This is a genomic window from Campylobacter showae CSUNSWCD (assembly GCF_000313615.1).
GTDB classification, from domain to species: Bacteria; Campylobacterota; Campylobacteria; order Campylobacterales; family Campylobacteraceae; genus Campylobacter_A; species Campylobacter_A showae_A.
The window spans coordinates 1-57,671 of sequence record NZ_AMZQ01000013.1; the positions used below are offsets into that span (position 1 = coordinate 1).

Consider the following 57,671-nt stretch of genomic DNA (forward strand, 5'->3'; position numbering starts at 1 on the left):
TGACTTCGTGAGATTAAACTTGATATCGTTTGGAGATAAATTTACGCCGCGAAGGTGCGGGTTTGGCGGACAAGCAAATAAAATACGGGTGTCAAATTTAAAAATTAGCCGCGCAAATTTTAGTATAATACCCCAAAATTTAACTAGGCAAAAACGATGATAAACGACGAATTTTACATGTCTCTAGCCATAAAAAAGGCTTGGGAGTTTCAAATTTTAACCTACCCAAATCCCGCCGTCGGCTGCGTGGTTTTGGATGCCAGCGGTAGGTTGCTTTCAGTCGCTGCGCATAAAAAGGCGGGCTTTTTACACGCCGAGCCAAGCGCGATTTTGTTGGCGCTTTGCCAAAAAAGCGAGGCGTTTTTAAGGGATTTTTTACGCGCGTATAACGCGGCTTTTGGCGTCAAATTTGAAAGTGCTGCTGAGCTTGAAAATGCGGACTTACAGCCAAATTTCACCTACGAATACATCCTGCAAAATCACGGCGATCTGCTAAAAGGCGCCAAGGCCTACGTGACGCTCGAGCCCTGCGCCCACCGCGGCAAAACTCCGCCATGTGCCGAGCTTTTAAAGCGGCTAAAATTTGCCGAGGTCGTCATCGCTAGAGGCGACGAAAACGCCGTGGCAAGCGGCGGCGCTGAAATCCTGAAAAGCAGCGGCATATCGGTCAAATTTGACGTGTTAAGGCGCGAGGCGGACAATCTAGTAGAGCCGTTTCTCGCGTGGCAGAGCGGAAATTTTAGCTTTTTCAAGCTCGCTCTTAGCGCAAACGGCGTCGCAGTCGGTACCGCGCAGAGCAAGATCATCTCAAATCTAGCCAGCCGTACCCACTCTCACCGCCTGCGCAGCGTGGCCGAGCTGCTAGTTATCGGGGGCGCTACCGTCCGCGCCGACCGCCCGAGGCTAGACACCAGGCTGATAGAGCGCGGCAAAAATCCAAACGTGATGATATACTCGCGCGAGCGCGAGTTTGACGCGTCTATACCGCTGTTTGGCGTGGAAGGCAGGAGCGTGCGCGTGTCAAGCGATATAAACGAAGCTTTTGCGCCGCGTTTAACGATGTTTGAGGGCGGCGAAAACGCACTAAAAGCCCTAGACGAACGTGTAAAATGGCTACTACTCTACCGCTCGAGCGAGTTTTTAGACGCACCCGCGGCGAGGTTAAATTTAAAGCTCAAACCGCTATTTCACGGCGAGATTGAGGGCGACGTTTACGGATGGTATAAATTTGAGCGAGATTTGGCTAGAGTGCGTCAAATTTAGCTAAATGATTTTATAAATTTAAAGGAGAAAAATGAAAGAAATAACGCTAAACGGAGCGAAATTTCAGGTCGCGGCAAACACGATGGAGGAGCTGAAAAACGAGGCTCTGGGCGATAAAAACGGCGAGATGTATAAATTTCTAGCTAAATTTAACGCGAGCGAGCCCGATATCTTTATCCTAGACGGCTTTGCGACGAAGGAAAATTTAGAGCTAAAAGACGGCTCAAACGTCGTATTTATCAGGCGTGGCGTGATGCCCGGGCGAGAAGTGCTAAAGGCCATGATCGCCTCCAGAAACAGCCCCGAGCTAAACTCGGCGCTAGCTAGCGGTTGCGTGGGAGTGGCGGGACTTGGCGGCCTTGGCTCAAATATCGCGCTAAGCCTAGCGCGCACGGGAGTCGCCAAGCTCGTGCTGGCCGACTTTGACGTCGTGGAGCCTAGCAACCTAAACCGCCAGCAGTACTTCGTCCGCCACATCGGTATGAAAAAGACGGACGCGCTAAAAGAGCTCATCGCCGAGGTAAATCCATTCGTCGAGGTCGTGACGCACGACGTGACGCTAGACGCGAGCAACGTAGCCGAGATCTTCGCGCCGTGCGGCGTCATCTGCGAGGCATTTGACAACGTCGCGGGTAAGGCGATGATGGTAAACGAGGCGGGCGCGAGTCTACGGGACAAAAAGATCGTCGGCGCGTCGGGCATGGCGGGGTACTTTAGCTCAAATCTCATAAAAACGGTCAAATTTGCGCGAAACGTCTATCTGTGCGGCGATCTGCAAAACGCTGCGGGCGTAGGGCAGGGGCTTATGGCCGCTCGCGTGGCGATCTGTGCAAATCACGAGGCAAACCTTGCTATTAGGCTTTTGATGGGGCTTGAGGAGGTTTAAATTTGACTGCGGCGTGGTGTTTGGCGAGCGGTTTGGCATTTTTAACTCGCGCTCAAATTTAGCTTTGGCGAGTTTTTGATTGCGTTAAATTTGATCAAATTTCATTGCGATAAAGTTGAGAGTTTGCGTTTTGTTGCGTCAAATTTGGCTCGCAAATTTGTACTAAAATCGGATAAATTTTACTTGCCTGGTATTTGAATTAGCTGTTTGCGCTTGGTTGGCTGCACCGAAGTCTAGTTTCAAATTTTATCGCTAAATTTAATCCAAATAGGCGCTTATCCAGCAAGAAAAATTTAGCTACACTACTTCATATTCGGACGAAACGAGCGTTTTACGTCAAAGCCCTTACCGGCGATTTTTATATCGTTTGGGATTGCGCCTGCTGGGGCTTGGGCGTCCTTTTTGGCGGATAAAAACTCTACTAAGCTTTGCCAAACGAAATCAGCATCCAGATAAAGCCCTATCGCGCTAAGTTGCGGATTTATCGCTACAAAGTCGGTAGTTTTCGTTTTTTTAAAAAGCACGATCGGCGCATTTAAAATCTCGTCTGCGCTTATCGCTTTGCCGTCGCGAACGATGTTTTTTAACGATTTTTCACAGGTGGCGTCTAGGGGGTATTTTATGTCGAGCAAAATATCCTCTCTCGTGGCGCGATCGCCTATCTGCCAAAACTGCGAAACGGGATAGGCGCGCAAATCGTTGTTAAACGTCAAGATCCCAGTTTTGTTATCGGTTTCTTTTAGATCGAGGCTGGTATAGATCTCGCCATCAGCGGCGAAAATATGAACTAATTTTTTACCGATAAAGATGATAGAGTGTAGCAGGCGCGGCACATCGTTGATGTCGGTTTTGTTTAAATTTATAAATTTACCGCCCGCAAATCGGTGTCCGCCCAGTTTTCGCTCAAAATCTATTTGATCTATTTTGTTTAACTTCCATAGCTTATCCGCGCTTACCGGAGTCGAGTTTCTACGGTCGTAGACTAGCGTCTCGTCAAGGCCGTATTTTGAGACCATAAAGTCGTAGTTGTCTTTAAATTTCGAGATTATTTTCACGTCGCGCCTTTAAATTTACCTTGCCTTAGCTTCAAAAAACGCCGAGATTAGCGAGTTAGTGCCTTGATTTATAAATTTTTGCATCGCTTTTTCGTAGACGGACGGCTTTTCCCAGACGGGCTCGGCCACGCCGCTTAGCTTTTCTAGCTCGGCGCGCGCCGAATAATAATCGCTCACCTCGTCGATGAGCCCGAGTTTTGCGGCATCGCTGGCGAGAAATACCCGCGCGTTTGCCCACTCTTTGCTTTTGTTCGCGTCTAGATTTCTATCGGCTGCCACGTCGCTTACGAACATCTCGTAGCTAGCGTTTACGAGCTCTTGTAGCTGCTCGCGCTCGACTTTGCTCCACTGGCGCACAAAGGTCCCCGCCTCTTTATACTCGCCCGCCTTTACGACTTGCTGTGAGACGCCGATTTTTGCTGCTAGCTCGCTAGCGTCGGCGCCTTGCATTATCACGCCGATCGATCCGATAAACGCGCCCGGATTTGCCAAAATCCTGTCCGCGCCCGCACCTGCGTAGTAGCTCCCGCTCGTCATCGACCCGCCCACATACGCGACCACTGGCTTTTTGGCGCGCAGATTTTTGACCGCGAGGTGCAGCTCGACGCTAGGCGCTAGCGCGCCGCCCGGACTATCGATATAAAGCAGCACGCCCTTGATGTTACCGTCCTTGCGCGCGGCTTCGATCTTTTCTAGCGCCTCGTTTGCGTCCATGATCGCGCCTGAGAGGTTGATTTGTGTTAGATTTGGCGGATTTACGCTCTCGCCTTTGCCGCTAAAAAATATCAAAAATACGATGAGTAAAAAGAGCATCGCCTTAAAATAGGTGTTTATGAACCTAAAAATCGCCACAATCGGCGCAAAAATAAATCTCAAAAATCCCATTTTTTTCCTTTAATTTATTTAAAATCGGGGCGCATTTTACCATTTAAATTTATAAATTTAGCTAGCGGGCCAGATTTGAGATGTGGAGTTAAATTTTGTGGCTATTCTCTAGCGTGTGTCAAATTTTACTCGTCGTTTGGTTAAATTTGGCGACGCAGTTTGTTTAGATTAGTTTAAAGGCGCAAATTTAGCCTTAAACTCGACATCTAAATTTGCGTAAAAATCGGTTTTGATTTAACTTACTTTAAAGCGTACGTAAGGCCGGTGACGGGCTAGAATTCTGCATTTGTTTCCCAAATTGCATCTTGGGCTTTTGCATCCACTGCTGCAAGCTCGGCTAACTTGCAAAACGCCTCCCAAATCTCCTCGCGCTCCATAGTGTCGATGCTATGCTTGGCGTCTATCGCGTTGAAAACGGCGATAAATTCTTTTAAAATTTCGGTTTTCTCAGTCTTGAGCTCGTCTCTTGCGGGCTTTGCTTCGAGCGCGCTTAGCTTCTTATGCGCATCTATGTAAGCTTTCATAGCTTTTTTGGCTGTCGCCGCACTCACGCCCTCTCTGCCGTCCCAGCCGCGTAGCGGGTTGTTTAAATTTGCCGCTAGCCACTGCTTGCTTCGCGGTTGTCTGACTGCGAAGTTTTCTATATCTTTAAACTGCGCTCTAGCGGCCTCACAGGCGCTTTTGGGTGCTGACCAGAGCCAAAGGCGCTTTAGATGCGGTAGTTGCGCCCTCGTCGGAAAGCGTTCAAATCCGTAAACGTCGCTTAGCCAGACGTCTTTTAGGTGTTTAAATTTGGCAAGCGCGTCGATGTTTTTTAGCGTGCCGCCCTGTGCGTTAATAAAAATTTCGCGCAAATTCGGAAAACTCGCCGCAACGCATGCAAGATCTATGTACTCGCCGCGTTGCGAAAATATTCGTAGATCGCGCAGTTTCTCAAGCCCGCGAATGCAAAACTCGCCGCCGTTTAGCTCTAGCTGAACACTCAAAAGCTCACCGTCAAAGGGGCAGCGCACGCTCTTTAGCCGCGAGGTATCGCCATTTATCGCGAGTCGCCACAGCGAGCCGTTTAGCGTGATCTCCTCCGTGCCGCTTGCGTGCAAGACGAGCTGCTGCAAGCGCGTGCGCGAGATATCTAGGCTTTTGCCGACGCAGTTTAGCTCAAGCTGCGTCATCATCGGCGTCGCTCCTAAAAAATCTTTCAAATTTTCATCCCAAATTTTGCTTTTTATCTCGTAGCAAAACGGATTTTTACGCGCTAAATCGGCGTAGAATTCTCTGCTTTGGGGCTGCGAAATTTCAAGTTTTTTCTTGCGAGCGGATTTAAATTTGGCGCGAATATCCTTGGGAAGCTCGTTCCATGCAAGCTGCATGTAGATCTGTTCGATGCTTTGCAGGCTCACGCACTCGGACGGCTCGCAAATCGAAGCGGCATTGCCGATGAAAACGGGCTTGGCATCTAAAATTTCATCCGTGCCGAGATAAAATTCTCCGCGCTCCCAAAAGTGATGATCGAAGTAAAACGGCTTAAGCTTAGCCGCTTCTTTTAGGCTGGGCGGCACGCTCGTAAAGCCGTCCAAAACGAGCGCGACGAGCCCCATCTGAGCGCTTAGGATCTGCGCGGTAAAATACGCGTCCCGCCTCTTAAGCTTTACAGCGAAGAGATCGCCGATTTTGGTTTCCATTTTTTCTCCTTTAAATTCGCTTTGCGGCGTGCCTCTGGCGGGGCGGCAAATTTAAATCGTCGCTAAATTTGCTTTAAATTTACCTCTGCGCCGCCAACAAATAGCCGCTCGCAGCCCCTCGCGTGCAAGATGAGCATGAGCGGTAGCTGCGTCGCGTCAGCGTCTGCAAAACCGCCGTAGAGCGCGAGGTCGGCTAGCTTGCCCCCTTTTATCTCGCCTACTTCTAAATTTAGCGCGCTTGCGGCGTTTTTAGTCGAGGCTAAGAGTAAAATTTTAGCCAGCTCTAGCGGATCAAAATCTGCATGAATGAGCAAATTTGCCCGCAGTTCGTCAAGGAAATTTAAGCTCATATTTGAGCTAAGCCCGTCCGTGCCGATGTTTACGCTCACTCCCGCATCCAGCGCGGCGCGTAAATTTAGCGTGCGTTTGCTAAGCAGCCTGTTTGAAACCGCGCAGTGTGTGAGACTGTGAAGCTCGCGGTCAAAGCCCGAAAAATCATCCGCCCAAACGCAGTGTGTAAAGAGCGTGCGAACGCCAGCAAACATCGCCACAAACGAGCTTGGCGTATAAAGTGGGCGCGCAGCGGGTTTAAATTTGCCCAGCCACTCTTTAAAGCCGCCCGTGCCGCCCTCTAGCCAGTTTTTTTCGTGACGGCTTTCCATAAAATGCGTTGAGACGACTAAGTCCCGCTCGCGGGCTAAATTTAGTGCCGCGGCAGCTAAATCAGGGTGCGTAGAGTAGGGCGAGTGCACCGAAACAGCGGGCGTAAAAAGCGGACTTTTGCGCTTTTGCGACGCTTCAAAGCGAGTGATAAAATTTGCCAAATTTTGCTCGAGCGCAGCTTCGTTCGTGCCTAAAATTTCGTTAAAAAACACGACTCTGCCGCCGCAGTTCGCGCAGGCGTCTAAATCTCCGCCAAAGCTAGAAACCGCTGCGAAGCTAGCCACGCCGCTACGCTGCATGGTTTTTATCGCAGCGGCGATGACGGCGTTGTTTGCCGCCTGTGAGAGCGCGCCGCGAGAGGCGATAACCGAGCTTAGCCACTCTAAAAAATCGCCGTAAACGAGGCTGGTTTTGTTTGCGCTAAACTCCAGATGCACGTGCGGGTTGATGAAAGCGGGCGCCAAAACGGCGTCCGGGTACTCAAAAAACCGCGCGCCATCGTATCTTTTTCGCAGCTGCTCGGCCTCGCCAACGGCTTTGATACGTTCATCAAAAGCGACCGCCGCATCCTCTAAAACGGTAAAATTTTCGTCGCATAGCATTGTAAATTTTGGTTTAACGATGATCATTTTTTAAGCTCCTGTTTTTCGTGATTGTAGCGAAAATTTAGCTTAAAAAATGTATAATCAAGGCTAAATTTAAATCTTTTAAAAGGCTAAAAATGGAAACAAAATCTAAACTAATGGTCATCCAAGGCCCGAATATCAACATGCTGGGCACGCGCGAGCCTGATATCTACGGCTCGATGAAGATGGAGGATATCCACGCGCAGATGAAGCTTTTTGCCGAGCAAAACGGCATCGAGATCGAGTTTTTTCAGAGCAATTTCGAGGGCGAACTCGTCGATAAAATCCAAGAGTGCTTTGGCGAATTTGACGGCATCATCATAAATCCAGCCGCCTACACGCACACCTCTATCGCAATCCGCGACGCTATCGCAGCCGTCGGCCTCCCGGTCATCGAGGTACATATCAGCAACATCCACCGCCGCGAAGAATTCCGCCAAAAAAGCCTCATAGCGCCGGTGACTGCGGGGCAGATCGTGGGCTTTGGGCCTGTGGGCTATCACCTAGCTATGATCGCTATTTTACAAATTTTCGAGCAGATAAAAGCTCTAAGAGCCGCGAGAGAAAAAGCGGAGTAAGATAGGGCGAAGTTGAAAAATTTTATCCTAAAGGACGAAAATGCCGTTTACCACGAGTGCGGATACAGCTGCGATAACGCGATATTTTTGAGTCTTGCGGGGCGCAAATTTTTCCTCACCGATGCGCGTTATAGCATTGAAGCGCGCGAACTTTGCAAAGACACCGAAGTGATCGAGGTCGAGCGAAATTTGATAAAAGACGCACGGCTGTTTTTGCGAAAGGCGGGCGCTCGTGAGCTTAGCTACAACCCGTACGATTTTAGCGCGGGCGAGTGGGAAGCCCTAAGCAAGGGGCTTGGGATAAGATTTAAGGCGCGGGCGAATTTTTCGCAAATTTCGCGCATAGTAAAATCAGAAGACGAGATAAAAATTTTAAAACGCGCGGCGCAGCTGGGCGCCGAAAGATTTGACGAATTCGCCGCGTTCGTGCGCGCTAGCGGTGAAGGAATGAGCGAAGAGGAGCTGTTTTTTAACGCCGAGCTCATCTTTAAGAAAAAGGGCGAGCTTGCGCTTAGCTTTTCGCCTATTGTCGCTATCAACGAAAACGCCGCCAAAGCGCACGCATTGCCCGGTAAAAAGCGGCTGCGACAGGGCGATTTGCTCCTGCTTGACGCGGGGGTTAAATTTAACCGCTACTGCTCGGATAGGACGCGTACGGCGTGCTTTGACGAAAATTTTAACTTCGGCAAAGAGCAAAATTTTAAAAACGCCAAGCGGCAAGAAATTTACGAAATCGTAAAAGAGGCGCAGGCTCTTGCTATCGCGGCGGTTATGCCCGGCAAAAAGGCGCGCGAGATTGACGCGGCGGCTAGGGATTTTATCGCCTCTAAGGGCTACGGCGAGGCGTTTTTTCACAGCACGGGACACGGCGTGGGAGTCGATATTCATGAGCTTCCGTTTATCTCAAAGCGCGGAGAGGTCGTGCTAAAAGAGGGGATGGTCTTTAGCGTGGAGCCGGGGATTTACTTGCCTGGCGAGTTTGGCGTGCGCATCGAGGACGTCGTGGTCGTGCGCGAAAACGGGGCCGAAATTTTATGAGGGTAGCGGGGGCGAGACGGTTTGGCAAATGCCTCTTTTTCCCGAAGGTTTTTGATTTTAGACCGGGCTTTAAAAATAGCGTTATTTTGGGGCTTGGCGGTAATATCGGCGACGTGAAAAAGCGCTTTAATGGGCTGTATTTTAAACTTAGCCGAGACAGCAGGTTTCACATCGTAGAAAACTCGGCGCTCCTCATAAACGAGGCGTTTGGGTTTAAGGAGCAGGCTGATTTTACAAATGCCGTAATGCTCGTGCAAACGAGCCTTGCCGCGAGGCAAATTTTAAAAATAACGGCAAATTTAGAAAAGCGTTTCGGACGCGTGAGAAGCTTTAAAAACGCGCCTAGGACGCTTGATATAGATATTTTGTATTTTAGCGGACGAAGTAGAAACGACGCGCGGCTAACATTGCCCCATCCCGGCGCACAAAGCAGGGCTAGCGTGATTTTGCCGCTTGGGACGATGAAGCGCGTTAGCAAAAGCGGAGTGAGATTTTAAAATTTAGCGGCTGCAAAGCCTAAATTTGAAGCGGGAACGAAAAATGCATAGCCTTTGCCGCGACGATTTTGGCTAGAGGCGGCTAAATTTAGCGAGAAACGAAGGAGAAGATTTGGCGACGAAGTTTTATACGTTTACCGGCGAGAGCAGTATGGAGGCGCTCAAAAAGGCGCAGGCTCAGTGCGGTGAGAGGGCGATCTTGGTAACGACGAAGCAAATTCAGCCAAAGACGATAAATAAAAAGCCTCTTTATGAAATTTTAGTTAGCGTCGAAGAGGACGCGAGCGAGCAGAAAAAAAATCAACCTCAAAAGCAAAATTTAAAAGGCTACGAGGAGTTTTTGCGCGCTCAGGCAGCAAAAGAGGAAAGACCGCAAAAGATCATTTTAGACGAGCGCGAGCTTTTTGAAGTCGAAGCTCAAAGCGCTTTAGCTGCGGCAAATTTTAGCCAAAACTCCACGAACTCAGCCTCGCAAAATCAAAACTACAAAACCGCTCAAAACAGCGGCGAGGACATACTCCTAAACATCTCAAAAGCCGCAAAAGAGATAAGCCAAATAGCAAATATCGAAACTATGCCTAGTCGCCAAGATCAAAACTACGATAAAAAGATAGACGACGTCGCAAGGCAGGTAAGTATGCTAAGCGAAAAAGTAAATATGATAGCCGATATGTTCTGGGAGGAGAGAGCGGGCGCTAGAAACAACCTAAGCATACCGCCCGAGTTTGCCGGCATCTATAAGGACGCCAAAAATAGCGGCATGAAAGAGGAGCACCTAGAGCAGATAATGAAAATAACCGTGGAAAATATGTCGCCCCAGATGAAGGCTAATCCTACTGCGGTTAGGAGATATTTTAGTTCGTTACTTAGAAAGATGCTGCCGTGCAGAAGCGAAGAGGATGATAGAAAACAAAAGATAATGATGCTAGTTGGACCGACCGGAGTTGGTAAAACCACGACTCTTGCTAAACTTGCTGCAAGATTTGCTTACGGAGACGGTAGGCGAGTAAAAACAGGCATTATCACGCTTGATACCTACCGTATCGGGGCGGTCGAGCAGCTGTTTCAATACGCAAAGATGATGAAGCTACCGATCCTTGACGTTATCGAGGTTGAGGACTTTAAAAACGCACTAAAGCAGCTAAATCACTGCGAAGTGATCCTAATAGATACCACGGGCAGCTCGCAGTACGATAAAGAAAAGCTATCAAGACTAGAAAAGTTTATAAAAAGTACGGATGCGCATATAGACGTGCATCTGGTGCTATCGGCCGGGGCAAAGATCGAAGATATGCTTGAGATTTACAACGGTTTTAGCTTTCTTGACATCGATACGCTGATTGTCACTAAATTTGACGAGACGAAGATTTTCGGAAATGTATTTTCGCTAGTTTACGAGACGAACAAGCCGGTTAGTTTTTTCTCCGTCGGACAGGAAGTGCCAGACGATATCTTGGTGGCAAAGAGCGAATTTTTAGTAAGCTGCGTATTAGAGGGATTTAGTAAGGAACATAATGAATAATCAGGCTGAGAAACTAAAAGGCATAGTGGCTGCCCAAGCCAAGGCAAAAACTACGTATTTTATCGCCGTAACCAGCGGAAAGGGCGGAGTCGGCAAAAGCACTATAAGCGCAAATTTGGCTAACGTCTTGGCCAAAAGCGGGTATAGAGTCGCTCTTTTTGACGCGGATATCGGGCTAGCGAATTTAGACGTTATATTAAACGTACGCGTTAATAAAAATTTGCTCCACGTACTAAAAGGCGAATGTTCCTTAAAAGATATTTTGATCGAGATAAAGCCGAATTTGACATTGATTCCTGGCGAAAGCGGTGAGGAAATACTAAAATTTAACAATCAATTTTTATGCGAGCAGTTTTTTGCCGAATCGGCGAACCTTGACGGGCTTGATTTTATCATCATCGATACGGGCGCTGGTATAGGCGGAAACACGCGGTTATTTTTAGAGGCTGCCGATGAGGTCGTGGTGGTTACTATGCCCGATCCTGCCGCGATAACTGATGCCTATGCCGTTATAAAAATCACATCAAAAGACAAAGACAATCTTTTGATGGTTTTTAATATGGTAAAAAACGAAAAAGAGGCGATGAGGATATTTGAGCATATCCAAAAAGTAGCCAAGGCAAATATCGAAAATCCGCTAAATTTGGAGTTTTTGGGAGCTATTAGCGAGGATAAAAACGTCTCTCGTAGTATAAAACAGCGCACGCTATTTACCGACGATAGCGAATTTTGTCTGCCGAGCTTGGAGTTAAATCAGATAGCTCAAAGGCTTATTTCAAGATTGGAACAAAAAGTGCTTAAAGATGGTCAAGTCAATAGCTTTAGCGCCTTTTTTAGGCGTATGATAGAGCAATTTTAATATTAGGATTTAATTTTGAAAGCGGAAAATTTTATAGCATTTTTTACTGTTTGCGGATTTTTTACGGGAGTCGTTTTTTCGACGTTAAAGTTGAATGATCCAATACAAATACTACTTTATACTTTTGTGATTACGTTTTTCTTTTATCTCGTGATTCACGTTATCATAATGAACTATATCGACGTAAGATTGTCGGTTAAAAAGAGATTTGATAAAGAACAATATGAACAAGCAGCTGATTATCTTATAGCTGAACTTGGAGTAAGAGAAAAGCGTATAGATAATATTTTAAGCAAGATAACTAGCGAAAATATACTAATAAAGCAAACGCTAGGCAAAAATGGCGAAAGAAATGCAAAAGCCGCATAATCCTTATGCCTCAAATTTGAAAAAGGAACAAGACGAGGTCGTGCTAGCCTACACGCCCGCTCTTCGTGCGATGGCTTTCAGGCTAAAGGAGCGCTTGCCCGCTCATATTGACGTTGGCGACCTGATCGGCGCCGGGCTGGAGGAGATGGTAAAGCTCTCTAGAAAATACGACAAAGAGCAAAACGACTCGTTTTGGGGCTACGCGCAAAAGCGAGTTTACGGCGCGATGCTTGATTTTTTACGCGGGCTTGACGTGGTTAGTCGCTCGGACCGAACTTTGGTAAAGTCTATCGAAGCTTTGGTAAATGAGTATTTTAATAAATTTGAGTGCGAACCCGACGATGCGTATATCGCAGGAAAGCTAGGTATCGACGTAGAAAAAGTAAGCGAAGCAAGGAACGTGAGCGCCGTCGTCGCCGTCTTAAACATCGACGATCAAATGGAGCTAATGAGCGAGGAGAATACGCTAGAACGGGTCGAAAAAGAGGATTTGATAGAAAAGATAACTCAAATTTTAAACGAATTTGAGGAGCGCGATCAGCTCATCGTACAGCTTTATTATTACGAAGAGCTGAGCTTAAAAGAGATCAGCGAAATTTTGCAAATAACCGAAAGCAGAATCTCGCAGATCCATAAGCGCTTGATGGAAAAAATAAGAAAAAAGCTTGAGGGTAAATAATGGCGGACATTTTAAGTCAAGAAGAGATAGACGCGCTACTAGAAGTCGTGGACGACGACGATGCTAGCGAATCTATCGGCGAAAAATCAAAAAAAGAAGAACAGCAGCAGGTAATAATTTACGATTTTAAACGCCCAAACCGCGTGAGTAAAGAGCAGCTGCGCGCGATAAAGGGCATACACGACAAGCTTGCGAGAAATTTGGCTTCTCAAATTTCAAGCGTTATGAGAAGTATCGTGGAGATCCGTCTGCACAGCGTCGATCAGATGACGTACGGCGAGTTTTTGATGAGTTTGCCAAGTCCCACTAGCTTTAACGTCTTTTCGATCAAACCGCTTGACGGCAACTGCGTTTTGGAGATAAACCCGAGCATCGCGTTTCCGATGATAGATCGCTTGCTAGGCGGTAACGGCGAGGGCTTTGAGACTAGCAGGGAGCTAACCGATATCGAGGTAAATTTACTCGATGCGATCCTGAGGATGATGATGCAGCGCCTAAAAGAGAGCTGGTCGATGATCACCGATATGTATCCAAACGTCGAGGCAAAAGAAAGTAGCCCAAACGTCGTGCAAATCGTAAGCCAAAACGAGATCGTGATAATGGTCGTCATGGAGATCATTGTAGGCAACTCAAGCGGCATGATAAATATCTGCTATCCGGTTATCTACCTTGAACCGATCTTAAGCCGCCTAGCCAACCGCGATATAATGCTTGGCGAAACGAGCGCGAAAAAGAGCCGAAACAAAGAGTTAAAAACGCTAATAGGACGCGCCGAGGTGCTATATGAGGCGATACTGGGCAAAAGTATCGTTAGCGTAAACGAGTTTTTAAATTTAAAAGAGGGCGACATACTGCGTCTTGACCGCTCGGCAAACGACAAAGCTATAGTTACGATCGATAAAAAAGAGGTATTTTTAGCCGAAGTCGGGCTGCATAGATTTAGAAAATCTATCCGTATAGAAGAGCTAATCAGAAGCGACAAAGACGAGATCAAAAACATCCTCGAGCAGTATGAGGAAGAACGCAGGTCAAAACTAATGAGCACTGAGCATGAGGACGAATACTACGATGATGATGATATATTAGGCGAGGATGAAAACAATGAATGATTTTTTTAAAATTTTCGTAAACGAGGTAAAGGCTACAATTGAAGGGCTAACGGGTAGGACGCCTGAAATAGGCGAGAGAAACGAATACGACGCACCCAAACAAGAAGGCATAAAGCCGCCTCTAGCCGTTGCAAACATAGCCGTTAGCGGCGATACGACCGCAAAAATGATACTAGTAGCCACGCCGGTGCTAATGAGCGCGATCGGGGAGTGGATGCTCGGAGAAGAAGAGATCTCGCGCAACGAAAATTTAAGCGAGGACGAGCTAGACGCCGCAAAAGAGGTGTTTTCAAATATTATGGGTGCGTTTTCCACGAGCCTTGGCGCGCAAAAAGGCATGCCGAAGCTAAATTTCGAAGTCGCAAAGGTAAATTTCCTCGACGAGAGCGCAAATTTTGATTTGAACGCATTTGAAAAAATATACGTCTATTCCATTAAAATCGGAGACGTCAGTGAGCAAATCGCCGTCGTGCTTGACTTTGCATTGGTGAAATTTTTAAATAAAGATCACAAAGAACCGGCCCAGCAAGCAACTCCTGCAAAAGGCGATTTAAGCATCGAGGAAATGCGAAATATCGGGCTCATAATGGATGTACGCCTGCCGCTTCACGTGCGTATCGGCTCAAAAAGAATGCTGCTAAAAGACGTGCTCACGATGGACATAGGTTCTGTCATTGAGCTAAATCAGCTAGCAAACGATCCGCTTGAGATCTTGATCAGCGACAAGGTCGTAGCTCTAGGCGAGGTCGTCATCGTAGACGGCAACTTCGGCATCCAGATCACTCAGATCGGCACGAAAAAAGAGCGCTTAGAACAGCTTAGATAAGGTTAAATTTAGAAATAAGAGGCTAAATTTAGCCTCGCTTTAGCTAGGTTGCTCCTTTTTCTAAAATTTGGGCGCATAACTACGGCGCGTAAATTTAACCGCAAAGAGAAATAATGGATGAAATTTTAAACGATCTGGTCAAATTTAGGGATTTTGCGACTTATAAAAATCCTAGCGTTACGTTTTTCGGCTCGGCTAGATTTGACGAAAATAGTAAATACTGTAAAATGGCTTTTAACCTAGCAAAAGAGCTTGCCGACGGCGGTTTTGCCGTCGTTAGCGGCGGCGGGCCTGGCGTGATGGAGGCCGCGAACAAAGGAGCGTACGAGAGCGGCAAAAGTCCGTCAATAGGTCTAAATGTCGTGCTTCCGTTTGAACAAGTGACGAATAAATACGCCACGAGCAACTTTGTTTTCTCAAATTTATCCGCTCGCAAATTTGCCCTCATCGAGCGCTCGAGTGCGTTTTTGGTGTTTCCTGGCGGCTTTGGGACGCTTGATGAGCTGTTTGAGATACTAGTACTCGCGCAAATCGGCGCCAAAAAAGCTAAAATTTTCCTCATCGGCAGCGAGTTTTGGAGTAAGCTTGATGATTTCATCAAAACTACGCTGATACGCGAAAAAGCCGTCAGCGAGGAGGATCTTTTGCTTTATACGATCAGCGATGATCTAGACGCCGTGCGGGACGAGATTTTGGGGATTTTGGACTGAGTAAAAAGATAAAGTATTGGGCTAATTTTTAGGTTTTGCGTCAAATTTTATCTATCAAAAAACAGTAGCAAACATGCCGAGCGCCGGCTAGGCTTGCGATCCTAAGCTTATCAAATTTATAGCGTATTAAGCTAATTTTTATATAATCGCACCGAATTTATACGAATTTGCCTTATTGTGGGGCTAGGGCGAGATTTGTAAATTTACAAACACTTTTACAAAAAATCACAAGCGATGAATCACGAGACGAATTTAAGCGTTGTGCAGAATTTTTGCGTCAAGGCTAGGCATGTAGCCTGCCGCAGACCGAAAATTTCAAGCTCGTTTAAAAGCGCTCGTGAGGCGCGCTTGCCCTACAAAGGAAAGAGAAATGAAAATACTAATAGCCATGAGCGGCGGCGTCGACTCCACCATGAGCGCCAAAATGTTGCTAGAAGCGGGTCACGAGGTCGTGGGCTGCTATATGAAACTACACAAAAAGCCCGGCTACCACGAGCAAAACATCGACAAAGTCGCCCGCGCGTGCGAGTATTTGGGCATAAGCTATCATGTGCTCGATCTGCAAGACGAGTTTGATAGATACGTCTATACGCCATTTGTTGGTGCTTACAAAGAGGGGCGCACGCCAAATCCATGCGCGCTTTGCAACCGCTTTATCAAATTTGGCGAACTGTTAAAATTTGCCAAAAGTATCGGCTGCGAAAAGCTCGCCACCGGCCACTATATCCGCGTGCAAGAGGGCATGATCAGAGTCGCCGCCGATCCTAGCAAGGATCAGAGCTACTTCGTCGCGCAGGTGCCAAAAGAGATCATAGCCGATATGCTTTTCCCGCTCGGGGACAAATTTAAAAAAGATATAAAAGAGCTGGCAAAATCTTTGCCTAGCTTTCGCGAATACGGCGAGCAGGCCGAGAGCAGCGAGATTTGCTTCGTCGAGGATACCTATATCGAGGTGCTAAACAAGCACTACGAGACCGACCTGCCCGGCGACGTGGTCGATAGTGCCGGCAAGGTGATCGGACGACACAACGGCTACATGCACTACACGATCGGCAAGAGGCGCGGATTTGAGGTGTTTGGGGCGCACGAGCCGCATTTCGTGCTCTCTATTGACGCGCAAAATAACCGCATCGTCGTCGGGCCTAAAGAGGAGCTTGAGCGCGGTAAAATCGCGGTAAATAGCCTAAATTTGTTCGTGGACGAGAGCGAGTTTGACTGCGACGTCAAGGTGCGCTATCGCAGCATCGGGCTAAACGCGCACGTAAAGGTGCTAGAGGGCGGCACTGCCGAGATCGAGCTAAAGCAGAGCGCGTTTGGCGTGGCTAGCGGGCAGCTCGCGGTATTTTACAGAGGCGAGCTAGTTATAGGTAGCGGATTTATCCTGTAAATTTACGCCTTTAAATTTGATCGCTTCGGGCGGTCAAATTTTACTTTTTATAATTTTTGTTTTATGTTATCTATAAACTTAAAGCGGATTTAAAAATCGGCCTAACATGGCAAAAAATATAAAAATAAAAGTTAATTCAAATTTTGCTTTCAAGCAACTCTAAAAGTACCGCAATGTGGCTTAAATTTATATCTTTAGTCGCGGTTAATAGAGCGATTTTGCCGTGCTTTTTTTCTAGAGTTTTTAGCTCGTTCAGCCCTGCCGTCGCCTCTTTATCGGCTAGCTCGGTCTTAAATTTAACTTTAAATTCCTCAAATCTAGCCTCTTTGTCCTCATGAAACCAAGACCTAAGCTCGTTTGACGGAGTAACGGATTTTAGCCATAAAAACGAGCAAAATATCTCCTTTTTCACTCCGCGAGGATAGAGTCTATCGACGAATACGCCGTAAAAATCGCTATTTTCATCGCTTTTTATAAAATCGTAAATTCTGAAAGCCTGAAACATTTTTGATCCCCGGTTTGACAAATTTGATTCCGAATTTTACAGTAAAATCGCTATTTTGTCGACTAGATTTTAAATTATCTCCGTAGTTTACGGGTGCCAAGTTTTGTCAAAAAGAGATCTTGCGCCGTATTTGATTTTTGTTTATTTGCATCAAATATCGGCTTTAATTTTCTAAGAAACGGCGCTAATTTTTCGTATGAATTTGCCAAAATAACCGCTCTTTAATCAAAATCCTTGTAAAATTCGCCAAAAAAATCGAGGCAAATTTATGCAAAAAAGTAAAAAAATCGCTCTTATTATCCTGGGTTCACTTGCGGGCTTGCTACTCATCTACACGCTTGTCGGCTTTTTTGGCGTACCTTACGCGCTCAAAAATACGCTGCCCGCAAAGCTAAAAGACATGAACGCTAGCCTTAGCGTGGCGGAGGCTAAATTTAACCCCTTTACCTTCGAGCTAAACGTCACTCGCCCCGAGCTAAACACGACCGCGCCGCTTTTTAGCGCGGAGCAAATCGACGTCAAGCTTAAGCCTTTTTCGTTATTTAACAAGCTAGCAGAAGTCGATATATTGCGCCTTGAAAGCCCTAGCGTAAATATCGCTAGAGATAAAAACGGCACGCTAAATTTAGCCGCATTTTTAGGCGAGTCAAACGCTACTAGCACCGAGAACAACGAAACTAGCAGCATAAATTTCGCTCTAAACAGCACAAAGATAATCGGCGGCTCGTTTGCCTACTCGGACGAGAGTTTAAAACAGCCGTTTAGCGCCAAATTTGAAGGCATAAACTACGAAATCTCAGGCATAAATACCGAGCAAAATAGCGCGGGCAAGCATGTTTTTGATGCAAACTCCACGCTAGCGCAAAAGCTAGACTGGCAGGGTGGCATCGACCTCGCGCCGCTTCGAGTTTACGGTGAGCTTAGCCTAAAGGACTTTAACGTCCGTCCCGTCGCTCTTAGCTTCATCGACACGCAAGATCTACGCATAAACAGCGCGCTTATAAACGCTAAAATGAGCTACGAACTAAGCGAGGACGGCGGCGTTATCAAGGCTGGTTTAAAAAACGCAGCTTTAAATTTAAAGTCGTTTGAAGCGCAGCTAGACGGGCAAAATTTGAGCCTAGAGGAGCTTGATCTGCCCGCCATCAAGATAAGCGCCGACGTTAGTGAAAAAAGGAGCTTTGCGGCCGATATTAGTGAGATAAAATTTAAAAATACGAGCTTTAAAGGCGAGGCGCAGGCAAATTTAAACAGTCTAAATTTAAGCGGCATCGCACTCAAGGCCGATATAAACGAAAAGGGCGATATAAACGCCTCCGCAGCGCTCAAAGCCCTGGGCGTTAGCGGGATAAATTTAACCGAAAAAAGCGTCGGCGAGATAAAGCTAAAAGACGCGAACGCAAGCGAGCTGGATGCTAAAATAAAAGGGCAAAATATCGCTGCTAGCCTAAAAAATTTGACGCTTAACGTCGCCTCCGCTCCCGTAGGTAAAAACAGCGCGGCAAGCCTAGAAAAACTCATCGTAAACGCGCCTAAATTTACGCTAGAAAATAACGCCAGTGCCGCTTCTATCGGCGAAGTAAAAGTGCAAAAAATCGCGCTAAAAACAAAAAACAAAGAGCTTGCTACCATCGCTGAAATCGGCGTGAAGGACGCGGATTTTGATCTAGCCAAAACCGCGCTTCGCATCGAAAGCATCAACATAAATAAGCCTAAATTTGCAACCGATATAAAAGAAAACGGCGAACTTAGCGCTATTAGCGAGCTTGGTTTAAACAGCGAAAAAACAGCCGCCAAAACAAAAGCAAAAAGCAAAACCGAAAACGCGAAAAAATCTACAAAATCTCAAAAAACGGCAGAAAAAAACGCCGCGAAAAAGAGCCAAAAAACCGAGCAAAAAAGCGCGAAAAATATGGAAAACGGTTTTAAATTTAGCGTCAAAACCTTCTCTGTTACGGGTGCTGATATCGGCGTAACGCACATTTTCGAAGGTCAAAAGATAGCGCATAAATTTGACGGGCTAAATGTAAATTTGCAAAATATCAGCGAAAATTTAGCTGCGCCAGTGAGTGCCAAAATCGACATGAAAAGCTCGCAAAAGCTAAATTTGGCTATTAAGGGTAAAATCACGCCAAAGCCTCTAAATATCGAAGCGGACGTGAAGCTAAGCGATGCAAATTTGCCTCGCTACTTCGTCTACGCTAAAAACTACCTGGACGCGAGTCTAAAAAGCGGTGAGCTAAATGCCGAGCTAAATGTAAAATACGCCGCGGACGCCTCCGTAAGCGGTAAGGCAAACATCGCAAACATCGAGCTTGCGGACGGCTCTGGCGACAAGGTGTTCGCTTTTAAAAATCTCAAACTTTCTAAAATTTCGTTTGCGAAAAATTTCTTAAATTTAGAGCGCGTTACCCTGAGCGCACCGTTTTTAAAGGCGCATTTAAATAAAGAACGCGAGCTAAATCTAAGCAGTCTAGTGAAAAAGAGCGAGAGCGAAAAGGCGCAAAAAGCGGACGCAAAACAAGCCGCCCCTAAAAACGAAAAGCCTGTCGAAGCCGCAAAACCTCAGAAAAAAGAGGGCGAGTTTGACTTCGCCATCAAAAATATCCTCGTAGAAAACGGCGACGTAGACTTCTCCGACGCGTCGCTATTTATGCCGTTTGCGACCAAGATAACCAAGCTAGAAGGCGTGCTGATGGATATCGACAGCACTCGCCCGACGATGGGTACGTTTGAGGGCGTGGTCGGCAAGAGCGGCTTTAGCAAGATCGGGCTCAAGCTACTGCCGTATGATCCGAAAAAGAGCACGGAAGTCAAATTTAGCTTTAAAGATATCGATCTAGTCGACGTCACGCCTTATAGTGGACAGTTTTTAGGCTACAAGATAGAAAAAGGCAAGCTAAATTTGACCCTAAACTACGATGTTAAGGACTCTAAGCTAAACGGTAGCAACGTGGTAAATCTAGATACTCTCACGCTTGGCGAAAAGGTCGAGTCAAAAGACGCGGTAAACCTGCCCCTATCGCTTGCTATCTCGATCCTGAGCGATCAAAACAATCAGATAAACATCGACCTGCCGGTGACGGGCGACCTAAACGACCCGGACTTTAAATACGGCGGCATCGTCTGGGAAGCTGTAAAGAAGCTGTTTGCAGACATCACGCTAGCTCCGTTTAGATTTTTGGGTAATATGCTCGGACTAAGTAGCAAGGATCTAAACACTATCGACTTTATGCCTGCAAATGCCGAGCTCATCGTATCTGAACAGGCTAAGATAGCCGACTTTATCAAGCTAACCACGGCAAAGCCTAAGATGAAACTAAGTATCACGCCCGCCTACTCGGATGTGGACGTAACGGCTCTAAAAAATGCGATACTAAACGAAAAAATAAGCCAAACGATGAATCAAACCGGTAAAGACTACGCAGGAGCGCTCGCGTCGCTGGCTCCTAAAGAAAAAAGCAGCGACGAAAAGGCGCTGAGAGAAGCTGCGCTAAAAGGCATCGAGGTGAAAAAAGAGCAGCTGCTGGAACTTGCTAACGCAAGAGCTCAGGCTATCAAGGCGGCCCTAGTGCAGGCGGGACTGACAGAGGATAGGATGATCGTTAAAAAGCCTGAAAAAACGGACGTCAAGCAGGGCGAATACTCAAGCGTGATGATGGGCGTGGCGGATTAAATTAGTATGGTTGCGGGTGTTTATTTCACCCGCGTCCTCGCATTTTTGTTTGCCTTGTTTGCGACAAAGGATTTTTAGGCTTAAATTTGTAAATTTGACGCGAGATAAATTCGCGATATTTTAAAGCTAGAGGTAAAATTTGTCTCAAAAATAGCTCTGTTAAAGCAGTCGGCGCCGTATAGTTTTTAAAAAGATTATTTCGTCGGTAGCCCGAACTAGCACATCAAAAGCTCAAATTTGAGCCGACAAAAGATAAAATTTATCCGCAAAAATCTACGAATTTAAGTTTTAGTTCGGTAAAATTAGAGAAAAATTTTATAAAGGTTAATCGTTATGAGAGGTTACAAAATCTTTTCAGGCACCGCAAATCCGGCGTTTTCAAAGAAAATTTCGCACTATTTATCGCTTCCGCTTAGCGAAGCTACCGTAAAACGATTTAGCGACGGCGAGATCAGCGTGCAGATCGGCGAGAGCGTGCGCGGTAAGGATATTTTTATCATCCAGCCTACCTGCGCGCCCGCAAACGTAAATTTGATGGAGCTTTTGATCCTAACCGACGCGCTTAAGCGTAGCTCGGCTAGCTCGATAACGGCGGTGGTGCCGTATTTCGGCTATGCGCGCCAAGACCGCAAGGCTGCTCCTCGCGTGCCTATCACGGCAAAACTCGTGGCAAATATGATGCAAACGGCGGGTATCGACCGCGTCGTCACGATCGACCTTCACGCAGGCCAAATTCAGGGCTTTTTCGACATCCCGGTCGATAACCTCTACGGCTCGATCATCTTTAACGATCACATCAAAAACAAAAATCTCAAAAATCCTATCATCGCTAGTCCCGATATCGGCGGCGTCGCGCGCGCTAGAAGCGTCGCAAAAGCCCTAAATCTGGATATCGTCATCGTCGATAAACGCCGCGAAAAGGCCAACGAGAGCGAAGTAATGAACGTGATCGGCGACGTGGCGGGCAAGGACGTGATCTTGGTCGATGATATGATCGACACGGGCGGCACGATAGTAAAGGCGGCTAAAGTCTTTAAAGAGCGCGGCGCGACCTCGGTCATGGCGTGCTGCACGCATGCGGTGCTCTCGGGAAAAGCCTACGAAAACCTCGCAGATAGCGCGCTAGACGAGCTAGTAGTGACCGACACGATACCGCTTCGCGAAGAAAACGAAAAGATAAAAGTGCTCAGCGTTGCGCCGATTTTCGGCGAAGTGATCAGGCGCGTGTATCACAACGAAAGCGTAAATTCGCTATTTGACTGATTTTAGGTGGCGCTTTTGCCGCTATTTTTGATTAAAATACCCCTTGGCGGCGTATGCGGTAAGCGTGCGCCGTTTTTAAATTTACGGCTATTTTTTGAAACATAAAATTTAACTCCCGATTTGCAACCAGAAAATTCAAATCAATTTTGGTTTATGCCGTAAAGATGCGGGTCATGCCGATCAAATTTGACCGCGTCAAATTTACCCGAAAAAGCTAGAAATTAAACGTAACTTTTCACATTTTTTTCACGGAGTGAAAAGTGAAATAATTTATATCATTTATGCTTATCTTGTAATCCTAAATTTAATCTCTAAAGCCCATAAAATCGGCATTTATTACTAAAATAGAACTTAAATTTATATAGCTTTAAATTTGGCGAAATTTTGAAATCAAACTTAATGAGAAAGGTAAAATTTAAAAGTTATTCACATGCGGCACGGCGGTAAAATTTGAAGTGAAATTTAAAAAGCGAGCCCGAATCCAGGCTCGCAAAAAGCCTCAGTGCTCGCCTTTGTGTAGGAAATAAAGTCCCAAGCAAAGCGCCAAAATCGAGGCCGCAAGGTAGGTCATCTCAAGCGGAGTGGTGAAATTTGCGTGCAAAACGCGCTGGAAAAAGTTAACGATAAGCACCATGATGATGACTTTGCCTAGTTTATCTTTGAGCTCGTCGAGCGAGTGTACCTCGAGGACTTTGCTCTGTTTGGACTGCTTGAGCTCCTCGATCTCGGAGATAAACAGCTCATAAATGCCGAAGCTAAAGATGTAAAGCACGAGCGCCATGAGGTAGAGGTCGATCGCGCCCACGATGTCGCCGACGACGTCTGAGTGGAAGTTCTCGGGGTGAAAATCGCCGAAAAAGTAGTGATAAACGGCGACGAAAGCCTTGCCTACGTCGTAGCTGGCGATGACGAAAAGTACGATAGCGCCAAGCAAGCCAAAGACCACGGGCAGGAGCGTGAAGTTGTTGCTAAAGAGCAGGATTTTTTCAAAAGTTTTACGCATTAATTCCCTTTGTTAAAAAATAAAACGCGTATTTTATAATATTTTCCTTAAAGCTAGGACGTGGAGCAGGCTCTTGTTTAACGGTAAATTTGGGGCAGTGCGGCCGGGTCGTTTTTGTGGCGGAGTTAAATTTGAATTTTGTGGAGTTTTGCTTGTGAGCCATGCGTGGCGTCTGGACAAATTTGATTTTTTGGGGTTGTAAATTTAAGTACGATGAAGGTTTGTTGAATTTACCCGCTAAGCCTACTTGCGGTAGTTTGCACCGTAAAGATACGGGTGAATTTATGCGTCAAATTTTAAAAAAATAAAGCAAGTAAAATTTAGCCGAATCTACGCCAAGGCGAGGCAAGGCGCTCCCGTCAAATCAAAGCGTAAATTCGGCAAATTTAACAAAACGCGTGCGGGCTATTCCTGCATCTCTATCCATTTTTGCGCGATTCTTACGGCATTGGTCGCCGCTCCCACGCGGATCTGGTCGGCGCTGCACCATAGATGTAGGACGTTTTTGCGGTAGTTGTCCGTGCGGATGCGTCCGACGTAGGTCTCGTTGGTGTCGCTTGAGATGCTTGGCATTGGATATTTTTTCGCAGCAGGCTCGTCCACGACCACGATGCTAGGCGCCTTGCGCAGGACTTCGCGCGCAGCTGCGGCGTCCACGTCTCTGTCAAAATGAATCGTGATAGCCTCTGAGTGGCTGCGAAGCACCGGCACGCGCACGCAGGTCGCGCTCACTTCCATATTTTTGTGGAGGATTTTTTGGGTCTCATTGACCATTTTCATCTCTTCTTTGGTGTAGTCGTTGTCCAAAAATACGTCGATGTGCGGGATGACGTTAAAGGCTAGCTGGTGCGCGAAGACCTTCGGCTCGCACTCATCAAGCTTAAACTCGAAAAACTTTTGTAGCTGCGTGACTAGCTCCTCCATGCCCTCTTTGCCCGCACCCGAAGCCGCCTGATAGGTCGAGACGTCCACACGGTTGATTCCGTACGCGTCGTCTAGCGGTTTTAAAATTTGCACCATTTGGATGGTCGAGCAGTTTGGGTTGGCGATGATGCCGCGGGTTTTCCACTGCGCGATGTCCTGCGGGTTGCACTCGGGCACGACTAGCGGCACGTCCGCGTCCATCCTAAAGTGGCTGGTGTTGTCGATGACGACGGCGCCGCTGGCGGCTGCAAATTTGGCGTATTTTTCGGATACCGATCCGCCCGCGCTAAAAAACGCGATATCGATCTCGTGCTCGTCAAAAACCGTCTCGGTGAGCTCCACAACTTTGTGGCTTTTGCCTTTAAACTCTATCTGGGTGCCTGCGCTTTTTGCGCTTGCTAGCGGTAGTAGCTCGCCCACCGGGAAATCCACCTCCTCCATAACGCGGAAAAGCTCCTCTCCGACTGCGCCGGTTGCGCCTACGACGGCAACGTTAAATTTTCTCATTTTAGACTCCTTTATTTTTACTTCTCGGTCGGCAAAGCCGCCCTGCAACAAACCTATTTGGCTTGACGCAACGTTAAAGATTTATCGGGTTTCACGGACTAAATTTAGGTTTTTGACATAAAGCTAATCGCAATCGCTCTTACCCATTAAATTTAACTCAAATTTGCGGTCAAATTTAACTTCTTTTATATTCAAATTTGCCGCCCAAATTTGACGAGTCGCACGCCGCATTTTCAGCGTCGCCGTCTCGGCCGACTAAATTTAAAATTTAAGCTAAAATTTCGCTTATTTTACTCGCGTAAAGCTTAAATTTAAGCTATTTTCTGCTGCGAGCCTGCAAAAAAAGATCGCCCGGTTGTATTTCCTCGCCTTCGCTAAGTATCGCCGCTCGTTGCACGACGGAGATTAGCTCGCGGATATTGCCTGGAAAATCGTAGTTTTCAAGCTCTTTTACCGCCGCTTCGGAAAAGCTTTTTTCGCCGAGATTAAACTCCTCGCAGCTTTGTTTCAAAAAGCGCTCTGCGATAGGCAAGATCTCCTCTTTTCGCTCTCTTAGCGGCGGGATGGCGACTGGCACGGTGTTTAGGCGGTAAAACAGATCCTCTCTAAATTTACCCTCGCTGATCATCGCGGGTAGGTTCGCGTTTGTCGCGGATACGATACGAACGTCGATCTTGACGCTTTTTGTGGCGCCAAGGCGCGTGATCTCGCGCTCCTGGATCGCGCGCAGGAGCTTTGGCTGCAGATTTAGCGGCATCTCGCCGATCTCGTCTAAAAACAGCGTGCCGCCGCTTGCTAGCTCGAACTGCCCCTTTTTCATCGCCGAGGCGTCGGTAAATGCGCCCTTTTCAAAGCCGAAAAGCTCGCTTTCTATCAAATTTTCTGGGATAGCGGCCATGTTTATCGCGATAAACGGACCGTCCTTGCGCGGCGAGTTTTTGTGGATAAATTTGGCAAACAGCTCCTTGCCCACGCCGCTCTCGCCCATTAACATCGCCGAAGCGTCCGTTTTTGCGACGCGCGAGGCTAAATTTAACGCATTAGCAAGCGCGGGCGAGCTAGCGACGAAATCGGTCGAATCGGCCTGTAAATTTGACCCGTTTTGCGCGGCTTTTAGACTCGCAGCAGGCAGTTTTCGGCGTAAAATTTCGACCCTTTTTATCGCCTCGTACAGCGTTTGTGCGTCAAATGGCTTCGTGAGGAAGTCCTTTACGCCCAGGCGCACGCTCTCGATGGCTTTGTTTAGCGTCGCGTTGCCCGTCATTATAATGACGTCAAATTTACCCTCCAGGCGCTTGATGAACTCCAGTCCGTCCATCTGAGGCATGTTGATATCGGTGATGATGAGATCGACGTCCTCGCCCATTTTCTTAAGCGCCTCGACCGCGCTTTTATAGCTTTTGATTTTTAGATCGTCGTATTCGCTAAGCGCGATCTCTAGGGACTTGCGCATATTTATGTCGTCTTCTACTATTACGATGTTCATCTTTTACTCTTTGTTTTTAAATATGCTTATGATAGCCGAAGAGGGCTTAAATTTCACAGTAAAACGCACTGGAAATAGCGTGAGGTCGGTTGCGGAGTTCATAGTTTTGTTGCGTTGGACGAAGCGGTCTTCGACCTTAAATTTGTATGGCAAAAAGCACTCGAAAAGCTCGTTTTTATGTAGATTTAAAAACTCTAGCGAACTTTGCACAGGCCGCTTTGGGGCGTTTATTTCGCATAGATACTCGTACTCTAGCTCGCTTAGAACCATCGCTTTTGAAAGTGCGATATCGTCGTAAGCGACAGTGTGATTTTTAGTGGAGATTTTGGCCCAGAGGATAAACTCCTCCGAGCCGTAAAGAAGCGCCGCAGCGGCAATCAGTAAGCAAAAATTTCTTGCCACTTGCTTTGGTCTATTTTCATTTCCATTCTGACGCGATATAGCCCGTCTTTAAAGTCGTGCTCGACGATGGAAGCGTTTTTGATAAGGCCTGTTACTTGAGCCGTGATAGTCGAGTCTCTAAGCATCGCGTCTCTAACCGTATCTTTGGAGTTTATCTTGACTCCGTATAGCTTCTCGGCTAGCTGTCTGTGCGCATCGGCGATGGCAGCGCGTTTAGCTAGGGCTAGAGACTGGGCATGAGAGACGGTGTTGGTCGGAGCGATACCCTCGCCCACGGCGCCAAATACCGCATCGGCCGGTTCGATATCGTATATCATCTTTTCTTGTTTCATCACGCTTCTGATGTCTTCTTTATCGACCTTTTGGATGACGATGTCTTGCTTTGCCGATGTTGCGTCGTCGGAGGCAAAAGGGTTGTTAAAAGAGCAACCGCTCGTCAAAAATACTACTGCGCCTAAAACCGCGAATGTAATTTTTTTCATTCTTGAACCTTTAAATTTAGTTGTTTTTTTGTTTGCAAATTTACTAGCAAATTGTATTCCAAAAGCACTAAATTCATTCTAAATTTTCTAGCGTCTCTTCGCCGCTCTCATCCTCGCCATCGTCGGCTTTAGGACACTTGGCGATACTGACTACGTCGTCGCCGTCCACGTTTACGACGATGACGCCGCTAGTGTTACGGCCGGCTTTGCGGATGCTTTGCATATCGACGCGTATCATCTTGCCGCTTGAGGTTAGGGCCATCAGATCTTGTTCGTCATCGACCATTACGACGCCGATTAGATCGCCGGTACGATTCGTTAGCTTCATGCAGATTACGCCCTTGCCGCCGCGATTCGTTAGGCGGTATTCGTCTGCGGTGGTGCGTTTGCCGATACCTTTTTGAGATATGCTTAGCACCTCTTGATCGTTGTTTTCGATGACGGCTGCGCCTACGACCTCGTCGCCGGCTTCTTTAAATTTAATACCCGTCACGCCGCGAGCCGTTCTGCCCATCTGGCGGACTTTACTGAGTTTAAATTTGAGGCACATTCCCTTTTTGGTTACGATAAATAGCATTTTTTCGCTATCGTCGCTTCCTTCGGCCGCGTTTTCGTCGTTTTCTTCGCTATTTTCCTCATCGATCTGAGCTTCTATTGCCTCTATCTCGTTTATCTCGGTCTCTACGCCAAGCTCGTCGATTATATTTATCGGCTCTTCTTCGCCCTCGACGATGAGAGCCGTTACTAGCTCGTCGTTCTCGTCCAGGTTAATAGCGCGAACGCCGATAGAGCGGATGTTTTTAAATTCGCTCAAATTCGTGCGTTTTACGATGCCGTTTTTGGTGAAAAACGCGAGCGATTTGCTTTCGGCAAAATCAGTCGTCGGGATGATCGCCTTGATCTTTTCGTCAGGCTGTAGCTGGATGAGATTTACTACTGCTTTGCCTTTTGCCGTGCGGCTTCCTTCAGGGATCTTATAGACTTTGAGCCAGTAGAGCTGTCCGCGGTCGGTCACAAACATCAGCGTATCGTGAGTGTTGCTCGTAAAGAAACTCTCGATGAAGTCGTCGTCGTACGTAGTTACCGCGACCTTGCCTTTGCCGCCGCGTTTTTGCTTCTCGTACTGCTTGCTTGGCACGCGTTTGATGTAGCCTCGGTGCGTGATAGTTACGACCATGTTTTCGTTAGGAATGAGGTCCTCGATGTCGATATCGTCGTAATCATCCACGATCTCGGTGATGCGCGGTACTTTAAATTTATTTTTTATCTCAAGCAGCTCGTCTTTGATTAGTTTTTCTAGCAAGGTTTCGCTCTTTAAAATTTCATCTAGGCGCGCGATCTCGGCCATCAGTTCGGCTAGCTCGGCTTCTAGTTTCTCGCGCTCAAGTCCCGTTAGCTTGCTTAGTCTCATGTCTAGGATGGCATTTGCTTGTAGCTCGCTAAGGCCAAATTTTGCCACTAATCCCTCGCGAGCGCTAGGCGTATCGGCGCTATTTTTGATGAGCTCGATCACCTCGTCGATATTATCTAGCGCGATCTTTAAGCCCTCTAAAATATGAGCTCTAGCTCTAGCTTTTTCTAGATCAAATATCGTGCGGCGGATGATGACGGTTTTTCTGTGATTTAAAAATAGCTTCAAAAGCTCGATTAGGTTAAATACCTTCGGCTCTTTGTTGTTTATCGCCAGCATTATGACGCCAAAGGTGCTCTCCATCGTCGTGGATTTAAAGAGATTGTTTAGCACGATATCGCTCATAGCATCGCGTTTTAGCTCGATGACGACGCGGATGCCGTCCTTATCGGACTCGTCGCGCACTTCGCTGATGCCTTCGATCTGTTTTTCTTTGACTAGCTCGGCGATTTGCTCGATGAGGCGGGCTTTGTTCGTCTGATACGGTAGCTCGTCTACGACGATGACGTCTTTGTTCGGCTTTTTTTCGATATGAGTTTTGGCGCGTAGTTTGACGCGTCCTCGTCCCGTGCGGTAGGCCTCTATGATGCCTTTTTTGCCAAATATTATCCCGCCAGTCGGGAAATCAGGCCCTTTTATGTACTGCATCACCTCTTCTAGCGTCGCGTTTTTATTTTCAAGCACTAGCAAAAGTCCGTCTATCAGCTCGTCAAGGCTGTGCGGCGGGATATTCGTCGCCATACCGACGGCGATACCGCTAGAGCCGTTTAGTAGCAAATTTGGCACGCGGCTAGGTAGGACATCTGGCTCAGTCTCTCTGTCGTCGTAGTTTGGGATAAAATCAACCGTGTCTTTTTCGATATCGCGCAAGATTTCTTCGGTGAGATTGGTCATCCTAGCCTCGGTATAACGCATCGCCGCTGCGCCGTCGCCGTCGATGGAGCCGAAGTTTCCTTGTCCGTCAACCGCCGGATAGCGCATGGAAAATTTCTGCGCCATACGCACGAGTGCGTCGTAAACGGCCGTGTCGCCGTGCGGGTGGTATTTACCGATGACGTCGCCCACGATACGCGCGGACTTCATGTATGGGCTACGACTGCCGACTCCGAGGTTGTTCATCGCGTATAGGATGCGTCTGTGAACGGGTTTTAAGCCGTCTCTGGCATCTGGCAGGGCGCGACCGACGATGACGCTCATCGAGTAGTCGAGGTAGCTCGTTTTTATCGATTCTTCGATATCGACGGCTTGGATGTCTTGATTGTTTTCAAATATATTTTCCATATTTTTCCTTAAAATTTACTTGCCGATTTTAGCTTAAATTTGATAAAAACTTGCTAAATAGATATGCTTTCTAGTGGCTTGATGATGTTAAATTTGACCGAAATTTGGGGATGTTTGAGAATTTTACTTCGCTAGCTTTAAAATGCTAAATTTGAGTCCGCATTTTGCCTTGATTGAGTCAAATTTTAATACTTCGCATCCGCAAGCGTCAGCGCGAAAAGCACCTCGCAGCCGGCTTTTTGCAGCGTCCGTCTAGCTTCGTCTATCGTCGTACCCGTCGTCACGATATCGTCTATCAAGATAACGGGATATTTAGGCGTTTTTAAAAGCTTAAAATTTCGATGATTTTTTAGGCGAAAGGCGAGATCCTTGCCGTGGTAGCTGACGTTTGAGCTCGCGTGCAAGCAGGCGTAAATCGGGCGGACGTCGCGACTTTTTAACGCGCGAGCTAGGATTGCCGTATGCGAGTAGCCGCTAGTCGTTTTGTCGTCGATCGGCACGGCGTTTACGGGATAGCCGAAGCTAAATTTGCGAGCAAAAATCTTAAAACTCAAATTTGCGAGCGCGCCGTAGACGAAAGAGCCGTGAAATAGGTGCTTTGAGTGGAGTAAATTTTTAACCTCGGAGTAGTCAAAAAAGCTGTAAATTTTAAAATCGCCGTCCAAAACGCGCGTTCTTGCGGGCGAGGCGAGCAGGTGATCTTTGCAAATTTTACAGATCACGCCCAGACTCAGATGCCCGCAGTTAGCGCATCTCATCAGCTTTTTAGGATCTGGATCGCCGCGCGTTTTACGATGTCTTGTAGTAGCTCGTCAAAGAAGCTCTTAAACGCGCCGCTCGTGTGAATCGGGGCAAATTTGGTCTGCTCCTGCGAGACGTTTTTGGTGATGGTCTGATCGCCTCTATGCACCGTTATAGCAAGCTTTGCTGAGCCTTTTAGGTTGTCGGTGGAGTAGCCGCTTAGATTTGCTTTAAGCTCGACGATCCGCACGTCCACGACGATATCGCCAAAGTCGCTCAAATTTGCTCCCAGGCGCTTTAGCTCGGTACTAAGGCCGTCTTGCAGCCAGCTCTCGATGCTGTTTTGTAGTGTGACGTACTCCTTGACGTTGCCGTTACTGCCCGTGATCGTGGCGACAATGCTTTTGTTTGCGCGAGCGTCCTCGATGCTATTTATACGGATATTTTTTTGGTAGCCCATCTGGTTTGAGGTTGATTGATACGGAGTCAAATTCAACACCGAGCTACGCTGCGAACATCCGCTCATGACTGCGGCAAAAAGCGCGGTGGCAAGGGTGTAAAAAGCTAATTTTTTCATATTTTTCCTTTATAGTTTTGATATCTCTTCGGCGGCTTTGTTGGCGGCTTGTTTAACGAGAAGGTAGACGTAGAGGTTAAAATCCTCAGTGTCCTCGGCCTCAAGCTTGCGTACGTCTTGTCTGGTGGAGATGTTTAGCACGCGGGTTTTGTTTATGTTTTTGACGCCTAGTTTGCCTTTCATCGCCGCGCTTAGATACTGCGACGGCTCGCTATACGAGGCTGTGTAGTCGGTAAATGCAAAATCTACGCGGTAGGTGTACGGCGAGGTCTGGCTATCCACGACCATGATTCCGCGGTTTAGCAGCTCGTCTTGTAAGAAAAGATGAAAAAGCCTCTCAAGGCGCTCTTTTGGATAGAGCATTTTCGCGCCGTTTTTGGAGATAAATTTTATGCCGCTATCCGCTGCTCTTTCGTCGGCTATTTTATGGATATAGACTTTTTTGATGGCCGCGTTCGTGTCGATCCTGCTTTGAGCGATGCAGCATTTTATCGCCACGTCGCTGGTGTAGTCCGTGCCGTTTATCTTGATGCCCTGACCGCCGCTAGCACACGAGGAACAGTCTGCTTTGATACGCATTACCTCTTTGTAGCCTTTTGCGTTGCCTTCGCTAGTTTGAGCGACCTCCGGCGAGCTCTCGAATAGCCCGAAGCATCCCGTAAAAAGGAACGCCGCAAATAAAAGTATAAAATTTTTCATAAAAATCCTTTCGTAAATTTTACATTGCACAAGCAAAATTCTATCCAAATTTGAGATGAATTTCCAAATTTGCGTAAAATTTGAAGGAAATTGGAAATTCGTATAAATTTTATTAAATTTGATTTTTGAGATTTTAAAAGCGGATATAGTGCTAAATTTAGCATTTTCGCGGTGCGGGTCTGGGCGAGTCAAATTTACAAATTTGACGCGAGATAATAAAAGCGGCCGCGAGCGCAGCAAAAACGCTCGCAAGACGCCGCTAGTCTATTTTCAAAACGCTTAAAAACGCCTCTTGCGGCAAATTTACCTTGCCGATAGCTTTCATACGCTTTTTGCCCTCTTTTTGCTTTTCTAGCAGCTTGCGCTTACGCGTGATATCGCCGCCGTAGCACTTGGCGGTTACGTTTTTGCCCATCGATTTTACGGTTTCGCGCGCGATGACTTTGTTGCCGATGCTGGCTTGAATAGCCACCTCAAAGAGCTGGCGCGGCACGATCTCTTTCATCGCTTTGACGAAGTCGCGCCCCTTGGACTGGGCTTTACTTTCGGGCACGATGATGGAGAGCGCATCCACGGTCTCGCCCGCGACCTTGATATCAAGCTTTACCAGGTCGCCCACGCGGTAGTCGCTAGGCTCGTAATCAAAGCTCGCGTAGCCTTTGGTGCTCGATTTTAGCTTGTCGTAAAAGTCCATCACGATCTCGTTCATCGGGATGTCGTACTCGAGCAGCACGCGCTCGGGTGTGATGTAGTCCATCTTAGTCTGCACGGCGCGGCGATTGTTTAGCAGCGTGATGATGTTGCCCAAAAACTCGCTTGGCGTGATGATGGTGGACTTGACGTAGGGCTCTTTGACGTGCTCGATTTTATTGACCGGCGGGAGCTGGCTAGGGTTTTGGATGCGTAAAATTTGACCGTCGGTCTGCACGACTTCGTAGGTGACGGTCGGTGCCGTGGCGATGAGATCGAGGTCAAATTCGCGCTCCAAACGCTCCTTGATAACCTCCATGTGCAGTAGTCCCAAAAATCCGACGCGAAAGCCAAACCCTAGCGCGACCGAGGTCTCTGGCTCATAGCTGATCGAGCTGTCGTTTAGCTTTAGTTTATCCAGAGCGTCGCGTAGGTCCTCAAATTTATCCGTTTCGATCGGATAAAGTCCCGCAAATACGAACGGCTTAGCCCGCTCAAAGCCGCCGACGGGCTCTTTTACGGGATTACGAGCCAGCGTGATGGTATCTCCTACCTGCACGTCGCTCACGTTTTTTAGCCCCAGCACCACGATGCCGACCTCGCCCGCGCCCAAATTTGCCGTTTTTATCGGCGCGATCGGGTTTGGATACATGAGGTCTAGCACGATGTGTTTTTTGCCCGTGCCCATGACTAGGATCTCGTCGTTTTTCTTTAGCTCGCCGTCATAGACGCGCACGAGCGCCAGCGCGCCTAGGTAGTTGTCAAACCAGCTGTCGTAGATGAGCGTTTTTAGCGGTTTTTCCGTCTCGCCGCCAGGAGAGGGGATGCGCGTGATGATGGCTTCTAGCAGATCTTTGATGCCTATGCCGCTTTTGGCGCTAACCTCGATCGCGCCGCTGCAGTCAAGCCCTATAACGTGCTCGATCTCGTTTTTTACGCGAGCGGGATCTGCTGCGGGGAGATCGATTTTATTTATGACGGGGATGATTTCGAGGTTGTTTTCAAGTGCTATGTAGACGTTTGCGATAGTCTGCGCCTCTACGCCTTGACTGGCATCCACTACGAGCAGTGCACCCTCGCAGCTAGCAAGAGAACGGCTCACCTCGTAGCTAAAGTCCACGTGGCCCGGGGTGTCGATCAAATTTAGGACGAAATTTTCGCCGCCGAGCGCGTAATTTAGGCGTACGGACTGAGCCTTGATCGTGATGCCGCGCTCTTTTTCTATGTCCATCGTGTCCATGATCTGCGAGCTCATCTCGCGGTCGCTGACGGCGCCGCACTCCTGGATGAGGCGGTCTGCAAGCGTGGATTTACCGTGGTCGATGTGAGCGATGATGCTAAAATTTCTGATGTTTTTCATTTACTCTTTTACTTTTTTGTTAAATTTTTGGCTTTTATTTTGCCTAAAATTGATTTAAAGTCTGCATAATTTTTATTTTAAACATTAAGTAAAAAATCGCTAAAATCGTAAATTTTAAAATCAAAAAAAGAGGCGCAAGATGACAAATACTCGAAGTGTAGAACCAAGTGTGGCAGATGCGATAAATTCACAGCTAAAAACATATAGGCTTGATTATAAACTAGAACAAGAGTCATTAAATAGCGAGATAGACAGCGCCCTACAAGAGTATTTTACTAAAAGCGGCGGTAAGGGTGGCAATCGTCCTGACGCTAAACTGCTTTTGCAAGATGGCGGCTTAAATTTTTATCCCGTATTGATTGGATACAAAGGCTATGAAGATAAGTTAGAAAAGCTAGACGCCGACGGCAATGTAGAAAATCGTACCGCCAAAAATGAGCCAAATTTTAAAAACATTAAAGATTACGCGGTTAATGGCGCGGTGCATTACGCAAATGCGCTTTTGCACCACACGAGTTACACCGACATAATCGCTATAGGAGTTACTGGATATAAAGATAGCAAGGATAAATTGCAAACTAAAATCGGTGTTTATTATGTTTCAAAATCAAATTTGGGAGTAGGGCGTAAAGTAGGCGATTTTACCGATTTATCATTTTTAGAAAAGACGCATTTTAGCGATTTTACTGATAAGCTTAAAAATCTAAATTTAACCCCCGACGAACTAGAAAAAATCAAGCAAAAGCGCGAAAAAGAGATCGCCGCGAGTTTAGTAAAATTAAATAACGACATTTATAGCAATGAAAAAGGACTTGGAGAAAATGATAGAGTTTATCTGGTTGCAGCCTCAATCATCGCCACTCTTGGCATTCCAGGCAAAGTCGCTCCGCTCGAAAAATCAGAGCTAAAATCATCAAGCGAAAGAGGCAATACCGACGGCGAAATTTTAATGCGAAAGATAAGAGCCTTTTTAAACGAGAAAAATTTGCCGAGCGAAAAGAAAGAGCTTATCATCCGCACTCTTTCAAACACGATACTAACCGATAATATAAATAAAATTTCAAACGGCGAAACTCAACTAAAACGCGTTTTTTCAAAAATAGTCGATGATCTGGGGATTTATTACAAAATCGGACTAACCACCGATTTTACGGGCAAGCTTTTTAACGAGATGTATTCGTGGCTGGGCTTTACGCAGGATAAACTAAACGACGTAGTGCTTACGCCATCATACGTCGCTACGCTTTTGGCTAAACTTGCCCGCGTGAATAAAGACAGCTACGTTTGGGACTTTGCGACCGGTTCGGCGGGGCTTTTGGTTGCCGCGATGAACGAAATGCTAAAAGACGCTAAAAATAGCATAGCATCTCCTGATCAGCTAACCAAAAAAGAGGCGCATATTAAGGCATATCAACTTTTAGGCTTGGAGCTGCTATCAAGCGTCTATATGCTCGCGGTTTTAAATATGATAATGATGGGCGATGGAAGCTCTAATATCCTAAATAAAGATAGTTTGACTGACTTTGAGGGCGTTTACGGCTTCGGTAAAGACGACGAAAAATTTCCCGCAAATGCTTTTGTGTTAAATCCTCCGTATTCGGCGCCGGGCAACGGGATGGTATTCGTCGAAACGGCGTTAAATATGATGAACGGCGGCTATGCGGCGATAATTATTCAAAATTCCGCCGGTAGCGGCAAGGCAAAAGAGATAAATAAAAGGATTTTAGCTCGCAATACCTTAATCGCAAGCATAAAAATGCCGATCGATCTTTTCGTCGGTAAATCAAGCGTGCAGACGAATGTCTATGTCTTTAAAGTCGGCGAAAAGCACGAAAAAGACGAAATAGTAAAATTTATAGACTTTTCAAACGATGGCTATACGCGCTCAAACCGCAAAAAAGCCAGTAATAATCTAAGGGATACGGATAGAGCCAAAGAGCGTTACGAGGAGCTTGTAAATTTGGTCCGTTTCGGCGCAAGCAAACTTGAAATTTTCACGCAAAACGAATATTACGAAGCGACGATTGATCCGAGCAATGGTGCCGACTGGAATAAATCTCGCCCCGTAGATACTATGCCGACACTAGCCGATTTTAAAAAGACCGTGAGCGACTACCTAAGCTGGGAAGTGGCGCAAATTTTAAAAAAGGATAGTCCCAAGCAAAGCTTAATTAGCGAAAGGATTGCAAATTTAGAGCGAGAATTTAAAACGAGTGGCGGGAAATTTGAAAAAATTAGGCTTGATAAATTATTTAATGTGAAGTCAAATCCACAACTAAATAAAGATAGTTTTAATTTTTCTGAGAATGGAGTTTATCCATATTTCACAAGAACAGTTTTAAATAATGGTATTGCAGGCTATGTCGATTATTTGGATGAGGAGCATAAAATATCAGGCAATTCACTGGCGGTTGGAATGCTTGGGATGCAGTTTTTTTATATGGAAAAGGATTTTTACGCGGGGCAGTTTACTAAAACTATTTATCCAAAATTTGATTATTTTAATAGCAAGGTAGCTCAATATTTTATAGTTCTTTTAAATAAAAATCAAAAAATTTATCAAGGTAGTTTAGTTAGAGATTTTGAAAGACTTTTCTATAATACAAAAATTCTTTTGCCGACGTTAGGTGGCGAGATAAATTTTTCCTTTATGGAAAAATTTATCGAAGAGCTCGAACGCGAACGCGTCGAAGAGCTCGACGCGTATCTTGCGGCAACTGGGCTTAAAGATTATAAGCTAACCGAGAAAGAAGAGGATGCTTTGGCTAAATTTGACGAATTTAGCCAATGGGGGGGGGTAGCGAGTAAATTTACTACCTTAGAAACATTATTTGACAATATCAAACAAGGTAGAAGGCTAAAAAAAGAAGACCAAAAAGATGGATTAGTACCGTTTGTAATGGCTGGAGTAACGAATACCGGTGTCGTAAATCATATATCAAATCCAGTAGTTACCTTTCCTAGAAATTCGATAACCGTTGATATTTTTGGAAATACATTTTATAGAAATTATGATTTTGGAGCAGGGGACGATACGGGTGTTTATTGGAACGAAAGTAAGGAATATTCGCAAAGTGTGATGCTTTATTTTGCTGCGGCTATATCAAGGTCGTTGCGGGGTAGGTTTTCTTACGGCAAGAAACTAAGAAGCTCACAAAGTTTAAAATTTAAAATCAATCTTCCAGCCGTAAACGACCGAATCGACTACGAATTTATGGAAAATTTCATAAAAGCTATCGAAAAACTGGTCATAAAAGACGTTGTGCAGTGGACGGATAAAAAGATAGAAGCAACTAAAAAGGTCGTTGCTAAAATTTAGCCGCATTCGTTAATTTTAATGACTATGCCCTAAATGTCCGCCCGCATCGTTTGACCTTACTTCGCAGATTAGCTCGTCAGCGCATTCGTTATTGCTGCTCTCAACCTGCAGCGTCGTGTGCGTGATGCCTAGATGCTCCATTTCGTGTGATATTTCGGCCATGATCCGTTCCGCCTCGCGCACGCTCAGCTCGCCGCTGACCACTACGTGAGCCGTGAGCGCGTTTGCGCCGCTTGTTATGCTCCAGACATGTAGGTCGTGCACCGAAAGCACGCCGTCCACGCCCCTGATCTGCGCGACGAGCGCGTCTAGGCTCACGCCTTTTGGCGAGCCCTCCATGAGGATGTTTAGGCTGTCTTTTAGCACGCCCCAGCCGCTTTTTACGATGAGCACGGCCACGAGCAGGCTAGCCGCCGCGTCCGCCCAGCCCCAGCCAAAGCACATCATCAGCACAGCCGCCGCGATCGCGCCCACCGAGCCCGCAGCGTCGCCCAGCACGTGCATGTAGGCGCCGCGCATATTGACGTTTTCTCTCACGTCGCTGCCGCGCAGCATATAATAGGCCACGACGATATTTACGGCAAGACCCAGCGTGCTGATGATAAGCATCCCAGTGGTGGCTACTTCTGGCGGATTTTGCAGGCGCCGCGCCGCCTCGATGACGATAAAAACGGCGATGACGATGAGCGTGACGGCGTTTATCGTCGCGGCTAAAATTTCGATCCGCCTGTAGCCGAAGGTCTTTTGCAGATTGCCCTTGCGTTCGCCGAATTTAAACGCAAATAGCGAAAGCCCGAGCGCTGCGGCGTCTGATAGCATGTGCCCGGCGTCGGAGAGTAGGGCGAGCGAGTTCGTCGCTAAGCCGCCCGCGACCTCGACTAGCATAAAAGCGAATATTATAAAGAAAGAATTTCTTAAAACGACCTTGTTTGACGCGTGCGAATGTGCGCAGTGGGCGTGATTTTTGTGCATTTTGACCTCGTTTTTTGGCAAATTTTAGTTAGATTATACCCAAAAAAGCGCCTAAATTTTATCTATATCGCCTTCTAGTCCGGCATCCACGCGCTTGCCGATATCTTTTAGTTTGCTAAACTCCTCTATCAGCCTAGGCGCGTCGCTGGGGCTGATCGTAAGCCTTCTAAATGCGCTATTTTGCATAAAATTCCTTCGGTTAAAATCGCGCGGATTCTAGCTGATTTTAAATTTTGCGTCAATTTTTGCAGAATTTTGGCTGTAATTCTTGACATTACAACGAAATTTTATTATACTTCGCTTATCAGTTGTAAGTTATAGCATTACAACAAAAAATCTAAGGAGACAAAGATGTCAAACTACAAGATCGTTTCAACAAAAAACGAACCGAGAGTCGAGCTAAAAGACGCTCTAAATTTAAGCGGCTGTGAGCTTTCTATCAATGAGCTTCCGGCAAACGCGAGCGTGCCTTTCGTGCATTCGCACAAGCAAAACGAGGAGCTTTACTTGGTGCTAAAAGGCGGCGGTACGCTATTCATCGACGGCGAGGAAAAGGCGGTGGGTGAGGGCGATGCGATCCGCATCGATCCTGACGGCAAAAGGTGCTTCAAGGCGGGCGCGCAGGGGATGAAGTTTATCTGTATCCAGACCAAACGCGGCAGCCTGGAGCAATACACGATGAGTGATGGCGTGATAAACGAGGACGTAAAGCCAAGCTGGCTGTAAAATTCGCAAGGCGGGCGCGACAAATGCGGGCGTAAATTTTAAACTGCCATCTCGCCTGCGGGAGACTACGACGCAGATGGCGCTCGCACCGGCAAATACGTCCTTGGCAACGATCACGTCATATTAAACTCGCAAAACGAGAGCTATATCAGCTACGCCGATCTTGCGATCGCGATCATAGACGAGCTAAAAAATAGAAATTTCGTGCAAAAACGCTTTACCGCAGTCGGCAAGAGGGCGTGAGCTTAAAATTTTGCGTAATTTAGCTAAAATAACGCCGCACGAAACCAACGTGCGGTTTTAAATTTAAATCAAGGCCGGTTATGCAAATAGGACAAAAATTTTCCATCGCTATACATATATTGCTTAGCTGCGAGTTTTTTAAGGACGAGAAAAACACGAGCGAGTTTTTGGCCGGCACGATCGGCACGAACCCCGTCATCGTGCGAAATATAATCAGGCTTTTAAAATCGGCAAATTTGATAAACGTAAGCGCAGGTACGGGTGGGGCGAGTCTAGCTAAGAAGCCTGAGCAGATCACGCTTTTTGATATATTTTCGGCGGTAAATGAGGGCGAAAACGATATCTTTAAAATCCACAAAAACTCGCCGCCGCCTTGTCCGCTAGGAGGCAGGATCGGGGCGCTTTTGACGCCTAAATTTGCCTCCGCGAAGCAAGCGATGTTTGATAGCTTGGCGGGCGTAAATTTGCAAAATTTGCTAGACGAACTGGCGGCTAAAAACTAAAATTTGCGCCTTTTAATTTTTTCTCGTTTTAAATTTAATCCGTAATTCAAAAAACAGAAGTATTTGTAGTTTAAGAAAAATTTACTTATAATTCACGGATTAAATTTAAAGGAGATTTCGTGCAACCAAACGCTAAACGCGGAATAATCCAAAAATATTTCGAGGCGAATTTGCTTCTAAAAATTTTAGCCGGACTTATTTTGGGTGCCGTTTGCGGCATCATTTTTCAAGACGCAAAGGACGCGATAGTTATCCTAAAGCCTTTTGGCGACGTATTCATAAGACTTCTTAAAATGATCATCGTGCCTATCGTTATGGCCTCGCTCATCGTGGGCTGTAGCTCCATCTCACCTTCGGATCTTGGCAGAGTAGGGGCAAAGGTGCTGATTTTTTACATATTGACGTCGTTTTTTGCCATCATAGTAGGGCTTGCGGTCGGGCTTATCTTGGAGCCGGGAGCAGGACTACATATAACCGGCAGCGGCGACGTAGGCGGCAAAGCCGCAAATGCGCCTAGCATGTCGTCGATACTCGTAAATTTATTTCCAACCAACCCTTTTGAAGCTATTGCAAAGGGCGAAATTTTACAAATCATAACTTTTAGCCTATTTTTCGGCGTCGCGCTTTCGTTTTTAAAGGATAGCAAGGACGAGAGGCTTAGTAGGCTTGGAAATTTGATCTACGACGTATTTGACGGAATCAACCATATCATGTTTTACGTTATAAGATGGATCATGGAGTACGCGCCGTTTGGCGTTTTCGCTCTTATATTTATCGTCTTTTCACAGCAAGGCGTAAAGGCTTTCGGGCCGCTTTTGGGCGTCACGGTTAGCGCGTATATCGGCTTTGCGGCTCAAATTTTCGTCGTTTATTTCTTGATTTGCTTGATCGTTAAAATCAATCCGTTTAAATTTCTAAAAAAAGTTCGCCCGCCTATGTTAACGGCTTTTGTAACCAGAAGCTCGGGTGGAACGCTGCCTATCTCGATGAAAACGGCCGAAGAAGACATGGGTATCCCAAAGCAAATTTACGGCTTTGCGCTTCCCGTGGGCGCCACCGTAAATATGAACGGCACGATCATATATCTAGGTATCTGCGCGATGTTTATCGCTAACGCCGTGGGCGTGGAGCTTGACTCTGGGGCTAAAATGACCATAATACTAACGGCCGTCCTTGCTGCCGTGGGAACTGCCGGGGTGCCTGGAGCGGGCGCGATAATGCTTTTGATGGTGCTTGAATCAGTAGGTCTAAAAGTCGAGGGCGGAAGCGCGGTAGCTGCGGCGTATGCGCTGATTTTAGGTATCGACGCGATCCTTGATATGGGGCGCACGTCGATGAACGTGACGGGTGATATGCTGGGTGCGCTAGTGGTGGCTAAAAATGAAAAAAAATTAGACGAAAGTAAGTGGGCGGATTAGAATTTAATAAATATTTAGATAAAATCGCTAAAAATTTAAAGGAAATATATGATTTTCATCGACGCTTGTTTAAAAAAACCGACGCCCTATACGCCTGTTTGGATGATGCGCCAAGCTGGCAGATATCTGCCAGAATATATGGCTGTAAGAGCTAAAGCAGGGGACTTTTTATCACTTTGTAAAGACTATAAAAAAGCTAGCGAGGTCACGATCCAGCCGGTTGAAATTTTAGGCGTCGATGCGGCGATACTTTTTAGTGATATCCTCGTCGTGCCACTCGAGATGGGCATGGATCTTAAATTCGTCCAAGGCGAGGGTCCGGTATTTAGTGGTCCTATCAAGACGAAAGATGATCTGGATAGGCTGGACGTCCAAAAATCAATCAAAAATTTAGACTACGTATACGATACGATCAAGCTAACGCGCGAAAATTTGGCACATGATAAGGCTCTGATCGGCTTTTGCGGAGCGCCGTGGACGATAGCTACGTATATGATCGAGGGCGGCGGGACGAAAACCTATGCGGTCAGCAAGAAGCTTTTATATTCAAACCCTGAGTTTATGCATCAAATTTTAGCCAAGGTTACGGCCGCGCTCATAGGCTACATGAAAGAGCAGATAAAAGCTGGCGTAAATGCGGTGCAAATTTTTGACAGCTGGGCGGCTGCGCTTGAAGAGCAGGCTTATTTTGAGTTTGGATTTAGCTATATAAATAAGATAGTTGATAGCGTTAAGGCCGAATTCCCGCATATCCCAGTCATCGTTTTTCCAAAAGGCATAAGCGGATATCTGGATAAAATTTCAGGAAATTTTGACGTTTTTGGCGTAGATTGGAGCACGCCGATCGAGCTTGCAAAAGAAAAACTTAGTCCAAGATACGTCCTTCAAGGCAACATGGAGCCAACAAGGCTTTATAGTAAAAAGGCGATCGACGAAGGTGTGGATAAAATTTTAAGCACGATGAAAGGCGCGCCGCATATTTTCAACCTTGGTCATGGAATTTTACCTGATGTGCCAGTCGAAAACGCAAAATACTTTATCAAGGCCGTGCAAACAAGAAGCGCAAGGTAATATAAAGTAAATAGATAAGACGGAGGCGGCATCGGCATCAAATTTAAGATCATATGGCGCCATGCTTAATCTTATTTTAGGCTTTAAGTCGGCCGAATGTACGCAGGGCATCAACGATACGACAGAGAGTGATGGGGCCACAATATAATAGGTCAAGATCGACGAGTTGCCCAAGCAAAGCGTCCAGATCGTAAACATAGCATCGCAACCGTCATAGAGACGGCGCGGCAAAGGCGATCGTAGAAGGCATAAGAAAAGATTTAGCCATTTTGTCGTTTCTTTTTGCGTAGAGTTGTCAAATTTGACTCTTATGTATGATTTTTAAATTGGGGTAAAGCAAAATTTGAGCGAAACTAAATTTCCAAATTTTGCTTTATGCCTTTTTAAAAGTTTTTGTGTTTTTTGGTATTTGCTACTAAATCGGCTCAAATTTAAATACTTTTATTGTTATCCGCTTTAATAAAATTTATCCTCGCTTTTAGTATAATCGCGCATCTTAAATTTAGGAAAATCAATGCAAATCGTATTTGGTCCCGTTAGCTCGCGCAGGTTTGGCGTTTCGCTGGGTATCGATCTATCGCCAGCGCAAAAATGCTGTAACTTTGACTGCGTTTACTGTGAACTCACGGCGGCAAAACCCGTCGCGGAAATAGAAAATTCGCCTAGCGTAGAGCAAGTAATCGCCGAGGTGAAGGCCGCACTTGCCGTGCATCCGCATATCGACGTCATCACGCTTACAGCGAATGGCGAACCGACGCTCTACCCGGATCTGGCGCGGCTAGTAAGCGAGCTAAATTTGATAAAAGGTCCCGCCAAAACTCTCATCCTCTCAAACGGCTCGGGCGTGCTTGATCCTAAAATTTGCGAGGCGCTAAAGGGGCTTGATATCGTCAAATTTAGCCTTGATAGCGCGGTGCAAAAGACCTTTGCCAGGATCGACCGCTCGGGCGATAATATCGATGTTGGCGAGCTGGTGGCCACGATGGCTAAATTTAGGCGAGAATTCAAAGGCGAGCTAGTGCTTGAAATCCTGGTCGTAAAGGGGCTAAACGATACGAAGGTGGAATTTAAGGCGCTAAATGCGGCGCTAAATCAAATTTCACCAGCCCGCGTGGATATAAGTACCATCGACCGCCCTCCCGCATATCCGGTTAAGGGCGTGAGCCAGGAGCTCTTGCATGAGCTTGCGCAGCAAATTTCCGACGTACCGTGCGTCATAGCATCAGCAAAATACGGCGATGAAAAATTTGAGCTTAGCAAAGAGGAGCTACTTGAGCTAGTAAAACGCCGCCCGCAAAGCGAAAACGATGTAACAAATAGCTTCTCTGAAAGCTCGAAACAAAATTTGCATGAGCTTTTAGCGGACGGAAAGATAAAAATAGTAGATGCGGCGGGGACTAAATTTTACCGACTTGCGTGATTTTGCGGTAAAATTTACTCTTTTTTCTACTAATTTTTTGATATCCAAAAAATTTAAGCTAAAATTTATTGACAAACGGAGTTTTTTTGCCTATAATACGACTTCTTTTAAAACGTTCCGGATTAGCTCAGCGGTAGAGTAGTCGGCTGTTAACCGATTGGTCGCTGGTTCGAATCCAGCATCCGGAGCCATTTTGCTATTAAATCCATTCAAAATCCAAATTTTAAAATAATTTCAGCAGTTTTCCAATCTTTATTTAATATTCTAAAATATTTCAGAACAATTTATTTCACCATCAAATATTTTACAAATCAAAATTCGATCAAACAAATTTCACCTCACTATATTATTTCTATTGTATTACTTGTCAATAGTATTAAAAATTCTTGATATTTTTTACTTTACATGATATACTTCGGCTAGTATTATTTAAAAAATAATACACAAAAAGGCTCTAAAATGATAAATTTAAGCAAAATAGCCGAAATAAAAACCGGCTTAGTGTTAAGCAGAAAAAAGGCTGAGGCGCATAGCCCGTCCGAGCACTCGTATAAAATAGTCTCGCTAAAGTCGTTTACAGAAGATGCCATTTACGACGATGCTTTTGCAGATGAATTTATATCTAGCGAGCAAATCAACGAGGAGTATAAAGTAAGCCTTGGTGATGTTTTGCTGCGGCTTAGAGAGCCGAATTTTGCCGTTTATATAGACAAGGAGTATAGCGACCTCGTCTATACGTCTTTGATGGTTCGCATAAGGATTAAAAGCGATAAATTTGATCCGCATTTCGTGGCGCATTATCTAAATAGCAGCGCCGTTAAAAGAGTCCTTGCGCCAGATGTTTCAGGCACTACAATAGCGATGATAGGTGTTGCAAGCATAAATAACATAAAAATACCAACCATAAATTTGCAAACCCAAAACAAGATAGTAAAATACCTAAATTTAGCTCGCGAGGAGAGCGAAATTTTGCAAAATTTAGCAGCCCAAAAGCAAAAATACCACAAAAGTATATTTGAAAATTTAATAAAAGAGGAGAACTAAGATGCAAAAGACCACACAAGATGCCATAAATAACGTCGTTTGGAAGGCTTGCGACACATTTCGCGGCACGATGGACGGAAGCGATTATAAAGACTATGTCTTAACGATGCTTTTTGTTAAGTATCTATCTGATTTTTATAAAGAAAAGCTTGAATTGCTTAAAGCCGAATACGGCGATAAGAGTGATAGGATCGAAGCAAAGCTAAAGAAAGAGAAATTTAAGCTTGATGAGAGTTGCACCTTTGAGTATCTTTTAGCACACAAAGAGGCTGCAAATTTAGGCGAGATAATGAACAAAACGCTAGAAAAGATCGAAGAGGACAACAAAGATAAGCTTGAAGGCATCTTTAGAAGCATCGACTTTAATAACAAAAACAAGCTTGGGGACACGAAAGAGAGAAACGCTATCTTGCAAAATTTGCTCGAGGACTTTAGCGACACTAGGCTAGATCTTCGCCCATCTATGCTTGAAGGCAACGACATAATAGGCGACGCATACGAGTATCTTATAGCTCACTTTGCAAGTGACGCTGGCAAAAAAGGCGGAGAGTTTTATACGCCAAGCGAGGTTTCGACGCTTCTTGCAAAGCTAGTTGAGCCAAAAGAGGGCGATATGATCTATGATCCTACTTGCGGCTCTGGCTCGCTTCTTATCAAGGCTTCAAAAGAGGTCGGTAGCAAAAATTTCCGCCTTTACGGACAAGAGAAAAACGGACAAACTCACGCACTTTGCAAGATGAATATGTTTTTGCACGAGATAAATGACGCCGTGATCGAGTGGGGCGACACGATCAGAAACCCGCTTCATCTGCAAGATAACCTTATCAAAACCTTTGACATAGTCGTGGCAAATCCCCCTTTTAGCCTCGATAAATGGGGTGCTGACTTTGCTGGGAACGATCCTTTTATGAGATTTGCTAGCTACGCTTTGCCGCCAAAGAGCAAGGGCGACTACGCATTTGTCGTGCATATGATAAAAAGTCTAAACAACAACGGCAAAATGGGCGTCGTGCTTCCGCATGGAGTACTATTTCGCGGGGCAAATGAGGGCAAGATCCGCCAAAAACTAATCGAAGAAAATTTACTAGACGCCGTCATCGGACTACCGGCAAATCTATTTTACGGCACGAGCATCCCTGCTTGCATACTCGTTTTTAAGAAAAACCGCACAAACGAAGACGTACTATTTATCGACGCTAGCAAAGAATTTGAAAAAGGCAAAAACCAAAACTCGCTAACCGAGCAAAATATCAAAAAGATAGTCACAACCTATAAAAACAGAAGCGAGATAGAAAAATACTCCCACGTAGCAAGCCTTAGTGAGATAAAAGAGAATGACTACAACCTAAACATCCCTCGCTATGTCGATACATTTGAAGAAGAAGAGCCTATCGATATCGAGGCTACAAAGGCTGAGATTTCACGCCTAGAAGCCGAGCTAAAAAGCGTTCAAGGCAAGATGAGCGAGTATCTTGCGGAGCTTGGGCTATGAGCGAATTTAAGAATTTACCAAGCGGATGGAAGGTCGTGAGGCTTGGGGAAATTTGCAATGTTAAACAAGGATTGCAAATCCCTATATCGGAAAGATTTTGTGAAAATGCACAAAATAGATATTTTTATATAACAAATGAGTTTTTAAAAGAAAAATCAGAAGTCAAGTATTATATTGAAAATCCGCCAGAGGGTACCATTTGTTTTTGTGATGATATATTGATGACAAGAACTGGTAATACTGGCATGGTTGTCACGAATGTTTTTGGTGTTTTTCATAATAATTTTTTTAAAATTGCATATGATAGACAACTTATCAAAAAAGAGTATTTTGTTTTTTTGCTTACTGGACCAAAAATACAAAACGAAATTTTAAAAAGAGCTGGGAGTTCAACAATACCAGACTTAAATCATGGTGATTTTTTAAGTATAAAAATTTCAATTCCGCCATTAGACGAGCAAGAAAAGATAGCGGAAATTTTATCTACTTGGGATGAGGCTATAAATTTAACTATAAATTTGATAGAAAGCAAAAAGCAGTTTAAAAAAGCCCTTATGCAAAATTTACTTACAGCCAAAATCCGCTTCCCTGAGTTTCAAGACGAGTGGCTAATTGTGAAATTGGAAGAGGTTTCTGAAATATATCAACCGCAAACAATTTCACAAAGTGAATTAACAGATAGTGGATTTGACGTTTATGGCGCCAATGGCATTATAGGAAAATATAGTAGGTATAATCACGAATTTGAACAAGTTGTTATAACTTGCAGAGGAAACACATGCGGTGCGGTTAATTTTACAAAACCAAAATCATGGATAACTGGTAATGCTATGGTTATAAATTTAGACAATTCAACTAAAGCTATAAAAACTTTTATTTATTATTTACTATCAAATACAAATTTCCAATATCTAATCTCTGGCTCAGGACAGCCTCAAATTACAAGTAACATTAGATATCATAAAATAAAACTTCCAAATTTAGACGAGCAACAAAAAATCGCAGAGGTTTTAACGGCTTGCGATGACGAGATAAATTTACTAAATTTAAAACTAGAAAATTTGAAAAAACAAAAACAAGGCTTAATGCAAAAACTACTAAGCGCAAAGGTAAGAGTAAAATGAGCCAATACGGCAAGTATATCGTATATGTAGATGAGAGCGGAGATCACTCCTTAAGCCCTATCAATAAAGAATATCCGGTGTTTGTCTTGGCTTTTTGTATATTTGAAAAACATAAATATAGCATAGATATAGTGCCTAAACTTAAAGAATTTAAATTTAAGCATTTTGGACACGATATGGTTGTATTGCATGAAAATGAGATAAGACGAGATAAGGGGGAATTTAAAATACTAAACTCTAAAGATAAAAAAGATAGTTTTATATCTGAGCTAACAAATATTATAGAAAATGCCGAATTTACTCTTATTTCAGCCGTTATAAATAAAGAAAAACTCGGAAGCGGAGTTGGTAGCCCTTACGATCTAGCTCTTAAATTTTGCATGGAAAGAACATATTTTTTTCTAAGAGATAAAAACGAAGCAAATAATATAACGCATATAGTGGTGGAGCAAAGAGGAAAAAGGGAAGATGAAAGCTTGGAGCTTGAGTTTAGAAGAATTTGTGACGGATATAATTATAGGAGTATCAAAATGAACTTTGAAATAGTTATGGCAAATAAACTTAGTAATTCTGCAGGACTTCAACTAGCTGATTTAGTAGCAAGACCGATAGGACTAAATGTCATAAAGCCAGATCAAGAAAATAGAGCATTTGAAATATTGAAGCAAAAATTTAGAAGTAGCAATGGAGTTTATAATGGATATGGATATAAAATTTACCCATAAAAAACAAAAGCCCTTAGGAAAATCCCTAAGAGCTTTCGCCGATCGCCAATCTGCAATCCAATGTGGAGATACTATCGAAATTCTTGTGAAAAATAACTTAAAGGATACCAAATGACCCCAGATACTTCAGAAAATAAGATCCAGCAAAACAGCATAAATTTACTACGAAATTTGGGCTATAAATTTATAAGCAGGGAAGAAAATTTAAGGCTTCGTGGCTCTAAATCTAGCGAGGTTTTGTTTAGGGAAATTTTAACCCAAAAGCTTTACGAGATAAACGGCTACGAGTATAAGGGCAAGCGATATAAATTTAGCCAAAGCAGTATTTTAAAAGCGGTCGATGAGTTAGCGGGAGTTTCACTAAACGAAGGGCTAATGATCGCAAATGAAAAGATCACTAATTTGCTCTTGCTTGGCACTAGCTTAGAGGAAAATTTAGAGGACGGCACAAGAAGAAGCTTTTCTTTTAAATTTATAGACTTTGAAAATTTGCAAAACAACGACTTTTATGTAACGGAGGAGTTTGAAGTAAGCAGGGCAAATCAAGGCGAGATACAAAAGCACAGAAGGCCAGATCTCGTGCTTTTTATAAACGGCATACCAATAGTCGTAATAGAGCTTAAAAAATCAAGCGTGAGCCTTGAAAACGGCATAAAACAGCTACAAAAAGAGCAGGGCAAAGAGGAAATAGCGCATCTTTTTAAATACATCCAGCTAACTATCGCAGCAAACGGCAGTGAGGCAAGATACGGCACAACGGGCACGCCGTTTAAATTTTATAGCGTGTGGAAAGAGCAAGATAGCGTAAATGAAAGCCTAGAGGACGTGATAGAAGATAGAAAAATAAGTGCGCTTGATACTACGCTTTTTGCGCTACTATCTAAAGATAGGCTATTAAGGCTAATTAGGCACTATATACTGTTTGATAAAAGGGTGAAAAAGGTTTGCAGATATCAGCAGTTTTTTGCGATAGAAGAGACGCTAAAGCGAGTATCGGCGAAAAAAGAGGGCGCAAGAGTGGGCGGACTCATCTGGCACACACAAGGAAGTGGCAAGTCGCTTACTATGGTAATGCTAACAAAGCTTTTAAAACAAATTTATTCAAACTCAAAAGTTATCGTCGTAACCGACAGGATAGACCTAGATGAGCAGATACACGAAACTTTTAAAAACACGGATATAAAAGCAGGACGAGCAAGTAGCGGAAGCGATCTGATAGAAAAGCTACAAAGCGGCGTTAGCGTGATAACTACGCTCGTGCATAAATTTGAAAAGGTGCAAAACCAAAAGGTAGTGATACGAGATAGCGATATATTTGTGTTAGTAGATGAGAGCCACCGCACGCAAGGCGGAGATCTGCATAAGGCGATGAAAAAGGCTTTGCCGCTTGCTTGTTATATAGGCTTTACAGGCACGCCGCTTTTAAAGCGCGAGAAAAATAGCTTTGCTAAATTTGGCGGAGAAATTCATAGATATACGATAGATGACGCCGTCAAAGACGGAGCCGTTTTACCGCTACTTTACGAGGGGCGATATGTGGGTCAAGAGGTGCTTGATGCTGATGGGCTAACTAGGAAATTTGATCTCATATCAAAAGAGCTAAGTGATCAGGCTAAAAGGGACTTGCAACAAAAGTGGGCGAGGTTTGAGCGTGTGGCTTCGAGCGAGCAAAGGCTAGAGCTCATAGCCGTTGATATAAATGAGCATTTTAAAAAGAGTTTAAAGATGGCAAATGGCGGATTTAAGGCGATGCTTGCAACGCAAAGAAAATATGACGCCATAAAATATCATCAAATTTTTGAAGAATTTGGAGAAATAAAAACTGCTTACGTGATATCAAGCAACGAGCACGAGGAGCTTGAGGGCGGGCACAAAGAGTACGTCGCAAAGGCGTGGCAAGAGACGATAAAAGACTACGGCGGTGAGGAGGCGTACCTAAAGCATGTCAAAAACGAATTTATTTACGGCGACGAGATAGATCTGCTTATCGTCGTTGATAAGCTTTTAACGGGATTTGACGCGCCAAGAGCAAGCACGCTTTATATAGATAAACAGCTAAAAGAGCATAATCTGCTCCAAGCCATAGCTAGAGTAAATAGGCTTTATGACGGAAAAGATTATGGCTACATTATTGATTATAGAGGGCTTTTGGGCGAACTTGATGAGGCGCTTACTAGCTATGCGTCGCTAAGCGGCTTTGACCCGGAGGATCTAAGCGGAGCCGTGATAGACGTAAGAAGTGAGATCGTAAAGGCTAAGACCTACTATACTCATTTAGACGGGCTTTTTAGTGGCGTCAAATTTAAAGACGACTTAGAAAGCTATGTGGCGGTTTTAGAAGACGTGCAAAAACGAGACGACTTTAAAGAGTGGCTGTCGCAGTTTGCTAGGGCGTTTAAACTAGCGCTTTGTAGTGAGAAAATTTGCGATATCTTAAGCGAAGAGGAGATAAAAGCCTATAAACAAAAGGTTAAATTTTATAACGAGCTAAGAAAGGCGGTGCAGCTAAGGTATCACGAGAGTTGCGACTTTGGCAAATACGAAGCTCAGATGCAAAAGCTACTTGATACTTATGTGAGCGCAAAAGAGGTCAATGAGCTCACCAGGCTTGTAAATATCTTTGAGACGGAATTTGATGACGAGGTGCAAAGAGTCGAAGGTAAAAATGCAAAAGCTGATACGATAATCAGCGCCGTAAGTGCAGTGGTAAAAGAGAAAATGGAGTCAAATCCGGCGTTTTATAAATCAATAGCCAAGCAGATACAAGATATCATCGACGAGTATAAGGCAAAAAGACTGAGCGAAGAGGAAAAACTTGCCAAAGCAAAACAGCTAAAAGGCCTAATAACCGGAGCTTTAAAGCCAAATGAAGATAGATATCCAAAAGAATTTAACGGCAAGGAAATTTTGTTTGCCATTTATGATAATTTGCTTGATATTTTAGGCGATGTGGAGCTTGAGGATATAGAGGCGGTCGCTAAAAATTTGAGTATGAAATTTTATGAAATTTATGAAAAAGCCTCTAAAAAACCGGAATGGTACAAAAATAAAGAGGTAGAAAACGAGATAACAAGCCAGATGGAAGACGCTCTTTGGGATGTCGAGGACGAATACGGCGTATCTATCGATGATAAAGAGAAAATTTATCAAACTATCCGTGGCATAGGGATAAGTTTTTATGCAAAGTGACGTAAAAATCATCAAAAAAGATGTAAAAAATATCACTTTAAAAGTTAGACCTAGCGGCGAAGCGATACTGACCGCGCCAAATTCGGTAAGCGATGAGCATATAAAATTTATCATGCAAAAAAGAGCCCAGTGGATAGCGCAAAAACGTGCGTTTTTTGCTTCGTTTAAGACGCCGCAAAAAGAGTACGTAAGCGGTGAGGATTTTAGATATCTTGGGCGAAGTTATAGGCTAAAAGTGGTGCAGTCTAAGGAGGAGCGCGTAAAGCTTCAAAGGGGTTATCTAGAGCTATTTGTAAAAGATAAAAGCGACCTAAAGCGAAGAGAAAATTTGATTTATGAGTGGTATCATGAAAAGGCGATGATATATTTTTTTAACATCTTGCAAGAGTTTAACAAGATAGTAAAGCAAGATATCAAAAGCGTAAAAATAAGGCAGATGAAAACAAGATGGGGAAGCTGCAATCCATATAAATCATATATAAATTTAAACATAGAGCTTATCAAAAAGCCAAAGGTGTGCATCGAGTATGTCGTATTTCACGAGCTAGCTCACTTGCACTATCCAGATCACTCAAAGGAATTTTATGATTATTTGAGCCTTTACATGCCTGATTGGCAAAAACGCAAGGAGATTTTAGAGAAGGCTATGCCGTAAAATATTTTTGCAACCTGAGTTTTCTAAAAAAGCGTAAGAAATATGATTTTGCTGAGCGGTTAAGTTTTTGGAAAAATCGCGCAGGTGAAACTCTCCGCGCTCCAGCGCCTAAAAGCTCAGTCGTAGCAGCTAATCTCGCCGCCGCACGCCATCTCTTCCTCGTCGTTATCGAGCTTAAATTTGGCGCAGTTTTGGGCGGTTTCTCGCGCTTTTTCATAGTCAAATTTGCCAAATTTAAACTTGCCTTTTTCACTAAAATTTGCACGCATCAAAACACCCGAAGCTCTTTTACGCTTAAATTTCTAAAGCCGCCGTCCGATTCTTTTTTGACGAGCAAAGTCGCCTTAAAATCCAAAAATACCGACTTTAGCGCTCCGATCAAATTTGCCTCTGATCTTGCCGTCGTTTCCGCTAAGCCTAAGCCCTATACCGGCTAGCGCGCCTATAACGCCGCGAGCGCCGCTTTTAGCTCTTTTGTGATTAAATTTGATTTCGTATTAAAATACGAGCGAATATTAACAACTTAAACTTTCATAAAACTTAAAAAACAAATATGCAAAATTCTAACTTTGTCACTAAAATATTCTACATTAACGATTATCGGAATTTTAGGTATTTTGATAAATGAAGTAGAAAAATTTAATTTCGTAATTTGGAATTCGGGACAAACATTTTTTGGGTTAAATTTGAAAAGGGGCGGAATGAAAAAGTCAAATTTAGACTAAACTAGTAGTGAAGCTTTTTGCGGCGATTACGGAAATTTTGTATTTAAGATATATGCTAAATTTGCATATATAAATCATCATCAGATACCGATAAAATCGTACTAAAAATAGTTTAAGTTTTTGCTTGATTTAAGCAATAATTCACTACAATCAAATCTTAAATTTAGATTTTCAAGCTATCATTTTGCAAAAATTAAGGAAAATCATGCAACCTATTTTTACGACGCAAATCATCAAATTTAAAGGTGCGCAAAAAAGCGCCGTGGATGATATTTTGGTGCGCGAGATCAAGCTTGAGATCTACATAAACGGCAAGCGTTTTGGCGCACTGATGGCAACTCCGACCGATCAGGAGGCTCTGGCTGCGGGCTATCTAATCAGCGAAAATTTGATCGCGAGCCCCGAGGATATCGAGAGTATCGAGCTCTCAGACGACGCTTTAAGCGTGCGGGTAAAGGCTAAAATCAACGAAAAACGCCTCGAGCAGTTTGACGAGGAAAAGGTGATAATCAGTGGCTGCGGGCGTAGCTCTACGGCAAATATCGATCCAGGGGCTATGGCGGCACGCTCGATAAAGGGCGAGGTTAAATTTCACAAAGACGAAATTTTGCGCCAGATGGGGCAGTTTTACACGCAGTGCGAGCTCTACGAGATGACTGGCTGCGTGCACACGGCTAAGCTTTTTGTTAGCGGCGAACAGTTTTACATCGGCGAGGATATCGCCCAGCACAACACCATAGATAAAGCCGTCGGCAAAGCGGTACTAGCAGGTGCGCAGCTGCAAAATTCGTTTTTGATGGTGAGCGGGAGGCTGAGCTCCGAGATGGTCGCAAAAGCCGTCATGCACGGCATCCCCGTGCTCGTCTCGCGCACGGCTCCGACTAGCCTTGGCGTCGTGATAGCGCGTAAATTTAACCTCACGCTATGCGGCTTTGCTCGCGGCGAAAACATAAACGTGTATAGCGGCGCGGAGAGAATCTATGAGTGAGCAAATCCGCGAACTGATCGCAAAACTGCTAAATCCAAAGGGCAGGCTAGACTGCGGCGCGGCGTTTAAGATCGCTGCAAAGCTAGGCGTAGAGGTCGGGCTGGTTAGCGACGAGGCCGAAAAAATGGGTGTAAAGATCGACAACTGCGAGCTAGGGCAGTTTGGCGGGCTGGAAAACGGACGCGGCAAATACACCGTGATGACGCAGCTAAAGCAGATGACCGACGAAAAGAACAGAATCCTGTGCAAAGACGCTAGAGACGCGGCTGCGGGCGTGGGGCTAAAGACGATCCGCTCGACGCTAAAAGACTATAAAATCGACGTAAAATACTGCCAGTTGGGGTGTTTTAAGGAGAAGAAAGGAAAAAAGATGAGAGTAAAAACCAAAACCTGGATAGAAAACGACGAGGGCGAGCTTATCTTCGGCAAGGGTAAAACAGAAGTCCTAGACGTCATCGCAGAGGTTGGCTCGATCTCAAAGGCCGCCGAAATTCTAGGCATGAACTATAAAAAATGCTGGACTCATCTGCAAATTTTGCAAAAAAATCTAAAAGAGGAGCTCTTTACCACTAAGCAAGGCGGCGGAGAAAACGCCGGCACGACGCTAAACGAGCGCGCGCATGAGCTCATAAACGCCTATAGACAGCTTCAAAACGACATCGAGGATTTTGCGGATAAGCGCTTTAAGGAGCTGTTTTTGAAAAAAGACGGCGAGAAAAAAGACGAGACAAACGATAAAAAGAAATAAAACCACATCAATTTAAGGGAGAAAAAATGTACGTAAAACTAAACGATAGGGTCTATCTAAACAAAGATAAGATCACCAGAGTAAAGGTAGATAGCGTCCAAGACGGTATCAGGATTCGCTTTTACGAGGGGCAAAACCAAGTCGCTAAAAGCGGACGCTTCGAAACCGAAGCAAAAGCTATCGAGTGGCTAGAGAAAAATTTTATAAACAAATAATAAAATGGTCGTGAGCCTCTGTGGCTCGCGCTTCTGTGCTTTATCAAGTTAAATTTGCCGCTTTGCGGTTAAATTTAGCTTGCTCAAATTTAACCTCCAAATTTACTAAATCATTTCCACCGCAAAAGCCCCAAATTTGCGAAAATTTACTATAATTACCGCATCAAATTTAAAGAGTAAAAAATGGCAAATTTAGACGAAATAAGAAAAAATATCATCCTAAAACCTGGCGTGCATTATTTTGATTTCGCGGCTTCGGGGCTTGCTTATGAGCTCGTAGAGCGCGAGATAGGCGAAATTTTAAAAACCTACGCCAACACCCACTCCGATAGTAGCTCTAGCGCGATCATCACGCAGCGTCGCTACGAGGGCGCGCGCGAGAGCCTAAAAAAGCTGCTGGGGCTTGACGAGCGGTTTTATCTCATCGCCTGCGGACAGGGCGCGACGGCTGCGATCAAGAAATTTCAGGAGCTGCTTGGCATCTACTTGCCGCCTGCGACCAGAAGCGCGATCGGCGAGGCAAATTTACGCGCCGCACAGCTTCCGCTCGTGCTCGTTTCGCCCTACGAACACCACTCAAACGAGCTTAGCTTTCGCGAGGGGCTTTGCGACTACCTGCGCGTGCCTCTTAGCGAATCTGGCGAGATCGATCTGCTCGCACTTGAGCGCATCCTAAAGCTAAATGCGGGACGCCGCATCATCGGCTCGTTTAGCGCCGCCTCAAACGTCACGGGCATCATTAGCGACTATAAAAAGATCAGCGAGCTAATCAGAGCCGCAGGCGGTATCGTCGCCTTTGACTGCGCGGCGCTGAGCTCGCACGCAAATTTAGACTGCGACCATTTCGACGCGATTTTTCTCTCACCTCATAAGCTACTCGGCGGACCTGCAAGCTGTGGGCTTTTGGCGATCAAAAAAGAGTTGCTTAACAGCGACGTACCGACATTTGCCGCGGGCGGGACGGTCGCTTATGCTAACCGCGAAGGACACGTATTTTTGAAAAATCCCGAGCAGCTAGAGGAGGGCGGTACGCCGCCTATCATCGGCCTTATACGGGCAAATTTGGCCTACGCGCTGCGAAACGAAGTCGGTTTTGAGAGGATAAAAAGCGCCGAAGACGAGCTAGCGCAGCTTTTTGAGAGCGAGCTAGCGGGCATAGATGAGGTCATAAACTACGCTCCAAAGGGCGCGCCGCGACTGCCGATAATCTCATTTAACGTGCGCGGCGTATCGGCGTATGATTTCGCCGCGAGCCTTAGCAACGACTTTGGTATCCAGACGCGCGCGGGCGTGATGTGCGCGGGGCCGTACGCTCACGATCTGCTGGGTATCAAGGAGGGGCGCATGCCAGAAAGTAAGCCCGGCTTCGTGCGCGTGAGCCTGCACTATACGCACACCGAGCAAGACGTGCGCTATTTAGTTGGCGCGATAAAATCCTGCATCAAAAAGCACCGCGAGCTCTGGGGCGAGGAGAAGGCGATGTATGAGATGTTTGGCGGGAAAATTTAAATTTGAGCGGGTTAAATTTGACTCGCGAAAAGGTCAAATTTGAGTAAATCAAAAATACGCGGTCAAATTTGAAAATTTACGCCGTAAAGATACGGGTCTGGGCGCTCAAATTTGATTAAATTCAAAAAATAAAAAGAGTAAATTTAAGAAAGAAAAAGGGCGCAAAGCGCGCCCGAATTTACGCGAGTAGAGTCAAATTTGACCTAAACGCGCGTAAAAATTAGTTTTTGCGCGTATTTGCGTCTGGTGTGAAAAGTGGCTTGTCAAGAAGTTTGAAGTCACCTATAAATTTCTGACCCTCTTCGCTTGTAGCCCATTTTATAAATTTCTCTGCATTTTCGATGTCAGTTTTAGGGCAGTGTTTTGGATTTACTGCGATTAGAGAGTAGAAGTTTTTAAGATCGTTGTCGCCCTCGTTGATGATGACCATCTCAGGATGACCTTTTTGGTTTGCTTCATATTTAATGTAAGTACCACGGTCAGTAAATGTAACGCCTTTTTGCTCAGCAGCAGCATTTATCGTAGCTAGCATGCCTTGACCTGTTTGCATATACCAGCCGTCTTTTTCAGGGACTTCACCAGCGATCTTTTTCCAGATGCCTTTTTCTTTATTGTCTGTGCCTGATTTATCGCCACGTGAGAAGAATTTGATACCATCTTTTTTGATAAGTTCAAAGCTTTGTTTTATATCTTTGCCTTTAAATTTATCAGCAATTGATTTATCAGCGATAACGACGAAGTCATTGTACATTACGGCATTTCTTTTTAAGCCAAAACCTTTTTCTACAAATTCTTTCTCAACTTTTGGTGAGTGAACGAAAAGTATGTCCGCATCGCAGTTTTCGCCTAGTTTTAAAGCCGCTCCAGTGCCTACGGCAGTCCATTTGATATCGACGCCGGTTTTTGCCTTATACGCAGGATAGATCGCGTCTAGTAGCCCCGTGTTATCGGTGCTAGTCGTAGTTGCCATGATGAGTTCGCTATCGCCCGCAAACGCCAAAACGCTCGCGATTAGCGAGCCTAGTATTACTTTTTTCATTGTTTCTCCTTTTTTAAAAAGTATGCTATTATAGCACATTAAATTAACACTTAAGAAATATGCAAGGAAAGAATATTTGGACTTTCTACTAAACGGATTTTTGGAGGCCTTTAGGCTGCTTTTTAGCGGCGACGAGGAGACGTATTCGGCGATCAGGGCGACGCTTTACACTTCGAGCGTTTCGATATTTTTTGCGATTTTAGTCGGTTTTCCGCTAGGATTTACGCTGGGATTTTATGATTTTAAAGGACGCAGGGTTTTGCGTCTGCTCAGCGATACGGCGCTTGCGATGCCCACCGTTGCGATCGGGCTTATTTTGTATGCATTTATCACGCGAAACGGGCCGTTTGGCGAGTTTGGGCTGCTTTTTACGCTAAAGGCCGTGATGCTGGGACAGTTCGTGTTGGCGCTGCCTATCATCATCTCGCTAAGCGCTAGCGTCGTGGAAAATATGGACAAAAAGCACTATCTAACGATACTAAATTTACGCCTGAGCGCGCCTAGGCTAGTGGGCTGCGTGCTTTACGAGCTGAGGTATGCTCTGATGGTGGTCGTAGCGACGGCGTACGGGCGTATCGTGGCTGAGGTCGGTGTCGCGATGATGATCGGCGGAAATATCAAATATTTTACTCGCACGATCACGACTGCAGTATCGCTAGAGACGAACAAGGGTGAGTTTGCGATGGGTATAGCGCTAGCTTTGGTGCTTATCTTTATCGCATTTGCGGTAAATTTGGCGATACACGCGCTAAAAAGGCTTAATCGATGAAATTTGATAAATTTAAAAAATTTACGCTCGTAAAAAGCGGGCTGTGCGCGCCAAATTTGAGCCTTTTGTTTAAATTTAACAAGAAAGGCGCAAAGTGATAAACGTTAGAAATTTACGCCTAAACTACGGCGCGAGC

The 57,671-nt window shown here is 45.3% G+C and carries 52 protein-coding genes and 1 tRNA gene (1 of these 53 running past the window's edge); 34 read left to right on the top strand and 19 right to left on the bottom strand.

The genetic code is table 11. The features are described 5' to 3' along the window. Positions 1 to 156: 156 nt before the first annotated feature. On the top strand, positions 157 to 1,263 hold the full coding sequence (gene ribD, locus CSUNSWCD_RS09205) for a bifunctional diaminohydroxyphosphoribosylaminopyrimidine deaminase/5-amino-6-(5-phosphoribosylamino)uracil reductase RibD (protein WP_009496064.1): 1,107 nt from the start codon (positions 157 to 159) through the stop codon (positions 1,261 to 1,263). 31 nt (positions 1,264 to 1,294) lie between these two features. After that, positions 1,295 to 2,149, top strand: coding sequence for a sulfur carrier protein ThiS adenylyltransferase ThiF (gene thiF / locus CSUNSWCD_RS09210; protein ID WP_009496065.1), 855 nt, complete (start codon positions 1,295 to 1,297; stop codon positions 2,147 to 2,149). Between the two features lie 302 nt (positions 2,150 to 2,451). Here thiF and CSUNSWCD_RS09215 read toward each other — a convergent pair whose 3' ends face one another. The 4 genes from CSUNSWCD_RS09215 to mqnF form a co-directional block, all read right to left on the bottom strand. Further along, a complete protein-coding gene (locus tag CSUNSWCD_RS09215) occupies positions 2,452 to 3,204 on the bottom strand; it encodes a hypothetical protein (protein ID WP_009496067.1) in 753 nt (250 codons plus the stop codon). 15 nt (positions 3,205 to 3,219) lie between these two features. Beyond that, positions 3,220 to 4,089 carry a signal peptide peptidase SppA gene (gene sppA, locus CSUNSWCD_RS09220; protein ID WP_009496068.1) on the bottom strand — a complete coding sequence of 290 codons (870 nt, stop codon included), beginning with the start codon at positions 4,087 to 4,089 and terminating at the stop codon, positions 3,220 to 3,222. 272 nt (positions 4,090 to 4,361) lie between these two features. Next, a complete protein-coding gene (locus CSUNSWCD_RS09225; protein WP_009496069.1) occupies positions 4,362 to 5,771 on the bottom strand; it encodes a hypothetical protein in 1,410 nt (469 codons plus the stop codon). A 62-nt stretch (positions 5,772 to 5,833) separates the two neighbouring features. Next, positions 5,834 to 7,063: an aminofutalosine deaminase family hydrolase gene (mqnF, locus tag CSUNSWCD_RS09230; protein ID WP_009496070.1), complete on the bottom strand. Its 1,230-nt coding sequence runs from the start codon at positions 7,061 to 7,063 to the stop codon at positions 5,834 to 5,836. A 92-nt stretch (positions 7,064 to 7,155) separates the two neighbouring features. Between mqnF and aroQ the strand changes: the two genes are divergently transcribed. The 11 genes from aroQ to mnmA all read left to right on the top strand — a co-directional run bounded on the left by aroQ (position 7,156) and on the right by mnmA (position 16,634). Continuing rightward, positions 7,156 to 7,638: a type II 3-dehydroquinate dehydratase gene (aroQ, locus tag CSUNSWCD_RS09235; protein ID WP_002952968.1), complete on the top strand. Its 483-nt coding sequence runs from the start codon at positions 7,156 to 7,158 to the stop codon at positions 7,636 to 7,638. A 12-nt stretch (positions 7,639 to 7,650) separates the two neighbouring features. After that, positions 7,651 to 8,676 (top strand): M24 family metallopeptidase, encoded by a 1,026-nt coding sequence (locus CSUNSWCD_RS09240; RefSeq protein WP_009496071.1) that lies wholly within the window; start codon positions 7,651 to 7,653, stop codon positions 8,674 to 8,676. Next, a complete protein-coding gene (gene folK, locus CSUNSWCD_RS09245) occupies positions 8,673 to 9,173 on the top strand; it encodes a 2-amino-4-hydroxy-6-hydroxymethyldihydropteridine diphosphokinase (protein ID WP_009496072.1) in 501 nt (166 codons plus the stop codon). Before CSUNSWCD_RS09240 ends, folK begins: the two co-directional genes overlap by 4 nt. A 151-nt stretch (positions 9,174 to 9,324) precedes the next feature. Next, complete coding sequence (flhF, locus tag CSUNSWCD_RS09250; protein ID WP_482764024.1) at positions 9,325 to 10,695, top strand: flagellar biosynthesis GTPase FlhF; 1,371 nt, start codon at positions 9,325 to 9,327, stop codon at positions 10,693 to 10,695. Next, on the top strand, positions 10,688 to 11,554 hold the full coding sequence (locus CSUNSWCD_RS09255) for a MinD/ParA family protein (protein WP_009496209.1): 867 nt from the start codon (positions 10,688 to 10,690) through the stop codon (positions 11,552 to 11,554). The genes flhF and CSUNSWCD_RS09255 overlap by 8 nt, the downstream gene beginning before the upstream one ends. Before the next feature lie 168 nt (positions 11,555 to 11,722). After that, positions 11,723 to 11,923, top strand: a complete 201-nt coding sequence (locus tag CSUNSWCD_RS11780) for a hypothetical protein (protein WP_241091397.1) — start codon at positions 11,723 to 11,725, stop codon at positions 11,921 to 11,923. After that, positions 11,907 to 12,602, top strand: a complete 696-nt coding sequence (locus CSUNSWCD_RS09265) for an RNA polymerase sigma factor FliA (RefSeq protein ID WP_206159216.1) — start codon at positions 11,907 to 11,909, stop codon at positions 12,600 to 12,602. Before CSUNSWCD_RS11780 ends, CSUNSWCD_RS09265 begins: the two co-directional genes overlap by 17 nt. Further along, positions 12,602 to 13,711, top strand: coding sequence for a flagellar motor switch protein FliM (gene fliM, locus CSUNSWCD_RS09270; protein ID WP_009496216.1), 1,110 nt, complete (start codon positions 12,602 to 12,604; stop codon positions 13,709 to 13,711). Before CSUNSWCD_RS09265 ends, fliM begins: the two co-directional genes overlap by 1 nt. Continuing rightward, complete coding sequence (gene fliY, locus CSUNSWCD_RS09275) at positions 13,704 to 14,537, top strand: flagellar motor switch protein FliY (RefSeq protein ID WP_009496217.1); 834 nt, start codon at positions 13,704 to 13,706, stop codon at positions 14,535 to 14,537. Before fliM ends, fliY begins: the two co-directional genes overlap by 8 nt. 113 nt (positions 14,538 to 14,650) lie before the next feature. After that, positions 14,651 to 15,247, top strand: a complete 597-nt coding sequence (locus CSUNSWCD_RS09280) for an LOG family protein (protein ID WP_009496218.1) — start codon at positions 14,651 to 14,653, stop codon at positions 15,245 to 15,247. A gap of 370 nt (positions 15,248 to 15,617) precedes the next feature. After that, the gene (gene mnmA / locus CSUNSWCD_RS09285; protein WP_009496220.1) at positions 15,618 to 16,634 is read left to right on the top strand and encodes a tRNA 2-thiouridine(34) synthase MnmA; all 1,017 of its coding nucleotides are present in this window, start codon (positions 15,618 to 15,620) and stop codon (positions 16,632 to 16,634) included. A 136-nt stretch (positions 16,635 to 16,770) separates the two neighbouring features. On the opposite strand, the gene CSUNSWCD_RS09290 is transcribed toward mnmA, so the two are convergent. Continuing rightward, on the bottom strand, positions 16,771 to 17,139 hold the full coding sequence (locus CSUNSWCD_RS09290; protein WP_009496221.1) for a DUF488 domain-containing protein: 369 nt from the start codon (positions 17,137 to 17,139) through the stop codon (positions 16,771 to 16,773). Positions 17,140 to 17,407: 268 nt separating this feature from the next. On the opposite strand from CSUNSWCD_RS09290, the gene CSUNSWCD_RS09295 reads away from it, so the two are divergent. Together CSUNSWCD_RS09295 and CSUNSWCD_RS09300 are read left to right on the top strand one after the other, a co-directional pair. Further along, positions 17,408 to 20,815 (top strand): DUF748 domain-containing protein, encoded by a 3,408-nt coding sequence (locus CSUNSWCD_RS09295; protein WP_009496223.1) that lies wholly within the window; start codon positions 17,408 to 17,410, stop codon positions 20,813 to 20,815. A 333-nt stretch (positions 20,816 to 21,148) separates the two neighbouring features. Continuing rightward, positions 21,149 to 22,078, top strand: a complete 930-nt coding sequence (locus tag CSUNSWCD_RS09300; RefSeq protein WP_009496225.1) for a ribose-phosphate pyrophosphokinase — start codon at positions 21,149 to 21,151, stop codon at positions 22,076 to 22,078. Between the two features lie 499 nt (positions 22,079 to 22,577). On the opposite strand, the gene CSUNSWCD_RS09305 is transcribed toward CSUNSWCD_RS09300, so the two are convergent. The 10 genes from CSUNSWCD_RS09305 to lepA form a co-directional block, all read right to left on the bottom strand. Beyond that, positions 22,578 to 23,081: a YqhA family protein gene (locus CSUNSWCD_RS09305; RefSeq protein WP_009496227.1), complete on the bottom strand. Its 504-nt coding sequence runs from the start codon at positions 23,079 to 23,081 to the stop codon at positions 22,578 to 22,580. Positions 23,082 to 23,486: 405 nt separating this feature from the next. Then, positions 23,487 to 24,512, bottom strand: coding sequence for an aspartate-semialdehyde dehydrogenase (locus tag CSUNSWCD_RS09310; protein ID WP_034964778.1), 1,026 nt, complete (start codon positions 24,510 to 24,512; stop codon positions 23,487 to 23,489). A 316-nt stretch (positions 24,513 to 24,828) separates the two neighbouring features. Then, entirely contained in the window at positions 24,829 to 25,998 is a 1,170-nt protein-coding gene (locus CSUNSWCD_RS09315) for a sigma-54-dependent transcriptional regulator (protein WP_009496231.1), read from the bottom strand. Between the two features lie 3 nt (positions 25,999 to 26,001). Further along, on the bottom strand, positions 26,002 to 26,400 hold the full coding sequence (locus tag CSUNSWCD_RS09320) for a hypothetical protein (protein WP_009496232.1): 399 nt from the start codon (positions 26,398 to 26,400) through the stop codon (positions 26,002 to 26,004). Continuing rightward, a complete protein-coding gene (locus CSUNSWCD_RS09325; RefSeq protein WP_009496234.1) occupies positions 26,376 to 26,882 on the bottom strand; it encodes an LPP20 family lipoprotein in 507 nt (168 codons plus the stop codon). The genes CSUNSWCD_RS09320 and CSUNSWCD_RS09325 overlap by 25 nt, the downstream gene beginning before the upstream one ends. 73 nt (positions 26,883 to 26,955) lie before the next feature. Beyond that, a complete protein-coding gene (gene gyrA, locus CSUNSWCD_RS09330) occupies positions 26,956 to 29,574 on the bottom strand; it encodes a DNA gyrase subunit A (RefSeq protein WP_009496242.1) in 2,619 nt (872 codons plus the stop codon). A 185-nt stretch (positions 29,575 to 29,759) separates the two neighbouring features. Continuing rightward, complete coding sequence (locus CSUNSWCD_RS09335) at positions 29,760 to 30,332, bottom strand: ComF family protein (RefSeq protein ID WP_009496243.1); 573 nt, start codon at positions 30,330 to 30,332, stop codon at positions 29,760 to 29,762. Then, entirely contained in the window at positions 30,332 to 30,892 is a 561-nt protein-coding gene (locus CSUNSWCD_RS09340; protein ID WP_009496244.1) for a YajG family lipoprotein, read from the bottom strand. Before CSUNSWCD_RS09340 ends, CSUNSWCD_RS09335 begins: the two co-directional genes overlap by 1 nt. Before the next feature lie 9 nt (positions 30,893 to 30,901). Then, positions 30,902 to 31,591, bottom strand: coding sequence for a hypothetical protein (locus CSUNSWCD_RS09345; protein ID WP_034964780.1), 690 nt, complete (start codon positions 31,589 to 31,591; stop codon positions 30,902 to 30,904). A gap of 259 nt (positions 31,592 to 31,850) precedes the next feature. Then, positions 31,851 to 33,641, bottom strand: a complete 1,791-nt coding sequence (gene lepA, locus CSUNSWCD_RS09350; RefSeq protein ID WP_009496246.1) for a translation elongation factor 4 — start codon at positions 33,639 to 33,641, stop codon at positions 31,851 to 31,853. A gap of 139 nt (positions 33,642 to 33,780) precedes the next feature. Here lepA and CSUNSWCD_RS12040 point away from each other — a divergent pair, with 139 nt between their 5' ends. After that, a complete protein-coding gene (locus CSUNSWCD_RS12040) occupies positions 33,781 to 36,960 on the top strand; it encodes an N-6 DNA methylase (RefSeq protein ID WP_009496247.1) in 3,180 nt (1,059 codons plus the stop codon). Positions 36,961 to 36,975: 15 nt separating this feature from the next. Here the strand turns inward: CSUNSWCD_RS12040 and CSUNSWCD_RS09360 are convergent, their stop codons facing one another. Both CSUNSWCD_RS09360 and CSUNSWCD_RS11915 read right to left on the bottom strand, forming a co-directional pair. Then, positions 36,976 to 37,932 carry a cation diffusion facilitator family transporter gene (locus tag CSUNSWCD_RS09360; protein WP_009496249.1) on the bottom strand — a complete coding sequence of 319 codons (957 nt, stop codon included), beginning with the start codon at positions 37,930 to 37,932 and terminating at the stop codon, positions 36,976 to 36,978. Between the two features lie 51 nt (positions 37,933 to 37,983). Then, complete coding sequence (locus tag CSUNSWCD_RS11915) at positions 37,984 to 38,118, bottom strand: hypothetical protein (RefSeq protein WP_009496251.1); 135 nt, start codon at positions 38,116 to 38,118, stop codon at positions 37,984 to 37,986. Positions 38,119 to 38,283: 165 nt separating this feature from the next. Between CSUNSWCD_RS11915 and CSUNSWCD_RS09365 the strand changes: the two genes are divergently transcribed. The 12 genes from CSUNSWCD_RS09365 (at position 38,284) to CSUNSWCD_RS09425 (ending at position 51,542) form a co-directional block, all read left to right on the top strand. Further along, complete coding sequence (locus CSUNSWCD_RS09365) at positions 38,284 to 38,658, top strand: cupin domain-containing protein (RefSeq protein ID WP_009496252.1); 375 nt, start codon at positions 38,284 to 38,286, stop codon at positions 38,656 to 38,658. 323 nt (positions 38,659 to 38,981) lie between these two features. After that, the gene (locus CSUNSWCD_RS09370; RefSeq protein ID WP_009496254.1) at positions 38,982 to 39,404 is read left to right on the top strand and encodes an Rrf2 family transcriptional regulator; all 423 of its coding nucleotides are present in this window, start codon (positions 38,982 to 38,984) and stop codon (positions 39,402 to 39,404) included. A gap of 119 nt (positions 39,405 to 39,523) precedes the next feature. Beyond that, entirely contained in the window at positions 39,524 to 40,822 is a 1,299-nt protein-coding gene (locus tag CSUNSWCD_RS09375; protein WP_009496256.1) for a dicarboxylate/amino acid:cation symporter, read from the top strand. Positions 40,823 to 40,870: 48 nt separating this feature from the next. Beyond that, the gene (hemE, locus tag CSUNSWCD_RS09380; protein WP_009496258.1) at positions 40,871 to 41,893 is read left to right on the top strand and encodes a uroporphyrinogen decarboxylase; all 1,023 of its coding nucleotides are present in this window, start codon (positions 40,871 to 40,873) and stop codon (positions 41,891 to 41,893) included. Between the two features lie 514 nt (positions 41,894 to 42,407). Next, the gene (locus tag CSUNSWCD_RS09385; protein ID WP_009496262.1) at positions 42,408 to 43,313 is read left to right on the top strand and encodes a radical SAM protein; all 906 of its coding nucleotides are present in this window, start codon (positions 42,408 to 42,410) and stop codon (positions 43,311 to 43,313) included. A 116-nt stretch (positions 43,314 to 43,429) separates the two neighbouring features. Next, positions 43,430 to 43,504 (top strand) — tRNA-Asn (locus CSUNSWCD_RS09390). A 268-nt stretch (positions 43,505 to 43,772) separates the two neighbouring features. Next, positions 43,773 to 44,357, top strand: a complete 585-nt coding sequence (locus tag CSUNSWCD_RS09395) for a restriction endonuclease subunit S (RefSeq protein WP_009496264.1) — start codon at positions 43,773 to 43,775, stop codon at positions 44,355 to 44,357. Position 44,358: 1 nt separating this feature from the next. Continuing rightward, positions 44,359 to 45,849, top strand: a complete 1,491-nt coding sequence (locus CSUNSWCD_RS09400) for a type I restriction-modification system subunit M (RefSeq protein WP_009496266.1) — start codon at positions 44,359 to 44,361, stop codon at positions 45,847 to 45,849. After that, on the top strand, positions 45,846 to 46,973 hold the full coding sequence (locus CSUNSWCD_RS11580) for a restriction endonuclease subunit S (RefSeq protein WP_009496267.1): 1,128 nt from the start codon (positions 45,846 to 45,848) through the stop codon (positions 46,971 to 46,973). The genes CSUNSWCD_RS09400 and CSUNSWCD_RS11580 overlap by 4 nt, the downstream gene beginning before the upstream one ends. Further along, positions 46,970 to 47,698: a DUF3800 domain-containing protein gene (locus tag CSUNSWCD_RS09415; protein WP_009496268.1), complete on the top strand. Its 729-nt coding sequence runs from the start codon at positions 46,970 to 46,972 to the stop codon at positions 47,696 to 47,698. Before CSUNSWCD_RS11580 ends, CSUNSWCD_RS09415 begins: the two co-directional genes overlap by 4 nt. 111 nt (positions 47,699 to 47,809) lie before the next feature. After that, positions 47,810 to 50,887, top strand: coding sequence for a type I restriction endonuclease subunit R (locus tag CSUNSWCD_RS09420; RefSeq protein ID WP_009496269.1), 3,078 nt, complete (start codon positions 47,810 to 47,812; stop codon positions 50,885 to 50,887). Further along, on the top strand, positions 50,877 to 51,542 hold the full coding sequence (locus tag CSUNSWCD_RS09425; protein ID WP_009496270.1) for a M48 family metallopeptidase: 666 nt from the start codon (positions 50,877 to 50,879) through the stop codon (positions 51,540 to 51,542). The genes CSUNSWCD_RS09420 and CSUNSWCD_RS09425 overlap by 11 nt, the downstream gene beginning before the upstream one ends. Before the next feature lie 116 nt (positions 51,543 to 51,658). Here the strand turns inward: CSUNSWCD_RS09425 and CSUNSWCD_RS11200 are convergent, their stop codons facing one another. Beyond that, positions 51,659 to 51,811: a molybdopterin biosynthesis protein MoeB gene (locus CSUNSWCD_RS11200; RefSeq protein WP_100223853.1), complete on the bottom strand. Its 153-nt coding sequence runs from the start codon at positions 51,809 to 51,811 to the stop codon at positions 51,659 to 51,661. A 661-nt stretch (positions 51,812 to 52,472) separates the two neighbouring features. On the opposite strand from CSUNSWCD_RS11200, the gene fdhD reads away from it, so the two are divergent. The 4 genes from fdhD to CSUNSWCD_RS09450 all read left to right on the top strand — a co-directional run bounded on the left by fdhD (position 52,473) and on the right by CSUNSWCD_RS09450 (position 55,727). Then, positions 52,473 to 53,255 (top strand): formate dehydrogenase accessory sulfurtransferase FdhD, encoded by a 783-nt coding sequence (gene fdhD, locus CSUNSWCD_RS09435; protein ID WP_009496275.1) that lies wholly within the window; start codon positions 52,473 to 52,475, stop codon positions 53,253 to 53,255. Beyond that, positions 53,248 to 54,003, top strand: a complete 756-nt coding sequence (locus tag CSUNSWCD_RS09440) for a winged helix-turn-helix domain-containing protein (RefSeq protein WP_009496277.1) — start codon at positions 53,248 to 53,250, stop codon at positions 54,001 to 54,003. The genes fdhD and CSUNSWCD_RS09440 overlap by 8 nt, the downstream gene beginning before the upstream one ends. A 26-nt stretch (positions 54,004 to 54,029) precedes the next feature. Further along, complete coding sequence (locus CSUNSWCD_RS09445; RefSeq protein ID WP_004321084.1) at positions 54,030 to 54,218, top strand: hypothetical protein; 189 nt, start codon at positions 54,030 to 54,032, stop codon at positions 54,216 to 54,218. Positions 54,219 to 54,401: 183 nt separating this feature from the next. After that, positions 54,402 to 55,727 carry an aminotransferase class V-fold PLP-dependent enzyme gene (locus CSUNSWCD_RS09450; RefSeq protein ID WP_009496287.1) on the top strand — a complete coding sequence of 442 codons (1,326 nt, stop codon included), beginning with the start codon at positions 54,402 to 54,404 and terminating at the stop codon, positions 55,725 to 55,727. Between the two features lie 220 nt (positions 55,728 to 55,947). Here the strand turns inward: CSUNSWCD_RS09450 and tupA are convergent, their stop codons facing one another. Beyond that, the gene (gene tupA, locus CSUNSWCD_RS09455; RefSeq protein ID WP_009496289.1) at positions 55,948 to 56,766 is read right to left on the bottom strand and encodes a tungstate ABC transporter substrate-binding protein TupA; all 819 of its coding nucleotides are present in this window, start codon (positions 56,764 to 56,766) and stop codon (positions 55,948 to 55,950) included. A 76-nt stretch (positions 56,767 to 56,842) separates the two neighbouring features. Between tupA and tupB the strand changes: the two genes are divergently transcribed. Beyond that, on the top strand, positions 56,843 to 57,535 hold the full coding sequence (gene tupB, locus CSUNSWCD_RS09460; RefSeq protein ID WP_009496291.1) for a tungstate ABC transporter permease TupB: 693 nt from the start codon (positions 56,843 to 56,845) through the stop codon (positions 57,533 to 57,535). Between the two features lie 94 nt (positions 57,536 to 57,629). Continuing rightward, a protein-coding gene (gene tupC, locus CSUNSWCD_RS09465; protein WP_009496293.1) for a tungstate ABC transporter ATP-binding protein TupC crosses the window boundary here: on the top strand, positions 57,630 to 57,671 show its start. 912 nt of this gene lie beyond the right edge of the window; only the first 42 of its 954 coding nucleotides appear in the window; the start codon lies at positions 57,630 to 57,632; its stop codon lies beyond the right edge, outside the window.

Coding starts and splice junctions, on each gene's coding strand:
- sppA (WP_009496068.1), bottom strand. CDS start 4,089: ATGGGATTTTTGAGATTTATTTTTGCGCCGATTGTGGCGATTTTTAGG.
- folK (WP_009496072.1), top strand. CDS start 8,673: ATGAGGGTAGCGGGGGCGAGACGGTTTGGCAAATGCCTCTTTTTCCCG.
- CSUNSWCD_RS09255 (WP_009496209.1), top strand. CDS start 10,688: ATGAATAATCAGGCTGAGAAACTAAAAGGCATAGTGGCTGCCCAAGCC.
- CSUNSWCD_RS09315 (WP_009496231.1), bottom strand. CDS start 25,998: ATGAACATCGTAATAGTAGAAGACGACATAAATATGCGCAAGTCCCTA.
- CSUNSWCD_RS09420 (WP_009496269.1), top strand. CDS start 47,810: ATGACCCCAGATACTTCAGAAAATAAGATCCAGCAAAACAGCATAAAT.
- mqnF (WP_009496070.1), bottom strand. CDS start 7,063: ATGATCATCGTTAAACCAAAATTTACAATGCTATGCGACGAAAATTTT.
- aroQ (WP_002952968.1), top strand. CDS start 7,156: ATGGAAACAAAATCTAAACTAATGGTCATCCAAGGCCCGAATATCAAC.
- CSUNSWCD_RS09280 (WP_009496218.1), top strand. CDS start 14,651: ATGGATGAAATTTTAAACGATCTGGTCAAATTTAGGGATTTTGCGACT.
- CSUNSWCD_RS09300 (WP_009496225.1), top strand. CDS start 21,149: ATGAGAGGTTACAAAATCTTTTCAGGCACCGCAAATCCGGCGTTTTCA.
- CSUNSWCD_RS09225 (WP_009496069.1), bottom strand. CDS start 5,771: ATGGAAACCAAAATCGGCGATCTCTTCGCTGTAAAGCTTAAGAGGCGG.
- thiF (WP_009496065.1), top strand. CDS start 1,295: ATGAAAGAAATAACGCTAAACGGAGCGAAATTTCAGGTCGCGGCAAAC.
- CSUNSWCD_RS09360 (WP_009496249.1), bottom strand. CDS start 37,932: ATGCACAAAAATCACGCCCACTGCGCACATTCGCACGCGTCAAACAAG.
- ribD (WP_009496064.1), top strand. CDS start 157: ATGATAAACGACGAATTTTACATGTCTCTAGCCATAAAAAAGGCTTGG.
- mnmA (WP_009496220.1), top strand. CDS start 15,618: ATGAAAATACTAATAGCCATGAGCGGCGGCGTCGACTCCACCATGAGC.
- CSUNSWCD_RS09335 (WP_009496243.1), bottom strand. CDS start 30,332: ATGAGATGCGCTAACTGCGGGCATCTGAGTCTGGGCGTGATCTGTAAA.
- hemE (WP_009496258.1), top strand. CDS start 40,871: ATGATTTTCATCGACGCTTGTTTAAAAAAACCGACGCCCTATACGCCT.
- CSUNSWCD_RS09305 (WP_009496227.1), bottom strand. CDS start 23,081: ATGCGTAAAACTTTTGAAAAAATCCTGCTCTTTAGCAACAACTTCACG.
- CSUNSWCD_RS09445 (WP_004321084.1), top strand. CDS start 54,030: ATGTACGTAAAACTAAACGATAGGGTCTATCTAAACAAAGATAAGATC.
- CSUNSWCD_RS09265 (WP_206159216.1), top strand. CDS start 11,907: ATGCAAAAGCCGCATAATCCTTATGCCTCAAATTTGAAAAAGGAACAA.
- fliM (WP_009496216.1), top strand. CDS start 12,602: ATGGCGGACATTTTAAGTCAAGAAGAGATAGACGCGCTACTAGAAGTC.
- CSUNSWCD_RS09340 (WP_009496244.1), bottom strand. CDS start 30,892: ATGAAAAAATTAGCTTTTTACACCCTTGCCACCGCGCTTTTTGCCGCA.
- CSUNSWCD_RS09440 (WP_009496277.1), top strand. CDS start 53,248: ATGAGTGAGCAAATCCGCGAACTGATCGCAAAACTGCTAAATCCAAAG.
- CSUNSWCD_RS11580 (WP_009496267.1), top strand. CDS start 45,846: ATGAGCGAATTTAAGAATTTACCAAGCGGATGGAAGGTCGTGAGGCTT.
- CSUNSWCD_RS11915 (WP_009496251.1), bottom strand. CDS start 38,118: ATGCAAAATAGCGCATTTAGAAGGCTTACGATCAGCCCCAGCGACGCG.
- CSUNSWCD_RS09425 (WP_009496270.1), top strand. CDS start 50,877: ATGCAAAGTGACGTAAAAATCATCAAAAAAGATGTAAAAAATATCACT.
- CSUNSWCD_RS09345 (WP_034964780.1), bottom strand. CDS start 31,591: ATGAAAAATTTTATACTTTTATTTGCGGCGTTCCTTTTTACGGGATGC.
- CSUNSWCD_RS09415 (WP_009496268.1), top strand. CDS start 46,970: ATGAGCCAATACGGCAAGTATATCGTATATGTAGATGAGAGCGGAGAT.
- tupA (WP_009496289.1), bottom strand. CDS start 56,766: ATGAAAAAAGTAATACTAGGCTCGCTAATCGCGAGCGTTTTGGCGTTT.
- CSUNSWCD_RS09395 (WP_009496264.1), top strand. CDS start 43,773: ATGATAAATTTAAGCAAAATAGCCGAAATAAAAACCGGCTTAGTGTTA.
- gyrA (WP_009496242.1), bottom strand. CDS start 29,574: ATGGAAAATATATTTGAAAACAATCAAGACATCCAAGCCGTCGATATC.
- CSUNSWCD_RS12040 (WP_009496247.1), top strand. CDS start 33,781: ATGACAAATACTCGAAGTGTAGAACCAAGTGTGGCAGATGCGATAAAT.
- fliY (WP_009496217.1), top strand. CDS start 13,704: ATGAATGATTTTTTTAAAATTTTCGTAAACGAGGTAAAGGCTACAATT.
- CSUNSWCD_RS11780 (WP_241091397.1), top strand. CDS start 11,723: ATGAACTATATCGACGTAAGATTGTCGGTTAAAAAGAGATTTGATAAA.
- CSUNSWCD_RS09295 (WP_009496223.1), top strand. CDS start 17,408: ATGCAAAAAAGTAAAAAAATCGCTCTTATTATCCTGGGTTCACTTGCG.
- lepA (WP_009496246.1), bottom strand. CDS start 33,641: ATGAAAAACATCAGAAATTTTAGCATCATCGCTCACATCGACCACGGT.
- CSUNSWCD_RS09450 (WP_009496287.1), top strand. CDS start 54,402: ATGGCAAATTTAGACGAAATAAGAAAAAATATCATCCTAAAACCTGGC.
- CSUNSWCD_RS11200 (WP_100223853.1), bottom strand. CDS start 51,811: ATGCGTGCAAATTTTAGTGAAAAAGGCAAGTTTAAATTTGGCAAATTT.
- CSUNSWCD_RS09365 (WP_009496252.1), top strand. CDS start 38,284: ATGTCAAACTACAAGATCGTTTCAACAAAAAACGAACCGAGAGTCGAG.
- CSUNSWCD_RS09385 (WP_009496262.1), top strand. CDS start 42,408: ATGCAAATCGTATTTGGTCCCGTTAGCTCGCGCAGGTTTGGCGTTTCG.
- CSUNSWCD_RS09370 (WP_009496254.1), top strand. CDS start 38,982: ATGCAAATAGGACAAAAATTTTCCATCGCTATACATATATTGCTTAGC.
- CSUNSWCD_RS09325 (WP_009496234.1), bottom strand. CDS start 26,882: ATGAAAAAAATTACATTCGCGGTTTTAGGCGCAGTAGTATTTTTGACG.
- CSUNSWCD_RS09290 (WP_009496221.1), bottom strand. CDS start 17,139: ATGTTTCAGGCTTTCAGAATTTACGATTTTATAAAAAGCGATGAAAAT.
- CSUNSWCD_RS09400 (WP_009496266.1), top strand. CDS start 44,359: ATGCAAAAGACCACACAAGATGCCATAAATAACGTCGTTTGGAAGGCT.
- CSUNSWCD_RS09310 (WP_034964778.1), bottom strand. CDS start 24,512: ATGAGAAAATTTAACGTTGCCGTCGTAGGCGCAACCGGCGCAGTCGGA.
- flhF (WP_482764024.1), top strand. CDS start 9,325: ATGGAGGCGCTCAAAAAGGCGCAGGCTCAGTGCGGTGAGAGGGCGATC.
- fdhD (WP_009496275.1), top strand. CDS start 52,473: ATGCAACCTATTTTTACGACGCAAATCATCAAATTTAAAGGTGCGCAA.